At 58.7% G+C, this 57,671-nt stretch carries 48 protein-coding genes (1 of these 48 running past the window's edge); 33 read left to right on the forward strand and 15 right to left on the reverse strand.

Annotated features, from left to right (window positions below; genetic code table 11):
- Positions 1–190 precede the first annotated feature (190 nt).
- On the forward strand, positions 191–1,057 hold the full coding sequence (locus EKL29_RS08150) for a restriction endonuclease (protein WP_126689326.1): 867 nt from the start codon (positions 191–193) through the stop codon (positions 1,055–1,057).
- An 878-nt stretch (positions 1,058–1,935) separates the two neighbouring features.
- Here EKL29_RS08150 and EKL29_RS08155 read toward each other — a convergent pair.
- Entirely contained in the window at positions 1,936–2,673 is a 738-nt protein-coding gene (locus EKL29_RS08155) for a CerR family C-terminal domain-containing protein (protein WP_120456724.1), read from the reverse strand.
- 222 nt (positions 2,674–2,895) lie between these two features.
- Between EKL29_RS08155 and EKL29_RS08160 the strand changes: the two genes are divergently transcribed.
- From EKL29_RS08160 to EKL29_RS08180, 5 genes are all read left to right on the forward strand, one after another.
- Positions 2,896–3,918, forward strand: coding sequence for an HlyD family secretion protein (locus tag EKL29_RS08160; RefSeq protein WP_126689327.1), 1,023 nt, complete (start codon positions 2,896–2,898; stop codon positions 3,916–3,918).
- Positions 3,915–5,498, forward strand: a complete 1,584-nt coding sequence (locus EKL29_RS08165; protein ID WP_126689328.1) for an MDR family MFS transporter — start codon at positions 3,915–3,917, stop codon at positions 5,496–5,498. The genes EKL29_RS08160 and EKL29_RS08165 overlap by 4 nt, the downstream gene beginning before the upstream one ends.
- Positions 5,495–6,898, forward strand: a complete 1,404-nt coding sequence (locus tag EKL29_RS08170; RefSeq protein ID WP_126689329.1) for an efflux transporter outer membrane subunit — start codon at positions 5,495–5,497, stop codon at positions 6,896–6,898. The genes EKL29_RS08165 and EKL29_RS08170 overlap by 4 nt, the downstream gene beginning before the upstream one ends.
- Before the next feature lie 49 nt (positions 6,899–6,947).
- A complete protein-coding gene (locus EKL29_RS08175; RefSeq protein ID WP_126689330.1) occupies positions 6,948–7,970 on the forward strand; it encodes a DUF481 domain-containing protein in 1,023 nt (340 codons plus the stop codon).
- Positions 7,971–8,339: 369 nt separating this feature from the next.
- Positions 8,340–9,815 (forward strand): sensor domain-containing diguanylate cyclase, encoded by a 1,476-nt coding sequence (locus EKL29_RS08180; protein WP_240629483.1) that lies wholly within the window; start codon positions 8,340–8,342, stop codon positions 9,813–9,815.
- A gap of 98 nt (positions 9,816–9,913) precedes the next feature.
- Here EKL29_RS08180 and EKL29_RS08185 read toward each other — a convergent pair whose 3' ends face one another.
- The 3 genes from EKL29_RS08185 to EKL29_RS08195 all read right to left on the reverse strand — a co-directional run bounded on the left by EKL29_RS08185 (position 9,914) and on the right by EKL29_RS08195 (position 13,417).
- Positions 9,914–11,968, reverse strand: coding sequence for a pyrroloquinoline quinone-dependent dehydrogenase (locus tag EKL29_RS08185; protein ID WP_126689466.1), 2,055 nt, complete (start codon positions 11,966–11,968; stop codon positions 9,914–9,916).
- Positions 11,969–12,017: 49 nt separating this feature from the next.
- The gene (locus EKL29_RS08190; RefSeq protein ID WP_126689331.1) at positions 12,018–12,383 is read right to left on the reverse strand and encodes a hypothetical protein; all 366 of its coding nucleotides are present in this window, start codon (positions 12,381–12,383) and stop codon (positions 12,018–12,020) included.
- A gap of 308 nt (positions 12,384–12,691) precedes the next feature.
- A complete protein-coding gene (locus tag EKL29_RS08195) occupies positions 12,692–13,417 on the reverse strand; it encodes an SDR family oxidoreductase (protein WP_126689332.1) in 726 nt (241 codons plus the stop codon).
- A 115-nt stretch (positions 13,418–13,532) separates the two neighbouring features.
- Here EKL29_RS08195 and EKL29_RS08200 point away from each other — a divergent pair, with 115 nt between their 5' ends.
- The gene (locus EKL29_RS08200; protein WP_311778989.1) at positions 13,533–14,444 is read left to right on the forward strand and encodes a LysR family transcriptional regulator; all 912 of its coding nucleotides are present in this window, start codon (positions 13,533–13,535) and stop codon (positions 14,442–14,444) included.
- Positions 14,445–14,538: 94 nt separating this feature from the next.
- Here EKL29_RS08200 and EKL29_RS08205 read toward each other — a convergent pair whose 3' ends face one another.
- Genes EKL29_RS08205 through EKL29_RS08220 form a run of 4 tightly spaced genes read right to left on the reverse strand, consistent with a single transcriptional unit; the run spans position 14,539 to position 18,406 of the window.
- The gene (locus EKL29_RS08205; protein ID WP_126689333.1) at positions 14,539–15,480 is read right to left on the reverse strand and encodes a sugar phosphate isomerase/epimerase; all 942 of its coding nucleotides are present in this window, start codon (positions 15,478–15,480) and stop codon (positions 14,539–14,541) included.
- A gap of 27 nt (positions 15,481–15,507) precedes the next feature.
- Positions 15,508–15,936, reverse strand: a complete 429-nt coding sequence (locus EKL29_RS08210; RefSeq protein ID WP_120456709.1) for a PTS sugar transporter subunit IIA — start codon at positions 15,934–15,936, stop codon at positions 15,508–15,510.
- Between the two features lie 34 nt (positions 15,937–15,970).
- Positions 15,971–16,981: a Gfo/Idh/MocA family protein gene (locus EKL29_RS08215; protein ID WP_120456708.1), complete on the reverse strand. Its 1,011-nt coding sequence runs from the start codon at positions 16,979–16,981 to the stop codon at positions 15,971–15,973.
- A 15-nt stretch (positions 16,982–16,996) separates the two neighbouring features.
- A complete protein-coding gene (locus EKL29_RS08220; protein WP_126689334.1) occupies positions 16,997–18,406 on the reverse strand; it encodes a sugar porter family MFS transporter in 1,410 nt (469 codons plus the stop codon).
- Between the two features lie 821 nt (positions 18,407–19,227).
- On the opposite strand from EKL29_RS08220, the gene EKL29_RS08225 reads away from it, so the two are divergent.
- On the forward strand, positions 19,228–20,097 hold the full coding sequence (locus EKL29_RS08225; protein ID WP_126689335.1) for an AraC family transcriptional regulator: 870 nt from the start codon (positions 19,228–19,230) through the stop codon (positions 20,095–20,097).
- A 54-nt stretch (positions 20,098–20,151) separates the two neighbouring features.
- Here EKL29_RS08225 and EKL29_RS08230 read toward each other — a convergent pair whose 3' ends face one another.
- From EKL29_RS08230 to EKL29_RS08255, 6 genes are all read right to left on the reverse strand, one after another.
- Positions 20,152–21,108 carry a nickel/cobalt transporter gene (locus tag EKL29_RS08230; protein ID WP_126689336.1) on the reverse strand — a complete coding sequence of 319 codons (957 nt, stop codon included), beginning with the start codon at positions 21,106–21,108 and terminating at the stop codon, positions 20,152–20,154.
- Positions 21,109–21,423: 315 nt separating this feature from the next.
- The gene (locus EKL29_RS08235; RefSeq protein ID WP_120456701.1) at positions 21,424–21,648 is read right to left on the reverse strand and encodes a hypothetical protein; all 225 of its coding nucleotides are present in this window, start codon (positions 21,646–21,648) and stop codon (positions 21,424–21,426) included.
- Between the two features lie 174 nt (positions 21,649–21,822).
- The gene (locus EKL29_RS08240; RefSeq protein WP_126689337.1) at positions 21,823–22,467 is read right to left on the reverse strand and encodes a DUF1109 domain-containing protein; all 645 of its coding nucleotides are present in this window, start codon (positions 22,465–22,467) and stop codon (positions 21,823–21,825) included.
- Entirely contained in the window at positions 22,454–23,008 is a 555-nt protein-coding gene (locus tag EKL29_RS08245; protein ID WP_120456698.1) for a sigma-70 family RNA polymerase sigma factor, read from the reverse strand. The genes EKL29_RS08240 and EKL29_RS08245 overlap by 14 nt, the downstream gene beginning before the upstream one ends.
- Positions 23,009–23,069: 61 nt before the next feature.
- Positions 23,070–24,308 (reverse strand): protein-disulfide reductase DsbD, encoded by a 1,239-nt coding sequence (locus EKL29_RS08250; RefSeq protein ID WP_126689338.1) that lies wholly within the window; start codon positions 24,306–24,308, stop codon positions 23,070–23,072.
- A 24-nt stretch (positions 24,309–24,332) separates the two neighbouring features.
- On the reverse strand, positions 24,333–24,896 hold the full coding sequence (locus EKL29_RS08255; RefSeq protein ID WP_120456696.1) for a peroxiredoxin: 564 nt from the start codon (positions 24,894–24,896) through the stop codon (positions 24,333–24,335).
- A gap of 205 nt (positions 24,897–25,101) precedes the next feature.
- Between EKL29_RS08255 and EKL29_RS08260 the strand changes: the two genes are divergently transcribed.
- Positions 25,102–26,052, forward strand: a complete 951-nt coding sequence (locus EKL29_RS08260) for an Rpn family recombination-promoting nuclease/putative transposase (RefSeq protein ID WP_126689339.1) — start codon at positions 25,102–25,104, stop codon at positions 26,050–26,052.
- 289 nt (positions 26,053–26,341) lie between these two features.
- Complete coding sequence (locus EKL29_RS08265; protein WP_158618926.1) at positions 26,342–27,502, forward strand: macrolide family glycosyltransferase; 1,161 nt, start codon at positions 26,342–26,344, stop codon at positions 27,500–27,502.
- Positions 27,503–27,564: 62 nt separating this feature from the next.
- Here the strand turns inward: EKL29_RS08265 and EKL29_RS08270 are convergent, their stop codons facing one another.
- Entirely contained in the window at positions 27,565–28,401 is an 837-nt protein-coding gene (locus EKL29_RS08270; RefSeq protein ID WP_120456691.1) for an SDR family oxidoreductase, read from the reverse strand.
- A 443-nt stretch (positions 28,402–28,844) separates the two neighbouring features.
- Between EKL29_RS08270 and tssI the strand changes: the two genes are divergently transcribed.
- The 23 genes from tssI to tssH all read left to right on the forward strand — a co-directional run.
- Positions 28,845–31,334, forward strand: coding sequence for a type VI secretion system Vgr family protein (gene tssI, locus EKL29_RS08275; RefSeq protein WP_158618927.1), 2,490 nt, complete (start codon positions 28,845–28,847; stop codon positions 31,332–31,334).
- 8 nt (positions 31,335–31,342) lie between these two features.
- Positions 31,343–33,823, forward strand: a complete 2,481-nt coding sequence (locus tag EKL29_RS08280; protein ID WP_126689342.1) for a DUF2169 domain-containing protein — start codon at positions 31,343–31,345, stop codon at positions 33,821–33,823.
- 5 nt (positions 33,824–33,828) lie between these two features.
- Complete coding sequence (locus EKL29_RS08285; RefSeq protein ID WP_311778997.1) at positions 33,829–34,878, forward strand: pentapeptide repeat-containing protein; 1,050 nt, start codon at positions 33,829–33,831, stop codon at positions 34,876–34,878.
- 832 nt (positions 34,879–35,710) lie between these two features.
- Positions 35,711–36,319, forward strand: coding sequence for a DUF3540 domain-containing protein (locus EKL29_RS08290; RefSeq protein WP_126689344.1), 609 nt, complete (start codon positions 35,711–35,713; stop codon positions 36,317–36,319).
- A gap of 13 nt (positions 36,320–36,332) precedes the next feature.
- Positions 36,333–36,713, forward strand: a complete 381-nt coding sequence (locus EKL29_RS08295; RefSeq protein ID WP_120456684.1) for a DUF4150 domain-containing protein — start codon at positions 36,333–36,335, stop codon at positions 36,711–36,713.
- A gap of 27 nt (positions 36,714–36,740) precedes the next feature.
- Positions 36,741–37,223, forward strand: a complete 483-nt coding sequence (locus tag EKL29_RS08300; protein ID WP_126689345.1) for a lipoprotein — start codon at positions 36,741–36,743, stop codon at positions 37,221–37,223.
- 9 nt (positions 37,224–37,232) lie between these two features.
- On the forward strand, positions 37,233–37,739 hold the full coding sequence (gene tssJ, locus EKL29_RS08305) for a type VI secretion system lipoprotein TssJ (RefSeq protein WP_126689346.1): 507 nt from the start codon (positions 37,233–37,235) through the stop codon (positions 37,737–37,739).
- Positions 37,740–37,760: 21 nt separating this feature from the next.
- Complete coding sequence (tssK, locus tag EKL29_RS08310; RefSeq protein WP_126689347.1) at positions 37,761–39,101, forward strand: type VI secretion system baseplate subunit TssK; 1,341 nt, start codon at positions 37,761–37,763, stop codon at positions 39,099–39,101.
- A gap of 16 nt (positions 39,102–39,117) precedes the next feature.
- On the forward strand, positions 39,118–40,344 hold the full coding sequence (locus EKL29_RS08315) for a DotU family type VI secretion system protein (protein ID WP_120456677.1): 1,227 nt from the start codon (positions 39,118–39,120) through the stop codon (positions 40,342–40,344).
- Positions 40,345–40,353: 9 nt separating this feature from the next.
- The gene (tssM, locus tag EKL29_RS08320; RefSeq protein ID WP_126689348.1) at positions 40,354–43,968 is read left to right on the forward strand and encodes a type VI secretion system membrane subunit TssM; all 3,615 of its coding nucleotides are present in this window, start codon (positions 40,354–40,356) and stop codon (positions 43,966–43,968) included.
- Between the two features lie 17 nt (positions 43,969–43,985).
- Positions 43,986–44,696, forward strand: a complete 711-nt coding sequence (gene tagF / locus EKL29_RS08325) for a type VI secretion system-associated protein TagF (protein WP_120456673.1) — start codon at positions 43,986–43,988, stop codon at positions 44,694–44,696.
- A complete protein-coding gene (gene tssA, locus EKL29_RS08330) occupies positions 44,686–45,699 on the forward strand; it encodes a type VI secretion system protein TssA (RefSeq protein ID WP_126689349.1) in 1,014 nt (337 codons plus the stop codon). The genes tagF and tssA overlap by 11 nt, the downstream gene beginning before the upstream one ends.
- Before the next feature lie 40 nt (positions 45,700–45,739).
- On the forward strand, positions 45,740–46,285 hold the full coding sequence (tssB, locus tag EKL29_RS08335) for a type VI secretion system contractile sheath small subunit (protein WP_120456669.1): 546 nt from the start codon (positions 45,740–45,742) through the stop codon (positions 46,283–46,285).
- Positions 46,278–47,777, forward strand: coding sequence for a type VI secretion system contractile sheath large subunit (gene tssC / locus EKL29_RS08340; RefSeq protein WP_126689350.1), 1,500 nt, complete (start codon positions 46,278–46,280; stop codon positions 47,775–47,777). Before tssB ends, tssC begins: the two co-directional genes overlap by 8 nt.
- Before the next feature lie 63 nt (positions 47,778–47,840).
- Positions 47,841–48,323, forward strand: coding sequence for a type VI secretion system tube protein Hcp (locus EKL29_RS08345; protein WP_120456665.1), 483 nt, complete (start codon positions 47,841–47,843; stop codon positions 48,321–48,323).
- 58 nt (positions 48,324–48,381) lie between these two features.
- Positions 48,382–50,085 carry a type VI secretion system-associated FHA domain protein TagH gene (tagH, locus tag EKL29_RS08350; protein ID WP_126689351.1) on the forward strand — a complete coding sequence of 568 codons (1,704 nt, stop codon included), beginning with the start codon at positions 48,382–48,384 and terminating at the stop codon, positions 50,083–50,085.
- Complete coding sequence (locus EKL29_RS08355) at positions 50,082–50,855, forward strand: PP2C family serine/threonine-protein phosphatase (protein WP_120456662.1); 774 nt, start codon at positions 50,082–50,084, stop codon at positions 50,853–50,855. Before tagH ends, EKL29_RS08355 begins: the two co-directional genes overlap by 4 nt.
- Positions 50,856–50,871: 16 nt before the next feature.
- On the forward strand, positions 50,872–51,786 hold the full coding sequence (locus EKL29_RS08360; RefSeq protein WP_126689352.1) for a hypothetical protein: 915 nt from the start codon (positions 50,872–50,874) through the stop codon (positions 51,784–51,786).
- Entirely contained in the window at positions 51,783–52,568 is a 786-nt protein-coding gene (locus EKL29_RS08365) for a type VI secretion system accessory protein TagJ (RefSeq protein ID WP_126689353.1), read from the forward strand. The genes EKL29_RS08360 and EKL29_RS08365 overlap by 4 nt, the downstream gene beginning before the upstream one ends.
- Positions 52,565–53,134 carry a type VI secretion system baseplate subunit TssE gene (gene tssE / locus EKL29_RS08370; RefSeq protein ID WP_126689354.1) on the forward strand — a complete coding sequence of 190 codons (570 nt, stop codon included), beginning with the start codon at positions 52,565–52,567 and terminating at the stop codon, positions 53,132–53,134. Before EKL29_RS08365 ends, tssE begins: the two co-directional genes overlap by 4 nt.
- A complete protein-coding gene (gene tssF / locus EKL29_RS08375) occupies positions 53,131–54,996 on the forward strand; it encodes a type VI secretion system baseplate subunit TssF (protein ID WP_126689355.1) in 1,866 nt (621 codons plus the stop codon). The genes tssE and tssF overlap by 4 nt, the downstream gene beginning before the upstream one ends.
- On the forward strand, positions 54,993–56,030 hold the full coding sequence (gene tssG, locus EKL29_RS08380) for a type VI secretion system baseplate subunit TssG (RefSeq protein WP_126689356.1): 1,038 nt from the start codon (positions 54,993–54,995) through the stop codon (positions 56,028–56,030). Before tssF ends, tssG begins: the two co-directional genes overlap by 4 nt.
- Positions 56,031–56,060: 30 nt before the next feature.
- Positions 56,061–57,671, forward strand: the 5' portion of a protein-coding gene (gene tssH, locus EKL29_RS08385) for a type VI secretion system ATPase TssH (protein WP_126689357.1). Its footprint extends 1,020 nt past the window's final position; only the first 1,611 of its 2,631 coding nucleotides appear in the window; it begins with the start codon at positions 56,061–56,063; the stop codon falls past the right edge of the window.

Here is a 57,671-nt window from a genome sequence, read left to right on the forward strand (position 1 = left end):
CGCTTACCGCTCATGGGCACCTCTCTTTAAGCCATCTTAAATGACTCTGAGGTGTCTGTTAAACCCGTGGCGATTCAGGCGGTGGATAACGCTCCTCATCGGGGAGAAAAAGCGCAAATATCTCTCATGGAACAGTCTAAGGATGTGTGAATATGTTTTAAGAATCTAAACACCCCCCCAAGGAGCCGATATGACTCGCCCTTCCATGAAAGCCTTAGTAGATATGCTCAGTAAGTCTCCCAGCTCACCACCTCCCGACAAATGGCAGGATCTGGAATCCCATGTTCAGGGCGTCTATCAGAAACTACTTGATATCCAGGGTAATAAAACCATGGTCGCCCGTGACGTACAGATTTCTGGGAGAGAGGGCAGTAGCTATCAGATAGATGTTTACTATGAATTTGAAATGGCAGGTATCCGCCACCGTGTTGCGGTGGAATGCAAGAACCGCTCCCGGCCATTGGAGAGGGATAGCGTGTTGGCCTTTCATGCCAAAATCCATGAGTGCAGTCTGAGCCACGGGGTCATCGTCTCCTCAGGCGGGTTTCAGAAAGGGGCACGCGAATTTGCTGAAAAAAATAACGTTACGCTTATGGATTACTCAGAGCTGCCTTCGATAGGCAATCTTCTTTCACGAAGACTGGCAAACGTGGTTATCCCCGACGAGGATACGATAGGACAGCCTTTTTGGACCCTTTTTAATATTGAGGAATACTCCCCTTACGGACAGATCCATCATAAGGAAGAAATCATGTCGGCTTTTCTTTTTCTGTCCCGCACTCATGCCCTGCGATTTCTGAAAGAGCAGAATCTGGACAAAAGGTGGCAGGTCAGGGGCATGGCTCAGCGGCATCTCACGTGCTATATCCTGACCTGTGATGCGTTTAATGCAAGATACTTCATTGCCCGGCCCGGGTATGCAGCTGGTGTACCGGAAAACTGTTTCTTGTTTGATGAAATAAGGAGAAAGGATCTGATCAGTGATTTCTATGAGGGCATTGATCTACCCAAGGAAGCAAACACTGCTCCAAGATATCGTTCAATTTTTCGGAAATAAAAAGGCTAATTCATCAAAAGGAACCGCATACTTAGTGCTATCGAATAATTAAATTCAGATTGGTATTGATTTAATACTATGTTTAAAGCATGTGACCTGCTTTCCATTGATTATTGACTAACCTCTTTAACGATGTTCGCTTATGGCATAAAGCGGATATCGTGTCCGCAACCGGGGTGTCATCCTTATCTCAAAATGCCGCGTAGCGGCATGAAGGCGCCAGCTGGTATCACATACATTCCAGCAGCTGAACTGCGCCGGTAGCGCGGCATAGGTGCCCTCCCCCTTACCCTGTAAATCCAACCACGCCCTGCCAGACGCCCTTAAAGCAGCGGCCATAAAGGCGCACAGAACCCTGACGGTCGAAGACGAAAGAACGCCTCAGCCGCACTCCCCACAGCGACACCCATACTTTAGTTACAGCACCCATTTATCAGCCACTGCAGTACCGGCCCTCCGGGCCGGGCGGCCGGGGCTGTTCAGTATCGGTACTGGGCTTTATATGAGTAGTAACCGAGCGCGATAACGTGAAAATATGGATGACGTTTAGTATTACTACATAACTTCAGAACGCAGCATCAATCAGGGATTGCTCGACACTGTCCTGCAGCTTATACCATGCTGCATTCAGGCGACAATTAATGTCCCACTCTGCTGGCGAAAGGCGCTGAAGGTCTGGCTTAGCTGCGTTCTGATTCGCAGGTTAAGTCCCCCACATCCTGGTATGCTGCCCGGCTTGAGGAGCACCCAATATGCGTCAGTTGTTCTAAAAAAGGCGAGACGCGCAGCCTCTGAACACTCATCTGCAATCAAGCCAACCAAAACCACGCCGCGAACCGCAGGCGCGCGCTTTGCCGTTCCGAATCACTCACCCTGTTTTAGAGAGTATCCCTCTTCCCATCCTCGGAGGAGCCTGATTCCCGATGCCACTTCGTCAGCATCGTCATGCTGTGTTCACGGGTGATCGCTTTCAGCATCGTCAGGCGCGCGTCATCAAATTGTGTCCATTTAAGCTGCGTCAGCACGGTGTTTTGCATAGCGTGTATCATCGCGACCTGGCCGATAAGCGAAACCGTCCGCAGGCGAGTGATTTCTGCGCTGACAGGCTGTTGGGTAATACGTCCGATAAGCTGAAAACCTGCCTGGAAGATTTTGTTCCCGATTAACTTCTGCATCAGCGCAAACGCCTGTTCCGGCCCATCGCCCATCTGTAAACGGGCATGAAATAGCCGCTTGCCGGGCGAACTCTGGCTGCCGGTGATGCGGTCAAACATGGTATCGAGCAATGCGCAAAAAAGCGTCTTGCACTCCTCAACATCCATATCCTCGTCCGGGCTTTCAATGCGCTCCAGCAGCGGCTGGAAGAAGGCGTAACTCTCGTTAGCCAGTGAATCGACGCAGGCGAGGTAAAGCCCGTCTTTGTTCTCAAAGTAATACTGCAACGCAGGTGTGTTCACCCCGGCTGCCGTCGCTATCTGCCGGGTTGTTGCCGTCTTAAATCCCCGCTCGCCAAAAATCTCGATGGCAGCATCAATTATGCGCTGGCGCGTCTCTTCACCACGGTGATATCCGCTTTCTGTTGAATGCCTTAAGGGCTTTAGATTTTTTCCCGACACGCCTCTCCTCCTGTCGCCTGAACGCGCATTATACGCAGTTATCTGCGGGGTTTTAAAATATATCGCTTGACATAAATTCAGCTCACAGACAATTTATATCACGCGATATAATTTTCTTTACAGAGGTTTACCTTGCTGTACCTTTCAGTAGCCACTTCAGCATCACCCGCTCACAGTGATGCCTCCAGTTCAGTAACCAGACCCAAACCTAAAAGCAAGCGGATGCGTTTACTTCTGCTGATTGCCATCGTGGTTATCGCGCTGGTTTGCGCCGTCTGGTATTTTTTGACGCGTTATACCGAATCGACCAATGATGCTTATCTTCAGGCTGACAGCGTGACGCTGGCACCGAAGGTATCTGGAAATATCGTGGCTGTTCTGGTTAATGACAATCAGTTAGTCAAAGCAGGCGATCCGCTGGTTCGCATCGAAAACGACCAGTACCAGGCGCGGGTCAATGAGATGCAGGCCACGATTAAAGCCCGTGAGGCGGCAATCGAACGCGCAAGAGCGGATATCACCCGTCAGCAGGCTGAGATTGAACAGGCTCAGGCTCAGTACGCCTCTGCCCAGGTGCAGTTACGTTATGCCTCGCATGAATACGACCGCTATCGCCCGCTGGCCGCCAGCGGTGCCGAAGCGAGCGAACATCTGGCCGACTTAAAGCGCAGCCGCGATGCCGCACAAGCGGATGTCGCCGCCAATGCCGCGGCGGTAAAAGCCGCTTCCGCCCAGATTGCTACGCTGAAAGCGCAAATCGTGCAAAGTGAAGCGGAACTGGCGTCATCAAGAGCCAGTCTGGCGCAGTCCGATATCGATCTTAAAAATACGCTTGTGAGCAGCCCGATAGACGGCGTGATCGGCAACCGCACCGTCCGGGTGGGCCAGTATGTGCAGCCGGGTACCCGTATGCTGACGGTGGTGCCGCTCAACGACATTTATCTGACCGCTAATTTCAAAGAAACGCAGCTGACCAATATGCGTCCTGGACAGCCTGCTACGCTGCACGTTGATGCGCTGCCGGATCTGAAAATTAAAGGCGTGGTTGACAGCTTCTCGCCCGGTACCGGATCGCAGTTCGCGCTGCTGCCGCCGGAAAATGCGACGGGCAACTTTACTAAAATCGTCCAGCGTGTACCGGTGAAAATCCGCATTAACGCCTCGCCAGAGGAACGTAAGCGGCTCTTACCCGGGATGTCAGTGACGGTCGACGTCGATACCCATGAACAGGGTGCAGGAAAATGAGTGCGGCTGGCGTCACGTCGCAAGAGGCGGAAAAAGCCTCACTGTCGGACTGGATAGCGGTAATCGCCGGTGCGCTGGGGGCGTTGCTGGCCACCCTTGATATCTCTATCACCAACTCGGCGCTGCCGCAAATTCAGGGGGAGCTTGGCGCAACCGGCACCGAGGGAACCTGGATCTCTACGGGTTACCTGATGTCCGAGATCGTCATGATCCCGCTGGCAGGCTGGCTTACCCGAGTGTTTGGCTTACGAAACTTCCTCATCTCGATGGCGGTATTCTTTACGCTGTTTTCCATTATCTGCGGTCTGTCAGAAAGCCTGCCGCAGATGGTGCTAGGGCGTATTGGGCAGGGTTTTACCGGCGGCGCGATGATACCAACCGCGCAGATGATTATTCGTACCCGCCTGCCCCGCTCTCAGCTGCCGCTGGGCATGTCGATATTTGGTCTGATCGTCATTCTGGGGCCGGTACTCGGCCCGGTTATGGGCGGCTGGCTGGCAGAAAATATCAGCTGGCACTGGTGCTTTTTTATTAACGTGCCGGTGAGCGTGGCGCTGGTGTTTCTGCTGTTAAACGGCCTGAATAAAGAAGAAACCAACTGGACTGAATTTATTCGCGCGGACTGGACTGGCGTGCTGGGACTCAGCGCGGCGCTTAGCTCACTGACGGTGGTGCTGGAAGAGGGTCAGCGCGAGCGCTGGTTTGAGTCTACCGAAATCTGCTGGCTTAGCGTGGTATGCGCGATCGGGTTTGTTCTGCTGCTGATCTCTCAGGTTACCGCACGCAGGCCGGTCATTCGTCTGTCGCTGCTGTTTAACTTTCGCTTTCTCAGCGTCATCGTCATCGTTTTTATCCTCGGCATCGCTCTCTATTGCATCTTATATCTGCTGCCGCAGTTTCTGAGCGGCATAGCTGACTATAACGCCCAGCAGTCCGGGATGGTGTTGCTGATTTCAGGCATACCCAGCCTGTTGCTTATGCCCTTTCTGCCCAGACTATTGACCAAAATCGATATTAAATTACTGGTCATATGCGGTATCGGCTTCTTTGCGTGGAGCTGTTTCCTGGACACGACGCTTACCGTGCAGAGCAACGGCGACGATTTTTTCTGGTCGCAAATTTTGCGCGGCGCAGGACAGATCCTGGCGATGATGCCGCTGAATCAGGCGTCAATGGCGGCGGTGCGCACCGAAGAAGCGGCCGATGCTGCCGGTCTTTACAATATGATGCGCAACCTCGGCGGCTCGGTCGGACTCGCGCTGGTTGGCATATTCATCGACCGGCAAAGTAAGCTCCACAACGACGTTATCCGCGAATCCATCAGCGCAAATTCGCCGCTGGTCACTGACAGAATGGCGGCAAGCAGCGCCGGATTTTTCAGCCAGACCGGCGATGCGGCCTATTCAGCATCACAGGCGCTGGCGCAGCTGGCGCAACAGATTCAACAACAGGCGCTGGTGCTGACCTATTCAGAAACCTTCTATCTGATGGGGTTTGCCCTGATCTGCTGTATACCTCTTACTTTCCTGTTGCGCTCGCCGCATAAGCCCGGCGCCGCTTCCAGCTCGATGAAAAAATGATGAATAAATTCAATAAACTCTCCTATACCATGCTGATGTTGCTGCCTGTGCTGACAGGCTGTACGGTCGGCCCGGATTACCATGCGCCCGCCAGTCCGGTTAAAGCCACTAAATATGCCCGGCTTCCTGATACAGGCTTCGCCACCTCGCCGACGGCGTCAGCATGGTGGACAACGCTAAACGCTCCGCTGCTGAATCAGCTCATTGACGAGGCGTTAAAAAATAACCCCGATATCGGCATCGTACGCGCACGGCTACGTCAGGCGCGGGCGACGCTGAGCGGCAATGAAGCCAATGAATATCCTTCGCTGTCGGCGTCAGGCGCCGCGGTTCGGGCGCATCTTCCCGACAGCGTGGCGACAGGCGAAAAAAATCCGCTGTCGTTGTACACCACCAGTTTTGACGCCAGCTGGGAGGTAGATCTCTTTGGCGGTACGCGCCGGGCGATTGAAGCGTCCCGCGCCATGGAACAGGCGAACATGGCGAACATTGCGGATGCGCAGGTTTCCATCACGGCAGAGGTCGCCAGAAATTATCTGATGCTGGCCGGTGCGCGACAGCAGCTGGCGTTGCTGAAGCGTTCCGTAGAGGTGCAGCAGCAAATGCTCACCCTTACTCAGCAAAGACGACGTCAGGGAACAGCCAGCGACAGCGATGTAGAGCGCCTCGTTACGCAGCTTGAAACAACCCAGTCTCAGCTGTCACCTTTGCAGGCGGATATCGATGCGTATCTGGATACGCTCGCTTTCCTGGTTGGGAAAACGCCCGGCGAGCTTGATGGCATGCTGTCAAATATTGACACTCTGCCGCAGCTCCCCTCTGACATTAACGTTTCCGATCCGGGCTCGCTGTTAAAACGCCGGCCGGACGTGCGCAGCGCAGAACGCCAGCTTGCTGCGAAAACGGCGGAGATTGGCGAACATAAGGCGGACTACTTTCCCAAAATTAATCTTGTCGGGACCCTGGGGTTCAGCACGGCCGAGGGCGCACTGCTTGAGAAGCAGAATATGTCATGGATGCTGATCCCCTTTCTGCAGTGGAACTTCCTGGATTTCGGCCGGGTACGCGCCCAGGTCGACAAGGCTCAGGCGGAGCGCGACGAAGCGGAAGCGCAGTGGCGTAAGACGGTGCTGGATGCGTTACGCGATGCCAACTCCTCACTCTCCCGCTACGGCCACCAGCGGCAAAACGTGGTTGATCTTTATCGCGTAAGCGCGTCGGCGCAGCACGCCAGTTCGCTCGTACAGCAGCGCTATAAAGCGGGCGCTGCCAGCCTGATCGACTATCTGGACAGCGAACGCACCCTGCTGACCGCCCAGCAGGATGAAATTAATGCCCAGACGCAACTCACCGTCGACTTCGTAGCGTTACAGAAAAGTCTGGGTCTGGGTTGGCAATAACGCGCTGGAGACCCGACACTCTGTTTTTCATAAAACGCTAACGGATACTATGGCGATAAAAAAAGCGTTACCGCCACTGCTGACGACATTGCTCTCAGGGACCCTGAGCGTCGCCTGGGCGGATACCGTCTGGCTGAATAATGGCGACCGCCTGACGGGCACCGTTCGCTATTTGAGCGACGGCAAACTGGGGCTGGATACGGAGTATGGCGGCACGCTAACTTTAACGTGGAGCGCCGTCAGTACCCTTGCCAGCAATAACCCTTTTGTGGTGGAAAATAAAAAGACCGGAGAGAACTATCACGTTACTTTAACCGCGGGCGATCCCGGTTACGTCTGGGTAAGACGCGACGATGAGCGTCAGCAGCAGAAAGTCTCGGTCAAACGCATAGACGATTTTATGAAAGAAAAAGTGCGGACCGATACGCTATCCTGGACAGGAAATATAGACGCGGGCGTGAATATAAAAAAATCCTCGACTAAAACCGATGATTATAATTTCTCGCTGAATACTAAGCTTAGCCAGGGACGCTGGCGGCATGATATTGGCGCGACCTACAACCGTGAGCAGGAAAATGAGAGTGTCAATACGGATAATTACAGCCTGCGCTATGCCTTTGACTACATTTTTCGTGAACAATATTTCTGGCAAACGCGCGGCACATATAAACGTGACTGGGTGGAAGATGTTTCCCGCCAGGCGCTGATTGGTACCGGTCCCGGTTATCAGCTATGGGACACTGAGCTGAGTTCTTTTTCCGTTTCAATACTGGCGGGCGCTTTTGGCTACGGTTACAGCGACGGGAGCAGCGACGATCACCTGGGCGCCTCCATACGCTGGAATTATCAGCGTTATTTGCTGGCGAAAAAGGTGACGCTTTACAGCAACGGGGATATTGGACATTCGCTGGACGAGGACGGTATTTTTACAATGGATGCAGAGGTCGGCTTGCGCTATTCGCTAACCTCGTGGTCGACATGGCATATCGGCTATCACAAAAATCTGGTGCACGGCACGCGCGATAATCTGAATGAAGGCACCTTTTCAACCGGCCTTGGCGTGAAGTGGTAATCCTTAATCGACGGGCGTCAGGCTTATTCTGTAACAGATCAATAAAGTCTGCGTGGCGCCCGCTTTTGCCATTTAAGCGGGTCGGTGCGTCATCAGAGTAAATTCGACTGCAGGCGACGATTACATAGCGGGACGATAAGATTCAGGGCCGCACAACGATAAGCACCGCTCGCCTAAATGAAGCAGGCTAATTTAAATAAAAACCCGCTCCCGCCTCCTCTCTATTAGAATAGCGGCGTAATTACTGTATGATGCCTGACTAATCATCGCTGCCGGCACACATCCTTTTATATGCGAAAGAATACGTTGCGTACTTCAGGTTCCTCTCTGTTAAGAACGTCGCTTGGTAAAAGCATGGTGATGTTTTTAATGCTGACGAGCCTCTTCGTTATTGCCATCAATGCCTGGTCTTTATGGAACTCGTGGCAGCAAAAAGTCATTGAGAAAAAAGATGACGCCCGTAACCTTTCCGTCTCTCTGGCAAAGCAGGCTGAGGATGCGATTCTACAAGTAGATATTACGCTGGCGGACGCGGTCAGACAGCTAAGGCAGCGCGGAAACGACTATGCTGCGACGCCTGCTTTTTTGCATCAGCTCAAAGAGCAGCAAAGTAAACTGCCGCAGCTGCACGGACTTTTTATTTACGACACGGCGGGACACTGGGTTGCCTCTTCCGGCAATTTTATTCCGACTAACGCCAGCAATGCCGATCGAGACTATTTCATCTGGCATCGCACCCATAACGATACCAGTTTGTTGATCAGCCACGTTATACGCAGCCGCTCGACCGGCGACCTGGTGATCCCTGTTTCCGTTCGCCTTAACGATGCGCAGGGTAACTTTGCCGGCGTTGCGCTGGCGACCGTGCGGGTAGACTATTTCCGCCAGTATTACAGCTATTTTTCCCTGGGCGAAAAGGACACGTTAGGACTGATTCTGGCGGACTCTTCAGCGCTTTATATCCGCCCTTTCTCCGATGCCTATATTGGCAAAATGCTCTCAACCAGTCCGCTGTTCGAAACCGAACTTAAAGCGGCTTCCAGCGGCAATGCTACGTGGCGCTCATCCTTTGACGGCGTGGAACGCGTATTTGGTTACGCCCGGCTTGAACGTTATCCGCTGATTGTGACCGCTGGCTACGATCTGTCGAACATTCGTATGGCGTGGCTCTCGGGCAATCTGCTGAACGTGCTGCTCAATCTGGCGCTGCTGGGCATTATCAACGGCATCGGCGTGCTGGTGCTCCGCCAGGTCGGCACCAACGTCAGAAACCAGCTTGAGCTCTCTTTCGTCCGCGACGAGCTGACCACCATTAACCATACGCTGCAGTCGCTGGCGCTGGTGGATGGTTTAACCGGGCTTGCCAACCGCCGCCAGTTTGACGCGCTGCTGGAGCAGGCGTTGCTGAGATCGCATAAAACCGGCGACCCGCTGGCGCTGGTCATGATCGATATCGACTTTTTCAAGCGCTACAACGACACCTACGGACATGTATCAGGAGATGAGTGTTTGCAGGATGTTGCTCAGGCGCTTAAGGGCAGCGTTCAGTACCACGGCGACGTGGTCGCGCGATACGGCGGAGAGGAGTTCGCGATTATCATGCCCAACACTGACTTTTCCGAGGCGAAAATCGTTGCTGAAGAGGCTGTCAGGTCGGTTATGGAGTTGGGTATTGCTCACGAAACCACAGAGACGCCGCCGGGCGTTGTCACCATCAGCGCGGGTTACTTTGCGCTGATATCCAAAGGCGATCCTTCTGAAGCGGAACAGCTGAAACGTGAGGCTGATCAGGCGCTTTATCAGGCGAAGCGCAATGGACGCAATCAGGCCTACGGTCAAAAATGATGGACGCTGCAGGCGCATCCGGTAGCTGAATACGGAGCAAAAAAAGTGGGGCATCGCTGCCCCACTGCTGTTTACTGCCTCAGCCTCAACTCAAGGCCTTACTTCGGCAGCGCGTACACCACAACCTGGTCGCCCACCTGATCTTTCAGGATGGTATTACCGCCTGCCACGAACGCCACATACTGACGCCCTTTATATTCATAGACAGAGGGGTTAGCCACGGCGGGCGCTTCAGCCTGATCGGACCACAGCTCTTTGCCGCTCTCCAGTGAATAGGCGCGTACTTTGGCATCCATTGAGGCGCCAATAAAGATAACGCCGCCCGCGGTCACCGCCGGGCCGCCAATGGTGGGCGAGCCCCAGCTTTCAGGCATAAAGAAGCCGTACTGCTGAGATGCGCCAACCGGACGACGCCACTTCACCTCGCCGGTGTGCATATCCAGCGCCACCAGCTCGCCAAACGGCGGCTGCCAGCAGGGCATGCCGAGCCAGTTATTCGCCACGTCAAGACGCATGCCGTAAGGCGCGCCTTCCTGCGGAGCAAAACCACTCTCGTTGCCAGAGCCTTTATCCGCTTTGTCATAGTCTTCACGGCTATAAAGCTTCACGTACTGCACGATATGGGAGACGTTAACGACCGCGATCTGGTTCTGCGGATCGAAGGCTACGCCGCCCCACTGCACGCCGCCGGCGCTGTCTGGGTAGGTTAATGTGCCCTCGCCCTTGGTCGTCGGCGGGGTATACATACCTTCATAGGTCAGCTTATCCCACAGGCGTGAACACTGACCGGCACCAACGATATCCGCCAGCTTCCAGATTTCAGGCTTTTTAGACTGATCGAGCAGCGGTGCGGGTTTGGTAGGGAACGGCTGCGTCGGGGACAGTTTCTCGCCCTGCACTGAGCCATCGCCCTGCGGTACGGGACGTTCCTCGATTGGCCAGACATCTTCACCCGTCAGGCGGTTCACCACGAACAGGAAGCCCTGTTTGGTTGCCTGAATAAGCGCGGGGATCTGCTTGCCATTGACCGTGATATCCATCAGCGTCGGCGCGGAGTTGATATCGTAATCCCACACGTCGTGATGCACCCACTGACGCGACCAGACCACTTTACCGGTGTTCACATCCAGCGCGGTGGTGGATGTCCCGAGCGGAATAGCGTCAACGCGGTTGCCGCCCCAGTAGTTCGGCGAAGGCGACGAAACCGGCAGGTAGATCAGGCCGTGGGCTTCGTCTGCTGACATATGAGTCCAGACGTTGGCGGTGCCGGTACGTTTGCGGATATCAGCCGGAATGGCATCGAAGGTCCACTCACGCTGGCCCGTCTCTGCGTTGATCGAAAAGACCGTGCCGGGAGGTGCTTCAGCATAGGCCCAGTCTTTCCCTGCCCAGCCCACAATCAGATGGTTGCCGACCACGGTAGGCGGTTGCAGCAGCGACAGCGGATATTTGGCGTTCAGGGTATTCCACTGATTAACGTCCAGTACGCCTTTATTGGCGAATGCCTCGCACGGCTTGCCGGAGTCCGCATCCAGCGCGTAGAGTTTGGCGTCAACGGTGCCCATATAAACGATTTTTTGGCAGGCCTGCCCGGCGACCGGGTTTTTAGCCTGCCAGTAGGAGACGCCACGATTTTTCAGAACCGGCTGCGTCAGCGCTTCGCGCGGGGCTTTGGTATCGTAATGCCACTTCTCTTTACCGGTTCCCGGATCCAGGGCGATCAGGCGGTCAAAGGGCGTGCCTATATAGATTGTTTCATTAGCAAAAACCGGTGTGGCTGACCAGACCGTCGCGGGCGTTTTACCTTTGCCATCGGAAACGTCGCCGGTATGGAACTCCCAGACCTTCTCCAGTTTACTGACGTTATCAGCCGTGATCTGTTTAAGCGGGCTGTATTTCTGGGCATTGAGCTGACCGTGGAAACTGTCCCAGGTCGCGTTTTCCGGCACCAGCGGCGAAGCCACGCCGGGCGCTGACTCCACCTTCTGGCCATCCTGCCCGGAAGAGGCCTCTTTGGTGGTATTGGTGGTGCCAGGCGCCTGCTGGTTAGCGGCATCCACATTAAGCTTCTTCTGCGTTCCCTGAGAAGCTTCTGCGGCTTTATCCTGCGCCTGTAATGTGAGTGGCGCCACCAGCAGAGCAAGCGCAGTCATGCTGACTTTCATCAGTTGGTTCTGTTTATCTTTATGCACGGTCGGTTCCTCAGGATCTGGCGTATTGATGATGGGTTGCCTTCTCTTTACTCAGCGCAATGAGTCCGATCAGGCCGACAATCATCGCTGCGGTAATGACCCACTGATGCAGCAGTAGCGCGGCAAACCCAATGCCAGCCAGCACGATGAGGGTGATGATGGTCCAGAAAATGCGAACGCCACGTGCTGAAACGCCACGTAAGATAAAGGTCAGCACGGCCAGAACCACACTGGCGATGACCACGCCAAGCGCCCCGATAGTGCCGGTAACGCCGGTTAATGGTGTAAGCCAGGCATAAAGTGCCAGTGCGAAGCTGGCCACTGCAGCCAGCAGCAGCAAAATGCTGCCCAGGTGCGAGCGTTGAGATTGCAACATACCAGGAAGTCCCCTGCGAAAAGAAAATGAAAAAAGGAGTCGTTAGTAGATCTATACGGGCGCGTTTCGCGCAGCGTTACCTGCTTAAAGCAGAACGCAGCGCAGAAATAGCGGCATATTTCACTAAACGCAGTAGAGTATAGATGCGGATCCGCGAGTTGTTTCCCGCAGGCGCGAAGGGAACATGAAGAGCCGCAACCGCTACCCGGTTTCGGCTTGAATATCGGTGCGGCAGGCTGGAGATTAAGCCGGTGCTGATTTCGCTGCCGGTAAAGCCGCACATGCGTCAATATGCCGCTTGAGGAACGTTACCAGGGCGCCCGGCTTTTATCGAAGTAGAAGCCCGCTGTGGTTGTTAAAGGATCGAGACCAGCCAGCCAGACGATGCCTTCAGCGGCCTGCTCAACGGTTCGGTAGCCGGTATGCCCGTTAAAATCGGTGGCGGTATAGCCTGGATCGACGGCGTTAACGCTGATGTTAAAGTCCCTGAGCTCTTTAGCGAAAGCGACGGTCACAGCATTCAGGGCCGTTTTTGAACTGTTGTACCCCATTGCCTCTACGCGGGAAAAGGGATGGTTCGGATCGGAAACCCATGTCAGCGAGCCTAATCCGCTGCTGACCATTACAACACTGGCGCCTGCCGCGGCTTTAAGCAGAGGCAAAAAAGCCTGGGTCACCCGGATGGCGCCGAACACATTGGTGTCGTAGATCGTTTCGATATCCCTGATACTCTGCTCGCTGGGCGCCACGGGATAGTTGCCTGAGATGCCGGCATTATTAATCAGAATATCCAGCGTCCCCTCTTCCTTGAGCACCCGCTGCGCCGCCGCCTGAATAGTCGCCATATCCGTTACGTCGATGATCAGCAGCCGGACATCAACGCCCTGCGCCGCCAGGCTGGCCGCGGCCGACTGCCCTCGCGCTTCATCGCGACAGCCCAGCCAGATCCGGTAACCGAGTCGTCCCATTTGCCGGGCCGTTTCAAAACCGATGCTTTTATTCGCGCCGGTAATAAGCACGCTTTTGCTCTTCATATCGCCTCTCCGCTTACTTTGTCTTTTTGTTAAAAAGACGCTTCTTTTGTGTTCTGAATTTATAACTTGCCTGATAGCTTTGATAAACGGACATAATGCGAACAGGCTGATCGGTATGGCGAACAATAACGGCGCGGCGGGGATGGAAAACCTGTCGATCTTTCTTACCGTGTTGAACGAAAGAAGTTTCCGCACGGCGGCGAAACAGCTTGGTCTGTCGGCCTCGACCGTTAGCGAAAAAGTCTCCGCGCTGGAGCGGGAGCTGGGAATACCGCTATTCATCAGAACGACGCGCAGCGTAACGGCCACAGCGGCAGGCCTGGCGCTGGCCGAACGCATCACGCCGCTGCTCACGGAGATGCGGGCGGCGCTGAATGATGTGGCGAGTTCGCAGCAATCTGTTCGCGGCGTACTGAAACTGAACGTCACCGGCGCGGTGATGGTGGATATTCTACCGCCGCTGCTGGATCGCTTTCTTTCCCGGCATCCGCAACTGCGGGTTGAACTTATGGTTGATGACCGTCTGGTAGACGCGACGCTGGCGGGTTGCGATGCAGGCATACGTTACGGCGAACATCTGGCGAAAGATACCATCGCCGTGCCGATAGGGCCGCGGACCCAGAGGCTGGCGCTGGCTGCCGCGCCCGGTTATCTCGCCTCGAGCAGCTCTGTTGTTCATCCTGCCGACCTGCTTGAACATGCGTGCATTCGCCTGAAATATTCAAGCGGCGCGCTAATACCCTGGGAGTTTGAACGGGCGGGTAAAACCTTTATCGTCGATCCTCCTGGTCGTTTGACCATCGGCGTTAACGGCGCTTCCGCCGCCATTGATCTGGCGCGAAGCGGCAAAGGCATCATTGCTACGTTTGAAAACTGGCTACAGCCCCATTTTGCAACCGGCGATCTTCAGCCACTGTTGCCTGAGTGGTGGCTGGCATTTGAAGGGCCCTGGCTCTACTTTTCCAGCCGCTTTAAAGCTGCGCCGCTGCGCGCATTCGTAGACTTTCTTAAAGAAGAGCGTGAATAGCTGGGGACCCATAAAAAGTTTAAGCCTGACAATAATCGGATATTATTGTCAGGCTTCTGTAGGACGCGTTTGTTCTTACTTCAGCGCCCGGCTGTCAACGGCTGATGCTTACATTCAGCGCGTCGATTGACGTGCGAAGACCCGCCTCAACGCTCATGGTGAGATCTTCCATCTCCAGCGATACGTCGCCATCATAACCGGTCATGCGCAGCACTGAGAAAAACTCCTTCCACCACTGCAGATCCTGACCGCATCCTACCGCCACATAGTTCCAGGTGCGGGTTTTAGTGTTGGTTACCGGCTGGTACTCCATCAGGCCATCAATATCCGCCAGTCCACGCTCAATACGCGCATCTTTGCCATGGACGTGGAAGATCGCCCCTTCGAGTTTACGCGCAGCGGCAATCGGGTCAGCGCCCATTGCAATCAGATGCGACGGGTCAAGGTTCATGCCGATGATATCGTCGACGGCGTTACGCAGACGCAGCAGCGTCGACGGGTTGTAGACCAGCTGGCTCGGAAACTCTTCGAGTGCGATCTGTTCTACGCCGTGCTGTTTAGCGTGCTGCACAAACTTTTTCCACCAGGGAATAGCCACTTCATTCCACTGATAATCAATCACGCCAGGCATGTAATCTGGCCAGGAGATGGTAGAGGTGATCCAGTTCGGCACGCGGTCTTCCGGTCCGCCACCCGGCAGGCCGCTCATCATCACGATTTTTTTCACGCCGAGCTTGCCAGCCAGCTCAACGGCGCGATAGCTGCTTTTGGTATGGGTTTCACCCAACTCGCCGGGCGCCAGCGGGTTACCTGAGCAGTTCAGCGCTACGATGCGCATCTCACGTTCGGCCAGCTCTTGTTTGAACTTTTCCAGTTTTTCTGGGGAGGCCAGCAGCTCTTCGGTTTTCACATGCGGACACGGCGACCAGCCGCCAGCGGTCATCTCGACGCCATCAATGCCGTAGCTTTTAACTTTATCCAGCATTGCCGGGAAGGACAAATCCGCCAGAACATCCGTACATAAAGCAAGTTTCATTATTTGTTCCTTCATCTGGTGCGTTAATTACGCTTTCTCAAACAGACTAATAAATTCTTCTTTGGTTTTTGCGCTGGCTAATAAGGTCGTTTTTACTTCATCGCCTAACAGATCTGCGATGTCCGCCAGCACCTGAATATGTTCATTCCTGGAAGCGGCTACGGCTACCATCACGAAAACCACTTTCCCGTTTCCCCAGCCGACGCCGTGTGGAAACTGAAAAACCTGAAAACCCGTTTTGATCACCAGATCAAGGTTCTCTTTAGCACAATGAGGAAACGCGATACCTGCGCCGATATAGGTAGAGACGCTTTTTTCGCGTGCCAGCATGCCGTGCAGGAAACCCGGTTTCACATAACCGGCTTTTTCCAGCGCGTCAGCGGCAATTTTAATGGCTTCGTTTTTATTCGCTGCCCGACACTGCAAATGCAGTGAATCTGCCGTCAGTTTCAACATTATTAGTCCCTCACAAAAAGCGAGAAGAAGTATTTCAGCGATAAAGCGACGGCTGTTGCGGAATGACGACGTCGTGTTTTTCGCCATCTTTCAGCGAAGCCAGACCAGCGTCGCAGACCAGCGCCACAACATAACCATCCCAGGACGACGGTCCGCTCATTTCGCGGCCGTCGCGCACGCTGTCGACAAAGTGCTGCACTTCACGGTCGTAAGCCGTGGCGAAACGCTCCATACAGGATTGAGCAATATGGTGCGCATTGCCATGAAGCGAACGCGTATTAATTAACTGCTGTTCGTTCAGCGCGATAACGGCATTCTCACCGACGACCTCGCAGCGGATGTCATAGCCATAATGGCAGTTCACAAACAGCTCATCGTCAATGCGCACGCCCGATTCGGTCTCAAAAATGACGATAAGCGGATCCTGCAAATGCGGCAGCGCGCGGCTGGTTTTTTTACGAGGCTTGTCAACGCGAACGGACGTAATATTCTCGTTCAGCAGATAACGAATAATGTCAATTTCATGGGTCGCTGAATCATTGATCGCCATCTCCAGCGTGTAGCTTTCCGGCACAGAGGGATTACGGTGCGCGCAGTGAATTAACATTACGTCGCCAGGCTCGCCGCTGTCGATGGCGTGCTTCAGCGCCTGATAGCCGGGGTCGAAACGGCGCATAAAGCCCAGCTGCAGCAGGCGCTTGCCCGCTTTCACTTCTGCTTCAATAATTTCTTTTGATTCATCAGCGGTCGGCGTCAGCGGTTTTTCGCAAAATACCGGCTTGCCTGCGTTAAAAGCGGCCAGAATTTGCGTTTTGTGCACCGGGCCAATAGAGCAGATAAATACCGCATCGACCAGCTCGGAATGAATCATCTCTTCTGCGTCATAAAATGCGGTAGCGCCATATTCGCTGGCAACCGCATCCGCGGCCGCACGGTTGATGTCGCAAACCGCCGTCACTTCCGCGCCAGAAATTACATTGTGAAAACGTTTCAGATGATCCCGGCCAATCATACCCAGACCAATTAAACCGATTTTGACAGTCATTTAATAATCCTCATATTAAAAGCGAAATTTCTTTTCAATCTGTTCTAATGTCAGGCCACGCGTCTCCGGCAAATATTTCACCAGCAGAATAAGCATGATCACGTTGGTCGCGCCGAAGAAGCCAAAGGTCATACCGCCGCCGTAATGGCTTAACAGGAAGGGGAAGATGGACTGAATGATAAAGTCAAAGATCCACAGGCCAAATACGGCGAAGCCCATCCCCGCGCCGCGCATTCTTAATGGATAGATCTCCGCTAACATCAGCCAGAATACCGGTGCAATCCAGCCCTGCATAAACACCAGAAAGACCAGCATCAAGGCGAGAATAACGTAGGGCGCGTTGGCAAAATTAGCGTGAAGCGTCTCCACACCGTTGAGGGTTTCTGTATGGAAAAAGACTTTAAATGCCAGACCGATAAGCACCAGGCTAACCGTTACGCCTGCCTGGCCGGTAAAAAACATCTTGCGGCGCGAGTATTTGCCTATCAGCGCCATGCCCAGCAGGGTTGCCAGTACAGAAATAACGCCGTTCGCCACTGCGCCGGTCACCGCCGCCGCATCGCCGAGACCGGCCGCTTTCAGCACGGTGGGCGCGTAGTACATGATGGTGTTAACGCCTGTGACGCGGGTAGCCAGGACGATCATCAGCCCGATTAAGATGAGCTGGATAACCCAGCGGTTTTTCAGTTCGGCCAGCAGGTTGAATTTCACCTCATCCGCTTTAACGATTTGCTGAATCTCTTTAACTTCGCGATCCACTTCTTCCGGCAGACGTAATGTTTTAAGGACCTTTACCGCTTTTTCGGTTTGCCCTTTGCGAATAAAGAAGCGCGGGGATTCAGGCATCATTAACATGCCCACCCACAGCAGCGCGCCCGGCAACGCCGGAATAGCCAGCATAATGCGCCAGTTGTGCTGCATTTCAGGATAGAGGTTCACAATGGCTGCATTGACGGAATAGGCCAGGAACTGTCCGGTGACGATCATCAGTTCGTTAACCGTCACCAGGCTTTCACGCTGATCGGCGCGCGCCAGTTCGGAGATGTAGATGGGTACGGTAACCGAGGCACAACCTACCGCTAAGCCCAGAACAAATCGGGCCGCGATCATGGACGGAACATCCCAGGCGAACGCGGTACCTAATGCGCCGAAAATAAAAATAGCGGCGACCCATAATAAATTTTTACGGCGGCCCTGCTTGTCTGATAAATAACCGCCGAACAGGGAACCTAACGCCGCGCCAAATAATAAAAAGTAAGTGATAAAACCTTCCTGGGAGGCCGTCAGGTGAAGGTCGTACTTCATAAAGATAAGCGCGCCGGAAATAACGCCGGTATCGTAACCGAAGCATAAACCACCTATCGTTGAGACGATGGTGATTAACCGCATACGCTGAGGGTTTTGTAGGTTGGTTTTATTATACATATCTGTTCCATCTGGTAGTAAGGTAAAACCGTCGCACGCCATTTTTCATGGCCAGCATCGACCAGTAAATTTATGGCAGCCTGAATGAGAACATGTAATTAGTACGTCGAGTGTAAATATTATTTTTTAGCTAACCGCATAATGTAATGCAGGAATCTTTATGGTTGCAGCAAAGTTACATCAAAGTGAAGATTAAAAGCCAGTCACGCCAGGCTGTGCTATTTTACTCCGTGTTGAGGATCAAAGATTCGAATCAAAAAGCACAAAATAGAGTGATAATCGTCACAGGGCATACATTATTGATTGACATAGCAAGAATGAAGACAAGCTAAAAAAGAGGGTCGCTTAGCGGTTTTATTAACAAACCGGGAGAGTTAAATAAAGGCGAGTTAACTATAGAAGAGGCGCCCTGACGCCAGCGCAAGGCGGCATCTGACAACGGCTATTTTTATTTCAGGCGCGCATTAATGTTTATTAACAATAGCGGGCTTTGCTCACTTCCGTCACCAGAGCAATTTTGATGATATTTGCCTTTTTATGGTGGAGATAACCCTAAACAAAAGAGGGCTACTGATATTTCGCCTTTACAGCATCGAAGAGGGGGTAAGCGGACGCATGGATTTTGATCAAAATAAAAGTGTGACGAGGTTCAAAATTGTTTTTGTCCTCGTTTCAGGAAAACAATAATCATCATTCCTTGATGTCATACCATCAGCAAAGCCTGATTTATCAATTGTCTGAATTAGGGTAAAAAGCAAAATTGATGATTACCGGCAGAAAAAACTCGTGTAAGAATAGCAGCGCATACTACAGGAGCGATCATGATTACCTTTTGCCTTAATGAACATCCTTCAGCTCGCGGGTTCGACAATAATTTGCGCCCTCGCCTGGCGTTTATCTGTAAAGCGGAAGGTAAAGAGGAAGCCCTGCCCAGAGTCATGCACAAGCACGACGATCGCTTTGAAGTCATGTTCGTTCGCTCCGGCAGCGGTACCTATAACATCGACGGGCGACGCTACAACGTAAAACAAGGCGATATCATGCTGTTCAACGCCAATGTCCTGCATGATGAAAGCCCGGATGCATCAGACGATTTATTGATTTTCAGCTGCGGCGTCGAGCAGTTAAAAATCGATGGCTTGCCCCATAATGTGCTGACGACGCGCGCGCAACCCGCCGTTATGCCAAGCGGTGAATTTTACGATGAAATTAGCCAGCTGTTCGATCAGATGTGGGCGCACGTTAACAGTAAACGCCTCTACAGCGCGGAGATTGGCGATAATCTGCTGAATGTTCTGCTGCTACTGTGCCGGAATATCTGGATAGAAAACAAGCAGGAGCGGGAGGACCGCAATACGCTGCTCGGCCAGCGCATTAAGGATTACATCGATGACCACTACAAAGAAGATATCGCGCTCAGTTCCATCACCGCGATGATGAACATGAACCAGTTTTATCTGGCGCACGTGTTTAAAAATTTCTCCGGTTATTCGCCTAAACAGTACCAGACGCGTCGCCGTATTGGCGAGGCGCAAAACTTATTGCTGAGTACCAGCCTGGGCGTGACCGAAGTCGCAAACGCGGTGGGGTACGATAACGTCAATAATTTTCACCGCATCTTTCACAATCTCGTGGGCATTCCCCCCGCGCGGTATAAAAAGTTCTGGCTGACCGGCCAGATAAAAACCTAGCGTCAGCCATGACCTTCCTCGCCCCGGCAGAGCCGCAGCACGCTCGCCGGGCCTTTAGCAGCCCGCTGCGATAAAGTCCCCATTGGTACTGACAGGAATGATGGTAGAAAACATCACGGCCGCAAAAAGAATCAGCGCTACGCCGCCCGCTGCCAGGACCAGCCTGACGAACGTCGCTGAGTAACGCGCCACCCCAGGCAGCTTGACGTTAATCATCCACTCTCTGAAATGATGCACGAAGGTGGCAAGGATCATGATTGAAGCGGCCGTGCCGAGCGACATCGCCGTTACCGCCGCCACTCCCCAGCTAAACATACCCACCGCATTAGCAAAGACAAGGATCATCAGCGCCCCGCTGCAGGGCCGGATACCTATGGTGCCAATCACCCAGGCCGCATTGCGCCAGCCGCCGGTCAGTTCATCAGGCGCAGGCTGATGTTTGTGTCCACAGCCGCAAGCCCCGTTATGCTGATGGCGAGAAGCGCTGACAGGCAGCAGCGAGAGAGGACGGATACCGGCAGCCCGACAAAGCATGACAAGTCCAAAGCCCGCAATGAGCAATGCGCTGGCTTTTTCCATCCAGTATCGGCTCAGGCTGAGATCGCCCAGCGAAAGATTCAGGGAAACGGCGAGAATAACCACAAACAGAATGGCGACGATGCCTTGCATCAGACTGCCCAGCAGCGTAATTAGTCGGCTGGCCCTGAGTTGCGCTCTGTGAGTGGCAAGCCAGGTTGTAATCACGAATTTGCCGTGGCCAGGCCCGACTGAATGCAGGAAACCATAGATAAAACTTCCCGCGACAAGCATCAGACCGCCCTTGATATGCCGATCGCGCTGCAGCAGCAGGTACTGCACCAGATAGCGATGCAGCGAAACCTGCACCGAAAAGCAGTACTGCACAAAGTCGGCCCAGTGCCGGGCGAAAAGGTAAAGCAGAGCGAGACCCGCCAGGCCGCCAAAGCCCAGCAGGGTTAGCGTTGAGACGCTATTGAGATCGTACTTTTTCATGAGCCTGTCCTGAAGGTAAATAGCCCGAGCTTGAACAGACCAGAAACCGGACTCGCCATCGCTCGACAGCAGCGGCAAAGGTTGTCGCGCCGTTCATCGAAATGGCTACAGAGAAGAGAGGAAAAGGCTACCACCCTGGCAGACGGAAACCAACGGGCGGGACGCATTTATTCACAGATAAGCTGGCCCTGAAGGCGTGCGCGATATCATTATTCAGCAGGAGAATGTTTTCAGGGGGATCTGCGGGCGGACCTGACTTTTAGCGGCTGGCTGACGCGGTGATTCAGGGCCGCAGGCGCAGCCCTGATGCGCAGATTACTGCGCCTGTTGCTGATTCTTCTCTGCTTCTTTTTTCGCTTTTTTGCTGGCCATATGATGGCCTACGGCGCAACCTGCTGCCGCACCGGCAACGGCGTGATTCTTGATATGCCCCGCCGCTCCGCCCACCGCAGCGCCTTTAAGGCAGCCTTTTGCTTCAGCCTGGGAAGCGACGGACATCAGCAGGCCAAGAGTGACAACTAAATATGACAGTTTGCGCATCTGCACTTCATCCTCATAAGAATTAACAAGACATTTCCATCAATCACCTGTTGAGCATAGTCGAAACCACCAGCAGGAGAGGATAAAGCGGGGCCTGTTGTTATTTTGTTGAGGAAGCGTTAAGAAAACTGCCGGACCGCCAAATCACTCAGCCCGGCAGAGCGACCGGCATCGTCAGCGGCGATCCAGACGGATCCATCGTCGTCCCGCGAAGATGGTGAGGAGAACGATGGTAAGGCCTGCCGCAAGATGCATGCTGAAATCGATCAGGTGCAAATGGGTGTTGTGGCACAGCGACAACAGCATTGACGACATAAACGCGATGCCGCACCCCGCCAGCGCCAGGCTTTTCTCCGGCGAAAGCGATCGGGTGCGATAAAGGCTGAACACTGAGATCGCCATCATCGGCAACGCCGCCAGCAGCATAAAGAGATAGCAGTGGATGCCTTCGCCGAAGCGCCCTGCGCCTGCTGGCGCCTGTGCGGCGGTCAGATTGACCAGGTTGAGCGCCAGCCACGCCAGCGCCAGCAGGAAGAGGTATCGCAGCTGAGGCGCCTTCCGTCCTGCGAGACTGAGGGTAAAGGCGCCGCCAATGGTGCTAACGCCCAGAATAAATGCGAGCAGCAAGGCCGCCATGGCAGGTAGCGCGCCGGGCTGCGACCAGTCGGTGTTGCGGCTGTGCAGCGCCCAGCTGCTGAGCGCGCCGCAGGGCAGCGCGGCGGCAACCCAGCCAGCCACGCGCCAGGGAGTCGGCCAGACGCGTCTCACCGGCTGTGCCGAAGCGCTGAGTTGTTCAATCAGTTGGTCATGATTTCTCATGCTTACCACTTCCGTATTTACGCAGGTTAAGCATTGCGCGGTGCAAAAGCGATTTGACCGCGGAAAGCGAAAGGTTAGCCTCAGCCGCCGCCTGAGCCAGGCTCTGCTCGCGCAGATGAACAGATTCGACAATCTCCCGCTGGCGCACCGGCAGCGCGCCCAGGCAGTCGGTTAGCGCCTCCTGGCCCGGTTCGGCCTCGTCGGGTTCCGCCGTCTGACGGTGAAGGGCGTCATCATCCTGAACTTCATACTGCCGTCCACGCTGACGCAGGGCGTCTATCGCTCTCGCCGACGCGATCGCCGCCACCCAGGGCAGTAAGGGGCGGCGGGGATCGTAGGTATGGCGCACGCGATGTATCGCCAGCAGCGTCTCCTGAATCACATCTTCAACCAGCGCATCGTTGGCGATTTTTTTGCGCACCAGCGCGCGGATGGCGGGCACCATCGCTTTCAGAAGCTGATTGTAGGCGGCCTGGTCGCCAGCCTGCGCGCGGGCCATTAAGGCAGGCCAGTGCTGAGCGCGCGCGTCAGTATCGGGCATCGCCCGCACTAAAAGGCGGGATCATCCGCCCTGTTAAGTTGTTATTCAATCACTCACCCGTTTACGTTTTCTTTCCGCTTTCAGCGGCCTGCTCCAGCGCCGAAATCACAATCCCCGGCGTCAGCACCTGCGGCAGCACAACCGGTTTGCCGCCGTTTGCCGGGTAAACGACATAAAGCGGCAGTCCGCCGCGACCAAAATCGCTGAGCGCCTGTTCAACGTCAGGATTATATTTTGTGGAGTCGGCCACCATATAAATGGTACTGGTGCGCGCCATCGCCGATTTCACCGCCTGGGTCGATAACGAGGTGCGGTCGTTAACCTGGCAGGTAATACACCACGACGCGGTGAAGTTCACCAGCACCGGCTTGCCCTGCCCTTTGATCGCATCGACGTTCTGCGGCGACCAGGCGACGGCCGCAGCGGCAACGGCACCTTCTACCCTCTCCTCAGGAGCAGCAGCGCTTTTCAGATTGATTAGCGGCGGTACCAGCAGCAGGACGAAAACCGCGGTCGCCAGATGCAGCGCCCAGTGGCGGCGACCCATCATACGGCGTTTTTGCGCCATGCCATATAACCAGGCTGCAAAACTGAGCAGCAGGCAGCAGGCCAGGATAGCCGCCAGCGCGGCCGAGCCTGCCTGACGCTCCAGCACCCAGATAAGCCAGCCGACAGCGCCGAGCATCGGAAAAGCCAGCCCGTGTTTCAGCGTGATCATCCAGGCACCGGGCGCAGGCAGCACGCGCGCCAGAACCGGGAAAAAAGAGATCAGGGTAAAAGGCGCGGCGAAACCGAGCGCCAGCGCAATAAAGATCACCAGGCTGACGGCAGGCGGTTGGGTCAGCGCATAGCCGACGGCGCTGGCCATAAAAGGGGCGCTGCAGGGCGTCGCCACCACGATGGCGAGCGCGCCGGTAAGCGCCGAACCCACCAGACCGCCGCGATCGCCGCCCACCTCGCCGGCCCGCTGCAGGGACAGGCCGATTTCAAACAGGCCAAAGAGATTAAGCGCTGACGCCAGCATCACCAGAATCAGCAGTGCGATCACCAGCGGCGACTGCAGCTGAAATCCCCAGCCGACCGAGGCGCCGCCCGCCCGCGCCAGCAGCAGCACGGCCACCAGCGCCAGCATGGTCACCACGACGCCCAGCAGAAACGCCAGCCCTTCGGCGCGCGCGTGAGCCGGTTTGTCGTGATGGCGGATCAGGCTGAGCGCTTTCAGCGAAATCACCGGGAATACGCACGGCATAAGATTGAGTATGAGGCCGCCGAGAAAAGCGGCGGCAATGGCTGTCAGCATAATCATTTCACCTGGAGGTTAGGGTCAGGCAGGGTTAGCCTGGCGATATTTCTTCACCGCATCCATCGCTTTCTGGATATGCGCATCGGGATTTTTATCGGTGTAGCTGAACAGTATCTTGCCGTCCGGCGCGATCACGTAAGAGGTACGATCTGAAAGGGTTTTCCCTTTATATTCCATAGTGCTTTTATACTCCGCCGCGACTTTTGCGCCGGGATCGGCAGCGACGGTAAACTTATCACGGCACTCAAGCTGCGAGAATTTGGCAATCTGATCGGTATTGCCGGCGGTCACGCCAATCACCGTCGCACCCTGTTTTTTGAACGCGTCCGTCGCCTCGGCGAAATCGTGCGCTTCCAGCGTGCAGCCCGCGCTAAAGGCGGCCGGGAAGAAATAGAGCACGACCGGGCCTTTCTGCAGCGCCTGCTGCAGGGAGAAGGAGGTCGCTTTACCAGCCAGAGCCGCATCAAGTTTGAAATCAGGCGCCTTGTCGCCGACCTGCAGCGCGGCGAACGCGGAGGTGACAGGCAGGCTCAGAGCGAGAAGCGTGGCGGCCGCCAGGGTTTTCAGGTTGTTTTTCATCAACATCTCTTTCTTCTCCATTAACAATCAGGCGGAGTGCCCGAAAGGTTTAATCAGAGGTTCGGTGGCGGTCGCGGAAAAGTTTCGCTGCTTTAAAATATTTTCGCGCTGAGGTGAGTGCCGGGCTGGTTAGCCTGCAGCTTTGCTGATGAGAGCGGGGCGTTATGGTACTATTCGCCGCCTGGACTTAAGACAGAAAAGGCGCATCAGGATGCACAAGAAAAATACGCCTACCCCGCACGATGCGGTATTCAAAACCTTTCTCTCGCACCCCGAGACGGCGCGTGACTTTATGTCGCTGCATCTGCCGCCCGCGCTGCTGGCGATTTGCGATTTGACTACGCTGAAGCTGGAGTCCGGCAGTTTCGTAGAGGATGACCTGCGCCCCTACTACAGCGATGTGCTTTACTCGCTGAAGACCCGCGGCGGCGAGGGGTATGTGCACGTTCTGATTGAGCACCAGAGCACGCCGGATAAGCATATGGCGTTTCGGCTGATGCGCTATGCGGTGGCGGCGATGCAGCGTCATCTCGACGCCGGACATAAAACGCTGCCGCTGGTGATCCCGGTGCTCTTTTACCAGGGTAAGCGCAGCCCCTATCCTTACTCAATGAGCTGGCTTGATGCCTTTAGCGAGCGAGAACAGGCCGCGGCGCTCTACAGCGGACATTTCCCGCTGGTGGATGTAACCGTCATCCCGGATGAAGAGATTATGCAACACCGCAGCATGGCGGCGCTGACCCTGTTGCAAAAGCATATCCGCCAGCGCGATCTGAAAGGCCTGCTCGACCAGCTGGTGTCGTTGATGCTGACGGAATTTATGACCGGACAGCAGGTGATGGCGCTGGTAAACTATATGCTTCAGGCCGGCGAAACGTCGGACGCGAAAGCGATGATTCGTGAACTGGCACAGCGCGTGCCGCAGCATGAGGATGAACTGATGACCCTTGCACAACAGCTTGAACAGATAGGATTGAAAAAAGGTCTGGAGCAAGGACTGGAACAGGGGCTGGAACAGGGCCTGGCACAGGGGCGCCAGCTTGGCGAACGAGAGGCCAGCCTGAATATCGCCCGGAACTTACTGAAAAGCGGTATGGACGTTCTCTCAGTCATGAAAGTAACGGGCCTGTCGGAAGAGGATCTCCAGCAAATCCACCACTAAGGCTCCGCCCTGCTTCTTATCTCTGGCCGCCCTTTCTTCAGGGCGGCGGTTTTTCTCAATGTCTCTATCCATGCTGCAATAAAAACATAAAATAACGCCGCGAGAAAATAACGTGGCGGTTGCATCCACTTATTCCGATATCTATTTAATCCTGCGCCGCTGTAATTCGCCTTTAAAGAACCGATGAAATGCTGCTTATAACGTCAGGCAGGGATCGTCCCTGCCTGCGCGCCATTATAACGGAGCGAATATGGCTTTACGGGTTGAGGTAAAAAACAGGCGGCCGCACGTGGCGATCTTTAATTGCGCTGAACATGGTCATGTTAATCCCACGCTAGGTCTGGTCAACGCGCTGGTGGCGCGGGGATATCGGGTTAGCTATACCACGTCGGCTGAATTTGCACCTTTAATAACGGCCTGCGGCGCGGAGCCGGTAATTTATCAGCCCGCATTTAGCAAAGAGACACCTCGCCCGGAAGAGATGAGACACGTGGTGGTTGAGCTGGCAAAAGAGGCGACGCTGACCTGGGACGGGCTATTTCACGCCTTTGTCGACGATCGCCCGGATATTATCGCTTATGGCCCGTTAAGCTGGCTGGGGAAAATATTTTCCGCTCTGTGGAATATTCCTTCCGTCGCGCTTAATCCCACCCATGCCAGCTATCAGGGACAGTCGGAAGAGTGGCTGGGAATAGCGGGCAATGCCTGGCCCTGCTTACCGCTGCTCAACGCCCTGCTGAAGTCTAAAGGCGTGGCGCTCGATCTCTCCGCGTTGTTATCCCGCCACGACAATGCTATTGCCTTTATTCCGCGCTGCTTTCAGGAAAAAGTGGAGACGGTCGATCCCCGCGTTATTTTCGTCGGGCCTGAAATCGTCGCCAGACCTGCTGAGCATAAATGGCGCCCTGCGTCACAAGCGCGCCCCGTTGTGGTCGTTTCGCTGGGTTCGGTCTACACCAACCAGCGCGATTTTTTCCGCACCTGCATCGCGGCGTTCGCCGACAGCGAATTCCACCTGGTGTTATCTATTGGCCGCTACGTCACGCCGGACGAGCTGGGGCCAGTCGCAGCCAATATTGAGGTACATGCGCAGATCCCTCAGCTTGAGGTGCTGCAGTCAGCCAGTTTGTTTATCACGCATGCCGGTATGAACAGCCTGATGGAGGCGGCGCATTTCGGCGTGCCGGTTATCGCCGTTCCCCAGCAGGCGGAGCAGCGGCTCAATGCCAGACGCGTCCAGCAGCTTGGTCTCGGCGTCCATCTGCCGCGGGAGCAGGTCGATGCGGACGGGTTGCTCTCCGCCGCGCGTGCGCTTCACGCCAGCGAGATCTGTCGGACGCAGATTGCGCGCTTTCAGCAGCAGCTAAAAGCGGCTGGCGGCGCCAGCGCAGCAGCCGATCTCTTCGATCGGCTCTTTGCCAGCCTGCAGCGCCGGGCTCAGGCGATATAGCAGACGAGAAATAACAAAAACGCGCAGCACGTTAACCGTGCTGCGCGCGGAAGGCGGGCGTTCTACACTTCGAGGCTGTTGACGCGCAGCATAAAGAGGTCGCGATCTCTGATCTCTCTTTTTCTTTCCAGCAGCAGGTCGAGATTATCCCTGACCGTAAGATAAAGGCCGCTCAGGCTTTTATATTTACCGCTGCACAGCTTCTCAATATTGATCATGCTCTGCTTCTCATCCACGGTATTTCCGGCGTCCTGCTCGTCATAAACCCACTGCAACGCTTTGCCCCTGGCGCTGTTGCGATCGGTGACGGTGGAGATCAAACTGGTGACCATGCCCGTAGAGTGAACCAGACCGGGGTGATAGGCGTAGACAGAGATATTTTCGCGCTTCATCTCGACGGCCAGGTTTTCGGTTAATTTAATCACCGCCGCTTTCGTGACTGAATAAGAGGTGCAGTAGGGCCAGCGGTAGGCACCTGCATTGCTGACGATATTAATGATAATGCCGCGTTTGCGCATCCGCATCGGTTTAAGCGCTTCGTGGGTGCAATAAGAGAGACCAAGCAGGTTAATATTAATCGCTTCATACCAGTCATCCAGCGCGATATCGGCGAATTTATCTACCGGTCCCCAGACGCCGGCATTATTTATCACCACATCGATATGGCCAAACATGGCGACGATATCTGCAAAGCATTGTGACACGGCGGCCCGATCGCTGACGTCACAGGTGATACAGTGAAAAAGGCCCGGATATTCCGCCTCCAGCTGCGCCAGACGGGCAGTATCCCTTCCCGTAATAATAACGGTGTGCTGACGGGCAAGCGCTTTCGCGTAGGAAAAGCCTAGCCCTTTTGAACCACCGGTAATTAAAATTACTTTTTTATCTGCGTCTGTCATTGCCCTAATTCCTGTATTAAATAAATCGCGGCTATTGAGTTGCGAATATCATCTCTGGGCAGGATTATTGGCACGCCAGTGTGAATGATAAATGACAATCCGTTGTTAATTTGATTTAAGGCAGCGGCACGCTGACAGAAAGTCTTATCGGTTAAAATAACGCAAAGAAACTACTTTTCAGATCGCTTTTATTTTGATTAATGCAGAAAGTAATAATTTTTTCTCTGCCGTGAAATAGCCACTACATCCGTGATGGTGCGTTATAAAACAGAAGATTTTAAGGCCAGCCATTACTAAGAACATTCTTAAATATCCCTGATGTCGGGCGCTGTATTAAAAGATTCATAAAGCGCTTTTACTATGCCAGCAATAAATAAAAAGGCCCACCCTATATTCATGCCTCGCGCAATGAAGCCTGTTGCCGCATGAAACAGAGGAATGTCATGGATCGCGTTGTAATAGCCCACACGCCGCTTGGTAGCGAACTCCTGTTTAAAAAGATGACGGGTCGGGAGCAATTCTCAGACTGTTATCAGTTTGACGTCGATATGCTGAGCACCAGCAACGAAATAAACCTGCAGGATCTGCTGGGCGAGCAGATAACGCTTGAGCTGCGCCCTAATCCGGAAACACAGCGTTTCCTCAGCGGCATGATTACCCGCATGGCGTTTGTCGGACATGAAAAGCACCGCGAAGAGTATTATATCTATCGCGCAACGATGCGCCCCCACTTGTGGAACCTGACCCAGACGCAGGGTTTTCGCATCTGGCAGCAAAAGACCGCCAGAGAGATCCTGACCGACGTTTTCCAGGATTATGCCATTCCCATTGATGACCAGCTGGAGGGAAACTTCCGCATCTGGGAATACTGCGTGCAGTATCAGGAAAGCATGTATGACTTCGTAAAGCGTCTGATGGAGCACGAAGGCATTTACTTCTACTTTCGTCATGCGATGGGCCAGGAGACGCTGGTGCTCTGCAACAGCAGCAAATCTCACCAGCCGTTCGGATGCTATGAGACCATCGAGTTTCATCAAACCGGCGCGGGCGGTTACGTAAATCAGGAGGCGATCAACAGCTGGCAGGCGTCAGCGTCGGTGTCGGCCAGCCTCTACAGCCATGATGATTATAACTATCTGCAATCGAACGCCGACCTCTCCGCCACGATGCAGATCGCCGACGCCCGCTCGCCGGCGAATACCAAAATCACCGAGTGGCCGGGACGCTATCCCCATCAGTCAGAGGGAAACGACTATTCACAGATCCGCCAGCAGGAATATGGCGCGCGACAGCAGCAAATTGAAGGCGCGGGCGATGCGTTCGGCCTGGCGCCAGGCTACACCTTTACGCTCTGTATGGCGCCGCGCGCCGCAGATGAAGGAAAAACCTTTCTGATTACCCGGGTCGATTACCACCTGGAAGAGAACAGCTACGCCAGTAACGATCAAGACCACAATATCCATCGCTTCGACTTCTGCGTTATTCCGGCGACGGTGGTCTGGCGTCCGGCGCGCGTCACGCCCTGGCCGCGCACCACCGGCCCGCAAACGGCAGTGGTCATCAAAGCCAGCGACGCCAGCAAAGGCGACGGCGACCATATCTCCACCGATCAGTATGGTCGCGTGCGGGTTAAATTCCGCTGGTTCAGAGCGGAAGATGAAACCCGGCTTCACTCCTGCTGGCTGCGCGTCTCAAGCGGCTGGGCCGGGAGCCAGTATGGCGCGTATCAGATCCCGCGCGTCGGCGAAGAGGTGGTGGTCAATTTTATTAACGGCGACCCCCACACGCCGGTGGTGACCGGGCGAGTCTATAACGATTTGCAGACCCTGCCGATTTCTGAACACCTGGTGACGGAAGCCAGCACCAGCGATATTGCCAGCGGTGACAGCGTAACGGCGGAGAGCGCCGCCGAGTGGAATTACGCTAAAAGTGGCATCTGGACGCGTACGCTCGGCAGCCAGGATGTTAACGACGGCAATTTCCTCACCTTTGACGACACCGAAGGTGAACAGTCGGTCGATCTGCACGCCGCGAAGAAGCTGAATATCTCCGCCAAGGACGCGGTCAAAATCTACTCCGCCAGGGCGGGCGATGACGCGATAAAAGTCTGGTCGCCCGGCCAGGTTTACATTCAGAGCGAAGATACCTTAAACACCAGCGCGCCGACGCAGAAACACAGCATTCGCGGCAGCTACTACACCATCAGCGGCGCCAACTTCACCACTAACGGCATCGCCTTAACCATTAATGGCGTCAACGGCACCATCAATGCCGTCAGCAGCCTGCAGGCGACGACGACGGAATTCACTGCCAAAGGCTTATCCATGGAAGTCACCGGCGTGAAGCACGCCAAAACCTATTCTGAAATAAAAAAGAACGTCAATGAGATCAAAGAGGTCAACCGGCAACTGGTCTTCGCCTCTTTGATCTCGATTATGAATGGCGGCGGCGGCGCGTTGCCGAATGAGAATGAGCGGACGGTGACCAGCCAGCTGGACAAGCTGAAAGCGAAAGTGAAATGGAAAGGGAAAAGCAACGAAAGCGCCGCCGGTTCGCGACCGTCTTCGCAGGCGAGTAACGCCTCTCAGGGGAGTAACGCCTCTCAGGGGAGTAACGCCTCGCAGGCGAGTAATGCTTCGCAGGCGAGTAACGCCTCACAGGCGAGCAATGCTTCTCAGGCAAGCAATGCTTCGCAGGCAAGCAATGCTTCGCAGGCAAGCAATGCTTCGCAGGCAAGTAATGCTTCCCAGGCGAGCAATGCCTCCCAGGCGAGTAACGCCTCACAGGCGAGCAATGCTTCGCAGGCGAGTAACGCCTCCCAGGCAAGTAATGCTTCTCAGGCAAGCAATGCCTCGCAGGCAAGTAACGCTTCCCAGGAGAGCTTCCAGACGGCGCGCACCAGTCAATCGACACCCGGTGGAGAAGGCGCTTAGCCGCTGTTATGAAAATCATTAAACCGCGCCACCTGGGCTTGTTACCGCGCCCCTTCCGCTGGCAGCGACAGCACTATCTCGGCGTCGCCGTTATGGCGATGATAAATATGGATGCGCTGCCGCGCCTGCTGACCGAGCAGGCGCTATGGAATCTGCTGCCAGAGGCGCTGCAGTCGCCCGATGGCGTGCTCGATCACGGCCTGCCTAAACCGCACCCGGAGTTTCTCGCCAGCGGCTTTGCCTTTCCGCCCGGCGGCGCGGCGTCGCACTGCATCGCCCGCATCCAGGTAGCGGATCGGGAAAAAACGCTGCACGTTTACGGCGATCGCCAGCGGCGGGAGAATGGCCTCAGCGCACCGCAGCCTTTTACGCAGATGCCGCTCGACTGGCAACATGCGCTGGGCGACGCAGGCGACAGCGAAAATCCGCTGGGCAAGGCGATACCCAACGTCGAGGCGGCCGCGCCGCTGCTGATCCAGCCAGGCGCGGGCGCGCTTCCTGCCAGCTTTAACGCGGTGCCGTTAAGCGCGCCGCGTCGCCTGCGCCACGTTGGCAGCGCCTTTGACGAGGCCTGGCTGGCGCATGACTATCCTGGCTTCGCCCGCGATGCCGACCGACGCCTGTTTAACCAGGGCGATGCGGATCAGCGCTGGGACGATCGCGATGCCCTGCCCGCTGGCGCCGCCTGGCGCATTGAAAACATGCATCCAGATAAACCGCTGCTTGAGGGATGCCTGCCGCCGTGGCAGGCACGCTGTTTCGTGGTGCGTCAGCATACCCACGGCGAGATGTTTGAAGCGATCCCGCTGCGCGCCACGACGCTGCACTTTTTCCCTCATCTGGAGCGCATTGTGATGATCTGGCATGGCGAGCTGGCGATCCGTGAAGATGACGCCGCAGACGTGCTCACCACGGTCGCAGCGCTCGAGTCGATCCACCAGCCGCGCACGCGCGAAGCCTATGAAGAGATCACGCGGCAACGCAGCGACCCTGAACGCTCGGTGCTGCTTGCGTTACGCGACGGCGAGCTGCTGCCCCCAGGCAGCGCCATTACGGATGACGAGCCTGAACCGCCTCCCGGCCCGACAGATCGCAACCTTGCGCGCTGGGAAACGGCGCAGCGCCAGCAGCTGCGGCATGCGCACAGCGACAGCGGGATGGATATAGATGCGCTGGCGCCCACCCGACCGCGCGCTCCGACGGTGCCGCTGGAGGATCTGCATGATTATATCGACGCGCAGGATCGCGCCGCGCAGCAGCAGCTGGCGCAGATGATAACGCGCTATCAGCAGGAAGCGGCGCTGGCTCCGCCCGCCGCCAGACCGGCCGCCGCGATAGAGACCTATCGCAGCCAGCGCGCCGCGTTTGACGAGAATGCGCAGCAGCAGCCGATGGATGACCGTCAGCGTACGTTCAGCTCTCAGGCGCTGCGTGACAGCTACCGCTTTAATGCTCATCAGCTGAGCGCGCCCGAGCGCCTGACGCCCGCGCAGTCGGCGCAGTTGCGTCAGGCGGTGCTGGCGCGCGATGGCGACTGCCGCGAGATGGATCTCACCGGTGCGGATCTGTCAGGGCTTGACCTGCGCGACACCGACTTCAGCGGCGCGCTGCTGGAGAATGTCGATTTCAGCCACTGCCAGCTCGACGGCAGCCTGTTCAGCAACGCCGTGCTGACGCGCGCAGAACTGCATCGCTGCTCAGCCCGCGCCTGCGCCTTCGATAATGCCAGCCTGGCTCTGGCCCAGTGCTGTTACGCCGACTTTAGCGATTCAGTCTTCAGCGAGACGGAGTGCCGGGATCTGATGCTGGAACAGTGCGTTTTCGATCGCGCCACCCTCAGTGACGTAATGCTGACACAGGCGAGCCTGGCGCACTGCCGCTTTCATCATGCGCAGATCGTCAATGCCCATTTCAGCGAGCTGACGCTGCAGGCGCTCGACTTCAGTCACGCCACGCTGCGCAAGGTCTACTTCGTCGAGTGCCATCTGCTGGCGCTCAGTTTCGAACAGGCGCGCCTGACGGCGGTGGGCTTCGTCGACTGTCAGGCGCCAGAAATCTGTTTTCATCAGGCGCAGCTGCATACTTCGCTGTTTGTCGCCGATACGGCCCTGATCCGCGCCGACTTCAGCGGTGCCACGCTGACGCAGTGCAATCTGCGGGAGACGCGGCTGGCGCAGGCGAACTTTTCTCACGCCATGCTGATTAACAGCGACCTCAGCGGCGCGGACTGTACGCAGGCGGATATGCGGCGGATGCAGGCCAGGGAGTGCCAGTTTACCCGTGCGGATTTGACGCGGGCGACGCTGGCGGAGAGCGACCTGATCGGCGCCTCCTTCTCAAAATCTCAGCTGCGGGGATGTGATTTCAGCGGCTGCAACCTGTTCCGCGCCGACCTCTCGCTTAGCGCGCGCGATGCGACGACGCGCTTCGAAGAGGCCTGGCTTAACGGCATGAAAACCGCGCCGCAGCGCGACGAGGAGCATTCGTGAACGGGATGACAGCTGAGGCGGTCGAGCACGCCATCCAGCACGGTGAGATGATCTATCAGGTCGGGCTGCAGGGCCTGGACTTCAGTGGACGCGACCTCTCCGGCGGCTCTTTTGTCGAAGTCGACTTAACCGGCGCACGCCTGACAGACTGCAATCTGCATGAGACGCGCTTTAGCGACTGCTGCCTGCGCGGCAGCGATTTTTCAGGCAACAGGCTAGAGGAGACGCTGTTCAACCAGTGCGTTATGACCGGCGCGCGCTTCAGCGACTGTGGCCTCTACCAGTGTCTGTTCAGCCAGTGTCAGCTTGAAGAGAGTCAGTTCGACGCCAGCGCGCAGATCGGCACGCAGTTCCTGGGCGGCTCGCTTAGCGACAGCGATTTTCAGCACGCCGCGCTGCAAGGATGCGGCTTCAGCGATCTGGGACATTTAACGCTTCAGCTTGCCGGGTGCTGGTGCGAGCAGGGTTCCTTTATGAACGCCGACCTGCGTCAGGCGGACTTTAGCGCGGCGCGCTTCTCGCTCACGACCTTTTTCGCCTGCGACCTGCGGCTGCAAACGCTGGACGGCGTGGCGTTTAACCAGTGCCAGTTTACGCAAAGCCAGCTGGACGGCGCCAGCTTCCACCAGGCGATCCTGAGCCAGTGCGGTCTCAGCGGTCTGTCGCTACGCCAGGCCAGGCTGACGCAGGTGCAGGCGCAGCAAACGCTGTTTAACGCCGCCGATATGACCGGCTGTGACTGCCGCGACGCGCAGTTTGCTCAGGCCAACTTTGCCGACGCGATTCTGACCGGCTGCGATTTCAGCCGCAGCGATCTACAGCGCGCCGTGCTGGCGCGTAGCCGTGCCGTTCAGACGCGCTTCGACGGCTGCGATATGACCTGGGCGGACTGCACCTGGGCGCAAATGGATGAGGCGCAGTTTAACGACGCGCAGTTCGGGCACACCCGCTTCCACCGCGCCAGCACACACCAGAGCGAATTCACCTCGCGCAGCGGTATTATTGAACGAGATGAAGCGCTGTTTGCAGCAGAGGAGTGGAGTCGCCAGCGTTAAATTATTTCGCCGCGTGCGACGGCGATTATAAAAATTTATTATGCCATATTTATTATTGACGATTGACGCTGCGGCCTTAAAGAGGCCGCTTTTGCATTTGTGTGAATTAAATATTTATGACAGAAGGCTGAGAAGGTCCGTTAGTCAGTGACGGAGATAATTAACCTGAGAAATGATATTCACTGTTTTTCTTTGCTGGCCTTATATTATTCGGACTAAATGGCTATGTATTGCTGAAAATTAACGCCTGTTTCAAACGGGTGTCATAAAGGCTGCGCTAACCAGATATTTACTATGCTGTCTCAGCATAGGATATCTTTAAATATTTAATTGATTTTTATATCTTTAATTTTATTTAATTTAGATTTAAATTTAATTATGACATTTACATTAAGTTTATATGAATATTTTGCCGGGCTATTTATTAAGAGTATTCCCATCTTCACAGGTGCCAGCGAATAATGTAAATATGTTCCCCGGCTAGTGTATTTATTGAGTAAATTATTTCGCATCATGAACGCTGCGTATGCGCCACGCCTCTATTTATTCTGGCGGAGCTGTTTGCGTCTTTTTATTGGCGGTAAAAAATCAAAATATATTAACTGAGGGTTATTGTTTCTTCTATGCGCCTCTTTTTAACATGCAGTTTATTCGCCCCAACAGGCTTTGCAGCAGAAAGAATCGCCTTTATTTGCCGTCAGTCTCTTAAAAAAGCGGCTAATCACGCTGTTATCGATGCGCGTGGAAATAACCGCGTCGGCGCAGGAAAAACCGTTACGCCGCGCCTCCCCTGTTTCGCGCCATTCCCTTTCGTCGATTGTGAGAGTTCGCTATGAGCAAAAAAGAGAACACCCTCTCCATGCCGCTGCGGTTGCCTGCGCAGGCGGAGGGCGTAGTGGTCGCCCCGCTGTCCGAAAACAGCGTCGAGGTGGAGCTGCAGGGACGTCGCTGGCGCACGCAGCGCGCCGCCAGCTGCCTGCTGACGCCGGAGCCGGGAGACCGTGTGCTGCTGGCCAACCTTAACCATCAACTCTGGCTGCTGGCGGTGCTGGAGCGGGCGCAGCCCCAACAGACGGCGCAGCTCGGCTGCGGCAGCGATCTGCATCTCGCCTGCGGCGGTGCGCTCACGCTTAGCAGCCAGCAGTTCAGCCTGAAAGCCGCACAGGGCGAGTGCGATATCGACAGCCTGCGCTATCGCGGCCAGTCGGTTTCCGCCTGGATCAGCGTCGGCCGCTTCTTCGGCAAACAGTGTGAAAGCGTCTGGGAGAGCCTCAGCCAGTTTAGCCAGCGGCTGCTGCGCAAAACCGCACAGTGCGAACAGGTTCGTGCAGGCCAGCTTGACGTCAAAACTGAAGAGTTCACCCGACTCCATTCGCGCAACACCCTGATCAGCAGCACGTCGCTGACCAAGGTCGACGCCAAACAGATTCACATGGGCTAAGGGAGAAGCGGATATGTTTGCCAATTGCCAACGCGGCGGCTGCGACCAGGCGGTCAGCGACGTCTGCAAAGCGCCTGCGCCGACGACCTTCGTCAATATCGCCAGCGGCAGCCTGGCGGTGCCTACGGCGCCGACCATCCTCTTCGCCGGCATGCCGGCCCATAACATGACCACGCTGATCCCCGTCAGTCAGGGAGATGAAGCGGGCGTGCTCGGCGGGGTGATCTCGAACGTGATCCTTGGCCCTTCGCGCCACCTGACCGGCTGCTCCACCTTACTGCTGCAGGGATCGCCCGCGACACGCATGGGCAGCACTACCTTACAGAACCTGAACAACGCGCCGGGCGTCCGTCTGACGCCCAGCCAGACCACTATCGAACTGCTGGCGCGATAACACTCTATGGAAGCTCGGTTACCCCTTATGAAAAAGATGATATCTGGCGTGGTGATTGCGTTAGCGCTCAGCGGCTGTAACGCGCCGCCGGTGAAACCTCAGGAGAAGCTGGAAACCAGCGTAGTGGACGGAACGACCCTGGTGCATCGCCACGAGATCGGCGCGCCGAAAACCTTCACGCCGGTTTATCAGGCCTATCGCGCGCTCTATGCGGCGTCGGTGATGAGCACGCCGGGCTTCCAGGGAAAACGGGTCGGGACGCTTAAAAACGGCGAGCTTTACCAGGTACTGGGTCGGGTAGAAAACAACTGGCTGGCGATCTCCGACAGCCCGGAGCTGCAGCTGACCGGCTACGTCGAGTTTAAGGCGGGCGTGCCCTCAGCGCGCTATGACGCCACCGTGACAGGGGCGCCGCTCGTATCGCGCCGCGCCGCCCGGCAGTGCATCGGCGTCGGCAACGGCGACAGCGCCTGCCGTAAAGGCCGTTCCGCCACCTGGATCATTCAATAGGAGCGCCTCATGACCATGCGTTTTGCAGCGCTGCTTGCACTGACCTGTGCGGGCGCGCTCGGCGGTTGCGCCTCCTCTCCCGCCGCGCCTGACGCGCCGGCGAAAGTGAACATCGCCTTTAGCTACCGTCCCGACGCCAACGGCGGCGCACCGCTCAAAATACGGCTCTTTATGCTGCGCGCATCGTCCGATTTCGCCTCGGCGGACTTTTACTCGCTGCAAAACCGCGCGTCGTCGCTGCTGGGCGAGAACCTGCTCGACAGCAACGTCTTCTTTCTGACGCGGCAGACGCCGCGCAGCGTCACGGCCAGCGTGCCGCCCGTCGGCACGCGCTATGTCGGCATCATGGCGGAGTACCAGACCATCGACCGCAAAGTCTGGCGAAAACTGCTGACGCTGCCTGCGGCGCGGCCCCGCCCTTTTTATCGCGTCTGGCAGAGCGACGAAAACGAGCTGAAGGTCAGCGTCGTGGCGGGCAAAGAGGGACTGACGCTCAGTCAGAGCAGCAATGATTAACCAGAACGGCAGGAAGGCGAAATGAACAGAGCGGATAAGGTGATCTGGACGGAAGGGATGTTTTTGCGTCCCCACCATTTTCAACAGGCGGAACGCTGGCTGGAAGGCTACAGCCGCAGCTGGGGGAAACTGCAGTGTCCCTATCACTGGGGGTTTATGACGCTGAGCTTCGATCCGTCGCTGCTGCGCCAGGGAAAGCTGGCTATCGCCGAGGCGAGCGGCATGATGCCGGACGGCACTCCTTTTATCATCAGCGATGCGGAGAACGGCCCCGCGCCGCTGGAGATTGGCGATAACCAGAGCGATATCCGGGTGGTGCTGGCGCTGCCGGAGCAGCGCGACGGCCGCACCGAAGTGATCTTCGAGGCATCGTCGGACTCGCTGGCGCGCTACAGCGCACGCGAAAGCGAAGTCGCCGATCTCAACAGCGCCGCCGTCGGCCGCGCCGCGGTGCAGTTCGGCACGCTGCGCCTGCGCCTGATGGCGGCCAGCGATCTCAACGCCGAATGGACCGCGCTCGGCGTCGCGCACGTCAAAGGCAAAGATGCATCGCGCCACCTTCAGCTCGACAGCAGCTATATTCCGCCGCTGCTCAACGGCCACAGCTCGCCGGCGGTCGCCGCCTTTATCAGCGATCTCGATGGCATTCTCAGCCAGCGCAGCGAACAGATGGCGCAACGCTTGCAGCAGGCCGGGCGCGGCGGCAACGCCGAAATGATCGATTTTATGCTGCTGGCGCTGATTAACCGCCATATCGGCCAGCTCAGCCACGCGCGCCGCCTGCCGCAGCTCCATCCAGAGCAGCTCTTTAGCGACTGGCTGCAGTTCGCTGCCGAGCTGGCGACCTGGTCGCCGACGCGCCGCCCGGAGGAGTTCCCGCGGTATGACCACGATAACCTCCAGCTCAGCTTTAGCCGCCTGATGTTGCATCTGCGCCAGCGTCTGTCGCTGGTGATGGAGGAGAGCGCGCTGCAGCTGACGCTCACAGAGCGCTCACACGGACTCTATGTGGCGACGGTCTCCGACGCCAGCCTGCTGCGCGACTACGGCTTTGTGCTGGCGGTACGCGCCGATATGCCGAGCGAAACCCTGCTGACGCACTTCCCGGCGCAGATGAAGATCGCCCCGGTAAGCCGCATCCGCGATCTGGTGCAGCTTCAGCTGCCGGGCATTGCCCTGCGCGCCATGCCCGCCGCGCCGCGTCAGATCCCCTGGCACGCTGGCTACACCTATTTCGCGCTGGAACAGGGCGGCGATCTCTGGGCGCAGATGACGAAATCGGAAGCCTTCGCGCTTCACCTGGCGGGCGAATTCCCCGGCCTGAATTTGCAACTCTGGGCGCTGCGCAATGCGCACGACTGAAGGAGGAACGGGACCCATGATGCAGTCACTCTCCCTCAACGGCTATCTTCCCGACGCCGCGCAGCCGGAGAATCCGCTGGTGGCACTGGCCAACCCGCTGATCAACGCCATTCCGCAAATCCGCCATTCGGTATCGCACCAGAATCCGGACGGCCTGCGTCAGCAGCTGATCGACCTGATGCGTCGCTTCGAAGTGAAGTGCCAGCAGGCGCAGCTTCCCTACGAAACCATCGTCGGCGCGCGCTACTGCCTCTGCACCTCGCTCGATGAAGCGGCGGCGCTGACGCCCTGGGGCAGCCGCAGCGTCTGGCCGCGCAGCGGACTGCTGGTGACCTTCCATAACGAAACCTGGGGCGGCGAGAAGTTTTTCCAGCTTCTGGCGCGTCTCTCTCAGCAGCCGCAGCAAAACATTCTGCTGCTGGAGCTGATGAACGCCTGCCTGCTGCTGGGCTTCGAGGGACGCTACCGCATTATGGAGAACGGACGCACCCAGCTTGAGACGCTGAAGCAGCGGCTGCTGCAGCTGATTGAGAACGTGCGCGGCGGTTATGCCCCGCCGCTTTCGCCGCAGCCGTTCGACGAACCGGTGGCGCAGCGGCTGTGGCGACCGCTGGTTCCGCTCTGGAGCTTCGCCGCCCTGCTGGCGCTGCTCGGCTGCCTGATCTACATCGGCCTTAACTGGCGGCTCAGCCACTTCACCTCGCCGGTGCTGTCGGCGCTTTACCAGACGACGCTGCCGAAAGTAGAGATTGCGCGCCCCGCCGCGCCGCCTGCGCCACCGCTCGATCTGCGCCGTTTCCTCGCGCGGGAAATCGCCGAGGGGCTGGTCAGCGTGCGCGACGAAGCGACGCAGAGCGTGGTGCTGCTGCGCGGCGACGGGCTGTTTGACTCCGCCGCCACCACTATTCACGGCCGTTATGAGCCGGTGATCCTGCGTATCGCCGAGGCGATGAATAACGTCAACGGCCAGATCCTGGTCAGCGGCTATACCGATGACCGGCCGATCCACAGCGCACGCTTCAGCTCCAACTTTGAGCTGGCGCTGGCCCGCGCGCAGGCGGTGCAGAAGATGCTGCAGGCGCACCTGAGCCAGCCGGATCGCGTCAGCGCAGAGGGCCGCGGCGACAGCGACCCGCTGGTGCCGAACAGCAGTGACGCCAACCGCGCCCGTAACCGCCGGGTGGAGATCACGCTGAAGGTCGCGCCTAAAGAGACCCAGGCCGAACTGAACAGCCTGCGCTGAGGACCCCTAATGTTTCGCACACTGCTCTTAATTGTATCCAGCCGCCTGCTGTGGGGCGCAATGGGCATCACCGCGCTGTGCCTGCTGATCTGGACCATCGGCCCGCTGATCGCCATTGGCGATATGCGTCCGCTGGAATCAGAAGAGAATCGCTTTATCGTTATCGCGCTTTTCTGGCTGCTGTGGTTCGCCTTTCGTCTGGTGCCGCGCCTGTGGCGACGCCTGCAAAACCGTCGCCTGGTGCGTCGGCTGGAGACCCCCGCGCCAGCGGAGGCGCCGCCAGAGACGCGCACAGAGGATACGCAGCTCGCCGCACGTTTCAACGAGGCGACGCAGCTGCTGCGCAACGCCCGCTTCAACCGGGCGGAAAACCGCCGTCTGCCCGCGTGGCTGCAGCGCTTTAACCGCCAGTATCTCTATCAGCTACCGTGGTACATGCTGATCGGCGCGCCAGGCGCGGGCAAAACCACCGCGCTGATCAACTCCGGGCTGCATTTCCCGCTGGCCGACCGCTTTGGCAAGAATGCGCTGCGCGGCGTCGGCGGCACGCGCAACTGCGACTGGTGGTTCACCGACGAGGCGATCCTGCTTGATACCGCAGGCCGCTACACCACGCAGGAGAGCGACAGAGAGCAGGACGCCAGCGAGTGGAAAAGCTTTATGAGCCTGCTGAAGCGCTCCCGCCCGCGCCAGCCGATCAACGGCGCTATCGTCACCATCAGCATCGGCGATCTGCTTACCGAGGATGAAACGGCGCGGCACGCGCAGGCCAGCGCCCTGCGCCAGCGTCTGCTTGAGCTGCGCGAACAGCTTGGCATCCCCTTTCCTGTCTATCTGCTGGTGACCAAAAGCGACCTGCTTAAAGGCTTCGCGCCGACCTTCGCGGGCTTTAGCAAGGCGCAGCGCGATCAGGTCTGGGGCGTCACCTGGCCATGGCGGCAGAAACAGCCCGATCTCGGCGCCGAGTTCGACTACCAGTTCGAACGACTGCACAGCCGTCTGCTGGCGGGCGTCTCCGATTTGATGATCGCCGAGCACAACAGCGCCAGGCGCGCCGAGATCTATCTTTTCCCACAGGAGTTCGCCGCGCTGAAGCCGTTGCTCCGGCACTACCTGGAAATCCTGTTCGCCTCCTCGCACTATGAGGAGACGCTGCGGCCGCGCGGGATCTACTTCACCAGCGGCACGCAGGAAGGGCTGCCGTTTGACCGCGTGATGGGTCAGATGAACCGCGCGCTGGGGCTGCCCGACATCGACGCCCGCGCCGCCGCTGCGTCCCAGGACGATTTCAGCCACGCGACGCCGGTTCCAGCCGGACACGGCCAGAGTTTCTTTCTGCAGCAGGTGCTGCAGTCGGTAATCTTTAAAGAGGCGGGCCTGGCGGGCGTCAACCGCTGGTGGGAGTACCGCAATCGCATGGCGCACTGGATCGGCTACGGCCTGTTCGGCAGCGTACTGCTGATCGCCCTGCTGTGGTGGCTGACCAGCTATCACCACAATAAAAATTATCTCGCCGCCACGCTGGCGAAGATCCCGGCTTTCGAGCGCCAGGGTGCCGCGCTGCCGCCGCTCAACAGCGCCGATATGTTCGCCCTGCTGCCCTATCTGCGCAGCCTGACGGCGATACCGCGCTCGCCGCAGCTCGCCGATCCCAATAGCCCGCCCGTCGGCTGGCGCGCCGGACTCTACCGCGGCGAAGAGGTCAACAGCGCGGCCGCCTCCCTTTACGATCGCGCCCTGCAGGAGCTGCTGCTGCCGCTGGCGGCGCGCAATATCACCGACTGGCTGCGCAACGACAACGGCAGCGACGTCGATTACAGCTATGAAGCCCTGAAGGCCTATCAGATGCTCTATATGCCGCAGCACTACGACGGCCAGTTCCTGCACGCCTGGATCATGCTCAATATCCAGCGCTTTCAGGGAGCCAACGCGCCGCAGGAGGCGCTGCGCGAGCTTGATCAGCATCTGGGCCACCTGTTTGACAACAAGATCAATACCTCGCCCTTCGAGCGCGACGACGCGCTGGTGGTGCGCCAGCAAAATCTGATTAACCGCTCGCCGCTCGCCAGCCGCGTCTACGGTCGGCTCAAACGGCTACTGGCGGCGCAGGGCGACAAAGGGGTTAGCCTGCTGACGCTCGGCGGCCCGCAGAGCGAGCTGGTCTTCTCCCGCAAAAGCGGCGCGCCACTAACGCAGCCGATTCCGTCGCTCTTTACGCCGCAGGGCTACTGGGGCGCGTTCAGCGACCATATCGGCAAGGTCGCCTCTGGCCTGCAGCAGGAAGATAAGTGGGTGCTGAGCCGCCGCGAAAGCGACAGCGGTCAGCAGCGGCTGGAGGATTCCGTTCGCCGCCTCTATATGGAGGACTTTATTGCGCACTGGGATGCGTTGCTGAGCGATATCCAGCTTAATCCGGCCAGCAGCCTGGAGGCGCGCATCAATATGGCGCGCCTGCTGTCGGGGCGCACCTCGCCGCTGCGCCAGCTGCGCATTAACCTCAGCCGTTACCTGACGCTGGCGAAGCCGGAAAAAGATGAGAAGCCGTCGCTGGCGGAGCGCGGCGCGCACTACTTCAACAACAACGCCACCCAGACGCTGCAGGCGTTGTTCCGCGCCCGCAAAGCGGAGCAGCGCGGCAGCCTCGACGCCCCTGAGCAGCGCGTCATGGCGCACTACGACGCCATTATCGAGCAGGCGCAGGCGACTGACGGACAGAGTGACCATATCCCGTTCGACGAGCAGCTGAAGAATGTCGACGATCTCTACGGCTATCTCACGGCGGTGCAGGACGCCAGCAACAGCATGATGACGCCGCCGCGCAATGAAATTATCTCTCGTATGCAGGCTGACGCAGGCCGCGAGCCTGAGCCCTTTCGCTCAATGCTGCTCTCGCTGGCGGTGGGTGCCAGCAGCGATACGCAGCAGCGCAGCCTGAACAACACCCAGAAACGCGCCAGCGTCGAGGTGGGCAGCTTCTGCCGTCAGGCGATCGCCGGACGCTATCCGCTCTCCAGCCGCTCCGGCGTTGATATCACGCCCGACGATATGGCGCGCATGTTCGCCCCCGGCAGCGGGCTGATGGACAGCTTTTTCCGCGCCAGCCTCGCCAGCAACGTCGACACTACCCAGAGCCGCTGGCGCTTTGCGCCGGGCGTCGACGGCAAAAGCCTGCCGGGCGGCGCCGCGCTGCTGGAGCCTTTCCAGCAGGCGCAGGCGATACGCGACGCGCTCTTTGCCAGCGGCGCCAGCGCGCCTTCTTACCGCCTGACCATCCGGCCCCTGAGCATGGATAACGCCATCCTTAACCTGACGCTCGACGTCGATGGTCAGCTGATCCGCTACAGCCACGGCCCGCAGACCCCGCAGGTGGTGAGCTGGCCCGGCCCCGGCGGCACGCAGCAGGTGCGGATGCAGACCGGCTTAACTGACGGCTCCGGGGATACGCTCACCACCTCGGGCGCCTGGGCGCTTAACCGCCTGTTTGATAAAGCGCGCATCGCAAACGGCGGCAGCCCGTTAAGCCATATCGCCACCTTCAGCCTCGGCGGCCGCCAGGTGGTGCTGGAATACACCGCTAACAGCGTGCGCAATCCGCTGCAGCTCCCGGCCTTTCGCTGCCCATGAAACAGGAGAACCCCGCCATGCGCCTCTCTTCTCCTCCAGGCTGGTACGGCAAGCTGCCCGGCAGCGGCGACTTTATGCGCCGCAGGCTGCCGGAGAATGTCGTCAGCCGCTGGTCGCACTGGTTCAGCAGCGGCATGCAGCGCATCGGCGCGCAGGCTGAGCCGCAGCTGCAGCGCGCGCCGGTATGGAACTTTGTCGTGCCCGCCTCGCTTGGCGCGCCCTGGGTGCAGATGGGATGCCTGCTGCCCGCCAGAGATCGCGTCGGACGGCAGTACCCCATCTGCGCCATGCAGCTCTGCGCCCCTGAGGCGTGGCATCCGCTGCGGCTGAAGCTGGCGGGCGACTGGTACTACCGGCTCGGCAAAACCCTGAGTCAGGCGGTGCATAACCGCTACTCCGGCGACCAGCTCGACGCCGCGCTGCTGGCGCTTGATGCCCCGGCGATGCCGTCGGGAACGCCGCGCTCCGACGTGCTCGACATCATCGGCTACGACGACGCGCCCGACACCCTGAACTGGCCGAAGCTGGCGTCCTTTTTCGATCCAGAACAGTACAGCAGCTTCTGGTGGAGCAATCAGAGTGACGGCAGCGCCTTCTACACCCATTCGCACAGCGGCAACTTTACCTCGCAGCTCTTTTTCCGCCTGTTCGATCCGCTCTCGTCACATCAGGGGCTGCATACGCCGATGTTCGGCAAACACCTACAAGGGAGAGGCGATGAATCCTGAATCACTGCTAAGCCCGCTGCGCGACGACGCGCCCTGCGGCGATAACCTGGAGTATGACGCGCAGTTTATGGCGCTGGAGCAGGCGTGCGTTGGCAAGTCTGAACAGCAGTTTGGCAGCACCATTATTCCGGCAGAAGCGCCCGACTGGCAGGCAGTAGAGAAAGCGGCGCTGGCGCTGCACACCCGCACGCGCGACGTGCGGGTGATGCTGATCCTGACCGAAGCCTGGACTCACATTCGCGGGCTGGAAGGGTTTGCCCAGGGCATCACACTGCTGACGCAGGCGCTGGAGCGCTACTGGCTCAGCCTCTATCCGCCGCTGGAGTATGACGGCGAGCCGGACCCGCTGCTGCGTATCAACGCGCTCTCGGCGCTGAGCGGCCATTCGAACCTGATTAACGCGCTGCGCCAGTGCTGGCTGATCAAAAGCAGCACCGGCGAGATCGCCCTGCGCGACGCGGTCGCGCTGGCGGACGGCAGTAAAAGCGACATCCCCGACTTTCCCGGCGGACTTGCCCGCCTGCGCGACGAGTTCGCCGCGCCTGACCATCCCGGCGTCGGCGCGCTGCAAACCCTCGCGCAGCAGTTGCCGCTGCTGCGCGACACCCTGACGCAGCATCTCTCGCCGGGCGATCTTCCCGACCTCAGCGCCGTGGAGAAGATAGTGGCGCTACTGCTGCCGCTCTGTCCGGCGCGGCCCGTCGCGCCAGCGGTGGAGGCCGTGGAGGAGGCAGGCGACGACGAGATCGCCGCCGCAGGCCAGCAGGCCGCTCCCGCGCAGATTGCCTGGCATCAGGCGGCGCTGCATTCGCGCGCCGACGTTGAGCTGATGCTGGAGAAGATCAAAACCTACTTTCACCAGCATGAACCCAGCCACCCTGCGCCCATCATGCTTGAGCGCGTGCAGCGGCTGATCCAGATGGATTTTATGAACATCATTCGCGATTTGGCGCCCGAGGCGGTCAGCCAGCTGAATGGCGTATTCGGCCAACCCGGGCAATGAGTTAGCGCTGCCCACCCCTGACGATTAACGGAGAAAAACGATGGCTAACTTTCCCACCATTAAAAAAGCGAGCAGCGGACAGAAGTTCATCTCGCGCAACCGCGCACCGCGCGTGCAGATTGAGTATGACGTCGAGATCTACGGTTCAGACCGCAAAATCCAGCTGCCTTTCATTATGGGCGTGATGGCGGATCTGGTGGGTCAGCCCGTTACGCCACAGCCGGAGGTGGCGGAGCGCAAATTTATGGAGATCGATATCGACAACTTCGACGATCGCATGAAAGCGCTGCAGCCGCATCTCGCCTACCACGTTGACAATACCCTGACCGGCGAAGGCCAGCTGGGCGTCGATCTCACCTTCAACAGCATGGATGACTTTCTGCCGGACGCCATTGTGCGCCGCGTAGAGCCGCTCAACCAGCTGCTTGAGGCGCGTACCCAGCTTTCTAACCTGCTCTCCTATATGGACGGCAAAAACGGCGCGGAAGCGCTGATCGCCGACGTGCTGAAAAACCCGCATCTGCTGGACGCGCTCGCCGCCGCGCCGAAAGCCGCCGCGCCGCAAAAGGATCACGACCATGAGTAACGCCGCCCAGACGACCCGTACCGCCGCGCAGCAGACGGTAACCCAGGATGAGTTCAGCGCGTTGCTGAATAAAGAGTTCCGTCCGAACAGCGACTCGGCGCGCGACGCCATCGCCGACGCGGTGAAAACCCTGGCCGCGCAGGCGCTGAAAAATACCCTGCCGGTCTCGGACGACGCCTATCGCACCATCCAGACGCTGATCGCCGAAATCGACCAGAAGCTGTCGCAGCAGGTGAACCGTATCATGCATCACGAGGGCTTCCAGCAGCTCGAAGGGGCGTGGCGCGGCCTGCATTACCTGGTGAATAACAGCGAAACCGACGAAATGCTGAAAATCCGCGTGATGAATATCAGCAAGAAAGAGCTGGGTCGGACGCTGAAGCGCTATAAAGGCGTCGGCTGGGACCAGAGCCCGCTGTTTAAGAAGATCTACGAAGAGGAATATGGCCAGTTCGGCGGCGAGCCGTACGGCTGCCTGGTGGCGGACTTCTACTTCGATCACAGCCCAATGGATGTGGAGCTGCTGGGCGAGATGGCGAAAATCGGCGCGGCGGCGCACTGCCCGATTATCACCGGCGCGGCGCCGAGCGCGCTGCAGATGGAGTCCTGGCAGGAGCTGGCTAACCCGCGCGATATCACCAAAATTTTCGACAATACCGAATACGCCGCCTGGCGCACCCTGCGCGAAAGCGAAGATACGCGCTACCTCGGCCTGGCGATGCCGCGCTTCCTGTCGCGCCTGCCCTACGGCATCCGCACCAATCCGGTCGACAGCTTCAACTTTGAAGAGGAGACCGAAGGCGCGACCCACCAGAACTACACCTGGGCCAACGCCGCCTACGCGATGGCGGCCAATATTAACCGCTCCTTTAAGCAGTTCGGCTGGTGCACCTCGATCCGCGGCGTTGAGTCGGGCGGCTCGGTGGAAAACCTGCCGTGTCACGTCTTCCCGACCGACGACGGCGGGGTCGATATGAAATGCCCGACCGAGATCGCCATCAGCGACCGACGCGAAGCGGAGCTGGCGAAAAACGGCTTTATCCCGCTGGTGCACCGCAAAAACTCCGATTTCGCCGCCTTTATCGGCGCGCAGTCGCTGCAAAAGCCGCAGGACTACCACGACGCCGACGCGGCCGCCAACGCACAGCTGGCGTCGCGCCTGCCTTACCTGTTCGCCTGCTGCCGCTTCGCCCACTACCTGAAGTGCATCGTGCGCGACAAGATCGGCTCTTTTCAGGAGCGGCAGGATATGGAGCGCTGGCTCAACGCCTGGATCGTGCGCTACGTCGATGGCGATCCGGTTAACTCGACCCAGGAGACCAAGGCGCGTAAGCCGCTGGCTGACGCGCGGGTGCTGGTAGAGGAGCTGGAGGATAACCCCGGCTACTACGCCGCGAAGTTCTTCCTGCGTCCGCATTATCAGCTGGAAGGGCTGACGGTCTCGCTGCGTCTGGTCTCGAAGCTGCCGTCGCTGAAGAAGCAAAGTCATTAACCCCCGGCGCGGATGGCCGCGCCATTTTTATTTTCTTAACTAAAAGCAAGGAGTTACACCAGTATGGCTATCGCAATGTATTTCAAACCTGAAGGCGTTGAAGGCGAGTCTAAAGATTCCGCGCATGAGGGCTGGATCGACGTGCTCTCTTTCAGCTGGGGCGCTAATCAGCCGAACAATATGAGCGTGGGCGGCGGCGGCGGCGCTGGCAAGGTGAACTACAACGACCTGCACGTGCACTGCCGTATCGATAAGGCGACGCCGACCCTGCTGCAGTTCTGCTCCAACGGCAAACATATTCCGTCGCTGACCATGCACGTCTGTAAGGCGGGCGGCACCCAGATGATCTACAACGTCATCCAGCTGACGGAAGTGCTGGTGACCAGCGTGCAGTTCACCGGCTCGCGCGATGACGACACCATCGGCATCGACTACGCCTTCCAGGCGGCGGCGATCCAGGAGAACTACACCCAGCAGGCGGAAGACGGTTCCGCCGGCGCGGAAACCACTTCCCAGTGGAATATCAAGACCAACACCGCGTCTTAACGCTATCCGGCAACCTCCGCGCGAGGTTGCCCTGATTCAGATCGATCAGGTAATCAGCATGCGATTCACGATTGTTAAGAACAGCAGCGGCATGCAGCCGCCGCAGACCAGCTTCGACTTCTATCCGCCCGGCGGCACCATCGGCCGCAGCGAAGATAACAATTTCGTCTTGCCGGATGAGAGCCGCGCCATTTCGCGTCTGCAGCTGCTGGTGCATACCTCCGCCAACGGCGAGTGTCGCATTACCAACCGCGGCAATGTGATTAACATTGAATTCAACGGCATCCCGCTGGAGCATGGCCGGCAGGTGGAGCTGCAGAGCGGCGACCTGCTCGGCATCGGCGACTATAGTCTGGCCGTGTCTGACCTCGACGGCAGCGCGCCTTCGCCCGCTGTTCAGCCACAGCAGGCGCCGCTTCGCGCCGCGCCGCGAACCGCGGAAGCGATCCCCGGCGAGATCTGGGAGAGCCTGGCGCGCGACTTCACGCCACCGCCGGCGCCCGCCCGTGACGCCGCGCCCGCCGTCGCCAATCCGCTGACCGCCGCGCCGGGCAAAGAGCTGAACCCCGTCGATCCGCTGGCGCAGCAGCAGACCTTTACCGATCTGCACCAGCTCAGCCCGCGGGAAACCGATCCCGCGCGGCTGTTCAACGAGAACGATCTCTTTCAACAGCCCGATATTTTGCAGGACGCCACGCCCAGCGCGCTGCGCGCTGCGCCGCAGGCAGCGCCGCTCCACCCGGAGGCGTCGCAGGAGTGCGATCCGCTGGCGCTGTTCGGCCACGCCGCCGGGAAGCAGGAAGATCCCTTCGGCATTATGGTCGAAGGGGCGCAGTCGCTGACCCCGCCCGATATTTTTACGCCGCCGCCCGCGCCGCAGAGCTCGCCTCAACCTGTCGCACCGCCCGCACAGCAGGCCTCGCTTCAACCTGTGCCGCCGCCCGCGCCGCAGAAGGCTGAGCCTGAGCCGCCGCCCATGCAGCCAGCACCCGCACCTGCGCCCGAGCGCGCCGCCACGCCGAAGCCGGAAGTGGCCGCGCCCTCTCCCTCCGGCTACAACCACGTCGCCGGTCGCCGCATGGGTATCGATCCGGTCTCTTATCAGCGCGCCGGACAGGCGCGTAGCGCGCAGGGGTGTCAGCTAGAGGGTGAACTGCTGCAGGCGCTGCTGGCAGGCGCGGATTTGCAGGATATGGATGGTCAGCCCGCCTTCGGCAAGCAGCAGATGTTTCTGGTTGGCCAGCTGCTGAGCCTTTTCTCCCAGGGCACGGTGGCGCTGCTCTCCTCGCGTTCGATGCTGAAGCGCGGCGTCAATGCGGAGATGACCATGATCCTTGATGAGGCCAATAACCCGTTCAAGCTGCTGCCGTCGGGCAAAACGGTGCTGATCCAGATGTTTGGCAGCCAGATGCCGGGCTTTATGTCGCCGGAGAAAGCGGTGCGCGATGCGCTGATCGATCTGCAGGCGCATCAGCTCGGCATGATTGCTGGCATACGCGCCATTATTGCCGCCATGCTGCAGTCGTTTAATCCTGAAAAGATCGAGAGCCAGGCGCGCGACAGCGGCCGCACCCCGCGTTTCGCCCTCGCCTCCGCCCGCAAGGCGGCGCTGTGGGATTACTTTGTGCAGCGCTTCCACACCACGGCTGACGAAATCGACGACGATTTCCACACGCTGTTCGGCGAAGCCTTTCTGCGCGCCTATGACATCGAAGTCAATCAATACAAAGACTTGCAAACAAAAAACGACGGTGACCGATGAATATTACCTTTGCTTCCACCAGCCAGCAGGGCCAGCGCGCCATGAATCAGGATCAGCTCGCCGACGCGCTCGGCGCGCGCGCCGCCTGCTTTGTGATCTGCGACGGCATCGCCGGCAAGCCGGGCGGAGATGTCGCCGCCCGGCTGGCGTGCGAGACCATCGTCGGGCAGTTCAACACCGAAACGCACCTCGACGCGCAGCATATCCGCCACTATATCGCTGCCGCCAATCGCGCCATTCTGCAAACCCAGGCGCGCGACGCGCAGCTGAAAAATATGGGCACCACGCTGGTGAGCCTGTTTATCGATCGCGACTATCAGCTCGCCTACTGGGCGCACGCGGGGGACAGCCGCCTCTATCTGTTCCGCCGCGGCTATCTGCTGCAGCAGACGCGCGATCACAGCCTGGCGCAGCAGATGCGCGATGCCGGGCATGATGGCGGCAGCGTAAACCAGAACCTGCTCTACTTCGCGCTGGGCATGCGCGAGGAGCGCGAGGCCAGCTACAGCGACGTATTGCCGCTGGAAGACGGCGACGCCTTTTTGCTCTGCACCGACGGTTTCTGGCATGCGCTGCAGGTTGAGGATCTCGAACAGAGCCTGCGGATGGTGAGTTCGCCGCAGGAGTGGCTGGCGCTGCTGCAGCGCATGCAGCCCGACGACAACCCGGATAATTTCAGCGCGCTGGCGGTCTGGATCGGCGAGCCGCAGGACGCCACGCTGCTCAGCTCGTTCAGCGATGCCCAGCGCATCTTACTCAACTGCCGCTAACCGCCGGGAACCCACGATGAAAAGCTGGATTATTCTGCTCTGTCTGGCGCTGCTGCCCGCTGCCGTTCAGGCCAAAAGCGTGCGTATCGCCTGGTCGCCCGCCGCCCGGCTCAGCGCCTGGCTGGACAATGTGCCCGGCGCGCAGCCGCGCCAGTGGTGCGGTGCCAGCGCGGCGCTGCATATCGAACCGGCGGGCGCGTTCAGCCAGGAGGCGTTTAACGATTTCCTGCCGCAGGTGGGCCGTATCCTGGCGAAGCAGTGCGGCGAACTGAAAACCCTGCGCTGGACGGTGATCGACAAACAGGGCGACGCCCGGCTTAAAGGCACCGCCAGCGCCGACCAGAAGTGGCGCGTCATTCTGCCGCCGCCGGAGATCGTCGCCGACGCCACGCCGTGGCAGCGCTTCGCCCTCTCGGCACGCTGCAGCTTCCGCACCTACTGGCCCGCCGACGGCCAGGCGGCGCAGCCGGTTTCGGCGGACGGGTCCGATCCGCGCTGCGACGACGCGGGCTGGATCCAGGGGCCGGGCCGCATCGGTTCTTCCGCCGTCACCTTTGTCAGCGGCTACCCGCTGCTTAACGCGCCCGCTGGCGCGACCCAGCAGAGCACGCAGGTGATCAGCGCCAATAACCAGCGCCTGATCCTGGCCAGCGGCAGCGACGGCAGCAGCTGGCTGCTGCTGCCGTGGGATGCGGCGCATCTCGCCTGGCGCTTTGACGGCAGCGTGCTGATTAAGGCGACGCCGGGCGAGGCGGAGGACGCGCGCGCCCGCACAACGTTGATTGATGCCGCGCGCCAGCGCTGGGCGCTGGGCAATAAAGAGGCCGCGTGGCAGCTGATCGCCGCTCTTCATCCGCACGCCCTCAATCCCGCGCCGGATCCGCTGGCGCAGCTAAACAGTGACGCGGCGCCCGCCGCCCGAGGTAAATGATGCAGCTATCCGACATGCTTGAAAATGACGCTATCCAGCCCGCCATCGATGAGGTGAGGCAGGCGATCCGCGAGCAGCCCGACTGCGCCGATCGCCGTGCGCATCTGGCGCAGCTGCTCTGTCTGAACGCCGACTGGCGCGGCGCGCTGGCGCAGGTAAAAGCCTGGCAGCAGCTGGCCGCCGAGGCGGCGCCGACCGTCAGGCTGCTGCTGCAGATGATCGGCGGCGAGACGCAGCGCGCCACGGTGTTTAGCCAGACGGCGACGCCCGCGCTGTTCCCGCAGGAGCACCGCTGGGTCGCTGATATGGCACGCGCGCTGAACGCGCCGACGGCGCGCGAGACGCTGCTGGCGGCCGTACCCGTCAACGGCGGCGAGCTGGTGCTTCGCGCCGCGCCGGAGGCGGCGGAGCGTTTCGACTGGCTGTCGGATGGCGACGAACGTCTCGGGCCGGTGTGCGAACTGATTCTTGACGGCGTCTATCACTGGGCGAGCCTGCATCTTATCCAGCAGATCCGCTTTCAGCCGCCCGCCAGCGTCATCGACCTGGTATGGCGTCAGTGCAGCGTGCGGTTTCATGACGGCAGCGAACACCTTTGCCAGATGCCGGTGCGCTACCCCTCGCAGGCCGACGACAGCGACGCCCTGAAGCTGGCGCGTCAGACAAGCTGGTCGCTGCAGCCGCCGGGCTACGTCGGCCACGGGCAGCGTATCTGGCTCGACGGCGACCGCGAATGGGCGCTGCTCGATATTGAATCGATCGCTTTCAGGGAGCCGGTATGAAACCTCTGCGCGCCGAGTCTGGCGCTGAGGCGGATCGCTCGCTGAGCGGCACCGCGTCGCGCCGTCTCAATCCGCACGACAGGATGCGTCCGAGCATCCTGGATCGCCTCACCGACGACGAGCCGGATCGGCCCGCCAGAACCGAAATGCGCAACGTTATTTCGCATCAGACTCTGCGCAGCCAGGTGCTGCGCGATCTGCAGTGGCTGTTCAACTGCATCAACAATACCTCGCAGCTCGATCTGCGCCCCTATCCGCAGGTGCGCGCCTCGGTGCTGAATTTCGGCGTGGAGCCGCTGGCGGGCCAGCGTATTTCCGAGATTGAGTGGGAGACGGTGCGGCGTCAGCTGACGCAGGCGATTATTCAGTTTGAACCGCGCATTATCGCGCAGGATCTGACCCTCCGCTGCATCAGCGATCCGCACTCCCTGACCACCCATAACGTTCTCTCTATTGAGATTAAAGGCAACCTCTGGTGCGTGCCCTGGCCGCTCGCCTTTCTGTTTCGCACCGAGCTTGACCTGGAGCACAGCCGTTACGAACTGAAGGATAGCGAGGGAACATGAACCAGAAGCTGCTTGACTACTACAACCGCGAGCTGAGCTGGCTGCGCGAAATGGGCGAGGAGTTCGCGGAGCGCTATCCCAAGGTGGCGGGCCGCCTCGGTATGCGCGAAGGCGACGTCTCCGATCCCTATATTGAACGGCTGATGGAGGGATTCGCTTTTCTCACCTCGCGCGTGCAACTCAAGATGGACGCTGAGTTTCCGCGTTTTACCCAGCGACTGCTGGAGATGATCTACCCCAACTATCTGGCACCGACCCCCTCGATGGCGATTGTCGAGTTTCAGCCGGACGGCATGAAGGGCAATATCAACAGCGGCTTCGCTATTCCGCGCGGTACGCTGATTGAAAATCAGGCGATGAAGAGTAAGGGCGTGAGCTGCAAATACCGCACCGCCCATGACGTGACGCTGCTGCCGCTGCAGATCGCCCAGGTGGCGCTTGGCGGCATCCCGGCGGACCTGCCGGTGGCAGCCGCCGCGTTACAGCAGCGCGGCGCGATCCGCGCGTTGCGCATTCGGCTTGAGAGCGGGCGCAATATCCCCCTTGACCAGCTGACGGTCGATAAGCTGTCGTTCTATCTGAGCGGGCCTGACGGTCAGGCGCTGGCGCTGCTGGAGCTGCTGATGGGCCACTGCGTTGGGGTCGTTTGCCGCAGTGCGCAGCAGAGCCTGCTGCTGGAGCCGGAGGCGCTGCGCCAGCAGGGATTCGACGCACAGCAGGCGCTGCTGCCGGACGATCTGCGCAATGCGTCCGGTTACCGGCTGCTGCAGGAGTATTTCGCCTTTCCGTCGCGCTATCTCTTCTGCGACGTCGAGGGGCTGGCTCCCTTTATCCGCGGGCTGAAAGGCGAGCATCAGTTTGAGATCCTGCTGCTGCTCGATGAAGAAAACGACGCGCTGGAAGGGGTCGTCGACAGCGAGCATCTGTCGCTGCACTGTACGCCGGTCATCAATCTCTTTCCCCGCGCGTCGGAGCGCATCAACGTTGACGAGCTGGCGAGCGAATATCATCTGGTGGTGGATAACGCCCATCCGCTCGATTATGAGATCTACAGCGTGACGGCCCTTTACGGCAGCGGGCGCGGCCTGCGCGAGGAGCAGCGGTTTCGTCCATTCTGGGACAGCCGGGGTGAGGACGACGGCAACTACGGTGCCTATTTCGCCCAGCGTCGCGAACCGCGCCTGCTCTCCGATAAGGGCAAAATATACGGCACCCGTACCGGCTATCTCGGCTCCGAGCTGTTTGTCTCGCTGGTGGACGAGCAGCAGACGCCCTACGCCGCCTCTCTGCAGTACCTGATGGCAGATCTACTCTGCACCAACCGCGACCTGCCGCTGATCCTGCGACAGCAGGGGCTGGACGTTTTCACGCTGCCCACCTCCGCGCCGGTGCTGGCGATCCGCATGCGTAAAGGGCCGACCGCGCCGCGACCGGCCCTGGCGGAAGGCGCCGTCTCCTGGCGTTTGATCAGCCAGCTACAGCTCAACTACCTCAGCCTGACGGAGACAGACGCGCAGCAGGGTGCCGCCTCGCTGCGTCAGCTCCTGGCGCTTTATGCCGAGGTGGCGGAGCCAGCTATCAGCCGTCAGATCGAGGGGATCCGCCGCTGCGCGCTGCGTCCGGTGCATCGCCGCGTGCCGCAGCCGGGGCCGATAACCTTTGCGCGCGGCATCGCTATCGAACTCACCGTGGATGAAGGCGCGTTCTCTGGCGCCAGCCCCTGGCTGCTCGGCTGCGTGCTGGAGACGCTTTTTTCGCGCCTGGTGGCAATCAACAGCTTTACCGAGACCAGGCTTGTCAGCGAGCAGCGCGGCGAAATCGGCTTCTGGCCGGCGCGCATCGGCATGAGGCCGCTGCTGTGAGCGCCTCAGGCCGTCGCGACGAGCCGCGGTTGCCCGCTGACTTCTGGCATCAGGTTGAGCGTGCGCCCTTCCGCCACGATCTGTTTCAACTGCTGCGCCGACTGGACGCGCAGGCGGGCGAACCTTATCCACTGGGCCGCGCGCCGCTGCCGCGTTTTGAGCCGTTGCGCCTCGGCCAGGCGCCGTCGCTGGCCTTCGCGCCAGCCACCGTAGCGCGCGCGGCGACCCGTCCCGGATCGCAACGGCCTGAAATCGACATCTACAGCTTTGGCCTGTTCGGCCCCAACGGCCCGCTGCCGCGCCACCTCACTGAGTATGCCCACCAGCGCGTGGCGCATCACGGCGACCGCAGCATGGTGGATTTCCTGAATCTGTTTCATCACCGCCTGATTCTGCTCTTCTACCGCGCCTGGGCAGAGGCGCAGCCGACGGTGTCGCTGGATCGCGCCGACCGTCATCGCTTCAATCACTACCTCTCCTGTCTGACCGGCGTGGGACAGCCCGCGCTGACCCATGCGCGCGGCGCAGTCCATGAGCATGCGCGCTACGCGCTCGCCGGCCACCTTACGCGCCAGACCCATGATGCCGAGGGGGTAGAGCGATCCCTGACGTGGTATTTCCGCGTGCCGGTCAGCGTGCTGCAAAACGTACCGCAGTGGCTGCCCATCGAGCCGCGCGACCGGGTGCGGCTGCGCGGCGGGCGAGGCAGCCCGCGACTGGGCGAAAACACGCTGCTCGGCAGCGCGGTGCGCGACGCGCAGCACGCATTCCGCCTTGTTTTCGGCCCGCTGACCCTCGCCGACTATCAGCGCTTTTTACCGGGCAAGCGCTCCTCGCAGCAGCTGCGTGACTGGCTGCTGCAAACGATCGGCATTGAATATCGCTGGGATCTGCAGCTGGTTTTGCAGCAGCAGGCGGTGACGGGCGTTTCGCTGGGCGGCACGGCGCAGCTCGGCTACAGCAGCTGGCTCGGCGAACAGCCGGAACCGCGCGACCGCGACGACCTGATCCTGCATCTGGAGCCTGCACCCTGAACTTTTTCGTTACTTTTGTTAAGGAACATCATGTCTGATATTCGTCGCTCTGAGTTGTTTAGCAAACTGAATTCGCCGCTCTTTACCGCGCTGGAGAGCGCCACCGCGTTCTGTAAGCTGCGCGGCAATCCCTATGTCGAGCTGGTGCACTGGCTGCATCAGCTGATGCAGCTGCCCAACAGCGATCTGCAGCGGCTTATTGCCCGCTTCGGGCTGAATGAATCGCAGCTGGCGAGCGAGATCGTGGCGGCGCTCGACCGCCTGCCGCGCGGCGCGGGAACCATCTCCGATCTTGCCGAGCATATCGACAACGCCGTCGAGCGCAGCTGGGTCTACTGCTCGCTGAGCTTTGGTCACAGCCGCATTCGCGGCGGCCATCTGCTGCTGGCGCTGCTGAAAACCTTCGCCCTGCGCCATGTGCTGCTGGCGATCTCTCCGCAGTTTGAGCGCATCGACAGCGCCCTGCTGCTGAGCGACTTCGCCCGCTGCGTGGCGGGTTCCGACGAAGAGGCGCTGGTCGAATCCGCCGCGCCGCAGCCGCCGGGACACGGCGGCGATGATTTTCTGGCGCTTTATGGCCGCGATCTCACCGCGCTGGCGCGCAAAGGCGATATCGATCCGGTCGTCGGCCGCGACGACGAGATCCGGCAGATGGTCGATATTCTGCTGCGCCGCCGCCAGAACAATCCCCTGCTGACCGGCGAGGCGGGCGTGGGCAAAACTGCGCTGGCGGAAGGGCTGGCGATGCGCATCGCGGCGGGATCGGTGCCGCCGCCCCTGCAGCAGGTGCAGCTCTGGCTGCTCGACATCGGGCTGCTGCAGGCAGGCGCGTCGGTTAAGGGCGAATTTGAAAGCCGTCTGCAAGGGGTCATCGCTCAGGTTCAGGCCAGTCCGGTGCCGGTGGTGCTGTTTATCGATGAAATACACACCTTGATTGGCGCCGGCGGCCAGCAGGGAACCGGCGACGCCGCCAACCTGCTGAAGCCTGCGCTGGCGCGCGGTCAGCTGCGCACTATCGGCGCGACGACCTGGACGGAATATAAAAAATATATCGAGAAAGATCCGGCGTTGACGCGCCGCTTTCAGCCAGTTCAGGTCACCGAGCCGGACGAGGAGAAGGCGATTCAGATGCTGCGCCACCTTTCCGTGACGCTGTCACAGCATCATCAGGTGCTGCTGCTGGATGAAGCGGTGGAAAGCGCGGTACGCCTGTCGCATCGCTATATTCCCGCCCGCCAGCTGCCGGATAAGGCGATCGCGCTGCTTGATACCGCCTGCGCGCGCGTCGCCGTCAGCCTGCATGGCGAACCGCCGGCGCTGGTAGCGCTGCGGCGTCAGCAGGAGGCGCTGACGCTTGAAGCGGAGATCGCGCGGCGCGAAGCGCGGCTGAATCAGGCTGACGCCGTAGAACGTCTGGCGAAAGCGGAGGCGGCGCTGGCGCAGGTGGCGCAGCGGTTTGCCGATCTGCAGCCGCGCTGTGAACAGGAGCTGGCGCTGGTGCGCCAGCTTATCGCGCTGCGGGCGGAGCAGCTGGCGGCGCCGCAGGACGATCCGGCGCTGCGCGCCCGTCTCAGCGAGGCGCAGCGGCAGCTTCAGCAACTGCAGGACGAGGCACCGCTGATCTTCCCGGCGGTGGACGCC

It is taken from the genome of Pantoea sp. YU22, from assembly GCF_003970755.1.
Lineage (GTDB): Bacteria > Pseudomonadota > Gammaproteobacteria > Enterobacterales > Enterobacteriaceae > Pantoea > Pantoea piersonii.

Bases quoted from the DNA above. Each gene is read 5' to 3' on its own strand.
- EKL29_RS08150 (WP_126689326.1), top strand. From the start codon at position 191: ATGACTCGCCCTTCCATGAAAGCCTTAGTAGATATGCTCAGTAAGTCT.
- EKL29_RS08160 (WP_126689327.1), top strand. From the start codon at position 2,896: ATGCGTTTACTTCTGCTGATTGCCATCGTGGTTATCGCGCTGGTTTGC.
- EKL29_RS08165 (WP_126689328.1), top strand. From the start codon at position 3,915: ATGAGTGCGGCTGGCGTCACGTCGCAAGAGGCGGAAAAAGCCTCACTG.
- EKL29_RS08170 (WP_126689329.1), top strand. From the start codon at position 5,495: ATGATGAATAAATTCAATAAACTCTCCTATACCATGCTGATGTTGCTG.
- EKL29_RS08175 (WP_126689330.1), top strand. From the start codon at position 6,948: ATGGCGATAAAAAAAGCGTTACCGCCACTGCTGACGACATTGCTCTCA.
- EKL29_RS08180 (WP_240629483.1), top strand. From the start codon at position 8,340: ATGCTGACGAGCCTCTTCGTTATTGCCATCAATGCCTGGTCTTTATGG.
- EKL29_RS08185 (WP_126689466.1), bottom strand. From the start codon at position 11,968: ATGACTGCGCTTGCTCTGCTGGTGGCGCCACTCACATTACAGGCGCAG.
- EKL29_RS08190 (WP_126689331.1), bottom strand. From the start codon at position 12,383: ATGTTGCAATCTCAACGCTCGCACCTGGGCAGCATTTTGCTGCTGCTG.
- EKL29_RS08195 (WP_126689332.1), bottom strand. From the start codon at position 13,417: ATGAAGAGCAAAAGCGTGCTTATTACCGGCGCGAATAAAAGCATCGGT.
- EKL29_RS08200 (WP_311778989.1), top strand. From the start codon at position 13,533: ATGGCGAACAATAACGGCGCGGCGGGGATGGAAAACCTGTCGATCTTT.
- EKL29_RS08205 (WP_126689333.1), bottom strand. From the start codon at position 15,480: ATGAAACTTGCTTTATGTACGGATGTTCTGGCGGATTTGTCCTTCCCG.
- EKL29_RS08210 (WP_120456709.1), bottom strand. From the start codon at position 15,936: ATGTTGAAACTGACGGCAGATTCACTGCATTTGCAGTGTCGGGCAGCG.
- EKL29_RS08215 (WP_120456708.1), bottom strand. From the start codon at position 16,981: ATGACTGTCAAAATCGGTTTAATTGGTCTGGGTATGATTGGCCGGGAT.
- EKL29_RS08220 (WP_126689334.1), bottom strand. From the start codon at position 18,406: ATGTATAATAAAACCAACCTACAAAACCCTCAGCGTATGCGGTTAATC.
- EKL29_RS08225 (WP_126689335.1), top strand. From the start codon at position 19,228: ATGATTACCTTTTGCCTTAATGAACATCCTTCAGCTCGCGGGTTCGAC.
- EKL29_RS08230 (WP_126689336.1), bottom strand. From the start codon at position 21,108: ATGAAAAAGTACGATCTCAATAGCGTCTCAACGCTAACCCTGCTGGGC.
- EKL29_RS08235 (WP_120456701.1), bottom strand. From the start codon at position 21,648: ATGCGCAAACTGTCATATTTAGTTGTCACTCTTGGCCTGCTGATGTCC.
- EKL29_RS08240 (WP_126689337.1), bottom strand. From the start codon at position 22,467: ATGAGAAATCATGACCAACTGATTGAACAACTCAGCGCTTCGGCACAG.
- EKL29_RS08245 (WP_120456698.1), bottom strand. From the start codon at position 23,008: ATGCCCGATACTGACGCGCGCGCTCAGCACTGGCCTGCCTTAATGGCC.
- EKL29_RS08250 (WP_126689338.1), bottom strand. From the start codon at position 24,308: ATGCTGACAGCCATTGCCGCCGCTTTTCTCGGCGGCCTCATACTCAAT.
- EKL29_RS08255 (WP_120456696.1), bottom strand. From the start codon at position 24,896: ATGTTGATGAAAAACAACCTGAAAACCCTGGCGGCCGCCACGCTTCTC.
- EKL29_RS08260 (WP_126689339.1), top strand. From the start codon at position 25,102: ATGCACAAGAAAAATACGCCTACCCCGCACGATGCGGTATTCAAAACC.
- EKL29_RS08270 (WP_120456691.1), bottom strand. From the start codon at position 28,401: ATGACAGACGCAGATAAAAAAGTAATTTTAATTACCGGTGGTTCAAAA.
- tssI (WP_158618927.1), top strand. From the start codon at position 28,845: ATGGATCGCGTTGTAATAGCCCACACGCCGCTTGGTAGCGAACTCCTG.
- EKL29_RS08280 (WP_126689342.1), top strand. From the start codon at position 31,343: ATGAAAATCATTAAACCGCGCCACCTGGGCTTGTTACCGCGCCCCTTC.
- EKL29_RS08285 (WP_311778997.1), top strand. From the start codon at position 33,829: ATGACAGCTGAGGCGGTCGAGCACGCCATCCAGCACGGTGAGATGATC.
- EKL29_RS08290 (WP_126689344.1), top strand. From the start codon at position 35,711: ATGAGCAAAAAAGAGAACACCCTCTCCATGCCGCTGCGGTTGCCTGCG.
- EKL29_RS08295 (WP_120456684.1), top strand. From the start codon at position 36,333: ATGTTTGCCAATTGCCAACGCGGCGGCTGCGACCAGGCGGTCAGCGAC.
- EKL29_RS08300 (WP_126689345.1), top strand. From the start codon at position 36,741: ATGAAAAAGATGATATCTGGCGTGGTGATTGCGTTAGCGCTCAGCGGC.
- tssJ (WP_126689346.1), top strand. From the start codon at position 37,233: ATGACCATGCGTTTTGCAGCGCTGCTTGCACTGACCTGTGCGGGCGCG.
- tssK (WP_126689347.1), top strand. From the start codon at position 37,761: ATGAACAGAGCGGATAAGGTGATCTGGACGGAAGGGATGTTTTTGCGT.
- EKL29_RS08315 (WP_120456677.1), top strand. From the start codon at position 39,118: ATGATGCAGTCACTCTCCCTCAACGGCTATCTTCCCGACGCCGCGCAG.
- tssM (WP_126689348.1), top strand. From the start codon at position 40,354: ATGTTTCGCACACTGCTCTTAATTGTATCCAGCCGCCTGCTGTGGGGC.
- tagF (WP_120456673.1), top strand. From the start codon at position 43,986: ATGCGCCTCTCTTCTCCTCCAGGCTGGTACGGCAAGCTGCCCGGCAGC.
- tssA (WP_126689349.1), top strand. From the start codon at position 44,686: ATGAATCCTGAATCACTGCTAAGCCCGCTGCGCGACGACGCGCCCTGC.
- tssB (WP_120456669.1), top strand. From the start codon at position 45,740: ATGGCTAACTTTCCCACCATTAAAAAAGCGAGCAGCGGACAGAAGTTC.
- tssC (WP_126689350.1), top strand. From the start codon at position 46,278: ATGAGTAACGCCGCCCAGACGACCCGTACCGCCGCGCAGCAGACGGTA.
- EKL29_RS08345 (WP_120456665.1), top strand. From the start codon at position 47,841: ATGGCTATCGCAATGTATTTCAAACCTGAAGGCGTTGAAGGCGAGTCT.
- tagH (WP_126689351.1), top strand. From the start codon at position 48,382: ATGCGATTCACGATTGTTAAGAACAGCAGCGGCATGCAGCCGCCGCAG.
- EKL29_RS08355 (WP_120456662.1), top strand. From the start codon at position 50,082: ATGAATATTACCTTTGCTTCCACCAGCCAGCAGGGCCAGCGCGCCATG.
- EKL29_RS08360 (WP_126689352.1), top strand. From the start codon at position 50,872: ATGAAAAGCTGGATTATTCTGCTCTGTCTGGCGCTGCTGCCCGCTGCC.
- EKL29_RS08365 (WP_126689353.1), top strand. From the start codon at position 51,783: ATGATGCAGCTATCCGACATGCTTGAAAATGACGCTATCCAGCCCGCC.
- tssE (WP_126689354.1), top strand. From the start codon at position 52,565: ATGAAACCTCTGCGCGCCGAGTCTGGCGCTGAGGCGGATCGCTCGCTG.
- tssF (WP_126689355.1), top strand. From the start codon at position 53,131: ATGAACCAGAAGCTGCTTGACTACTACAACCGCGAGCTGAGCTGGCTG.